This is a genomic window from Enterococcus sp. AZ119 (assembly GCF_050546175.1).
In the GTDB taxonomy this organism is placed as follows: domain Bacteria; phylum Bacillota; class Bacilli; order Lactobacillales; family Enterococcaceae; genus Enterococcus; species Enterococcus faecalis.
Genome location: NZ_CP172951.1, coordinates 2,440,343 through 2,498,013, shown reverse-complemented (window position 1 = coordinate 2,498,013; position 57,671 = coordinate 2,440,343). Strand labels below are relative to the sequence as shown.

At 38.1% G+C, this 57,671-nt stretch carries 57 protein-coding genes (2 of these 57 running past the window's edge); 45 read left to right on the top strand and 12 right to left on the bottom strand.

Translation table 11 applies throughout. From position 1 onward, the window contains the following. Positions 1–95 carry the 3' end of a WxL domain-containing protein gene (locus tag IGL37_RS12125; protein ID WP_202583898.1) on the top strand. The gene continues 3,820 nt to the left of window position 1, outside the view, so 95 of the gene's 3,915 nt are visible here — the last part of the coding sequence; the start codon falls outside the window, past its left edge; the stop codon is at positions 93–95. A 357-nt stretch (positions 96–452) separates the two neighbouring features. After that, positions 453–4,325 (top strand): WxL domain-containing protein, encoded by a 3,873-nt coding sequence (locus tag IGL37_RS12120; protein WP_430598796.1) that lies wholly within the window; start codon positions 453–455, stop codon positions 4,323–4,325. Positions 4,326–4,379: 54 nt separating this feature from the next. Here IGL37_RS12120 and lepB read toward each other — a convergent pair whose 3' ends face one another. The 3 genes from lepB to rpsD all read right to left on the bottom strand — a co-directional run bounded on the left by lepB (position 4,380) and on the right by rpsD (position 6,298). After that, entirely contained in the window at positions 4,380–4,916 is a 537-nt protein-coding gene (gene lepB, locus IGL37_RS12115; protein WP_002385230.1) for a signal peptidase I, read from the bottom strand. Between the two features lie 61 nt (positions 4,917–4,977). Then, on the bottom strand, positions 4,978–5,526 hold the full coding sequence (locus tag IGL37_RS12110) for a biotin transporter BioY (RefSeq protein WP_002354975.1): 549 nt from the start codon (positions 5,524–5,526) through the stop codon (positions 4,978–4,980). 160 nt (positions 5,527–5,686) lie between these two features. Next, entirely contained in the window at positions 5,687–6,298 is a 612-nt protein-coding gene (gene rpsD, locus IGL37_RS12105; protein ID WP_002365342.1) for a 30S ribosomal protein S4, read from the bottom strand. A gap of 323 nt (positions 6,299–6,621) precedes the next feature. Here rpsD and IGL37_RS12100 point away from each other — a divergent pair, with 323 nt between their 5' ends. The 3 genes from IGL37_RS12100 (at position 6,622) to IGL37_RS12090 (ending at position 8,936) form a co-directional block, all read left to right on the top strand. Further along, on the top strand, positions 6,622–7,425 hold the full coding sequence (locus IGL37_RS12100; RefSeq protein ID WP_033918097.1) for a formate/nitrite transporter family protein: 804 nt from the start codon (positions 6,622–6,624) through the stop codon (positions 7,423–7,425). A gap of 71 nt (positions 7,426–7,496) precedes the next feature. Then, positions 7,497–8,150, top strand: coding sequence for a DNA alkylation repair protein (locus IGL37_RS12095; RefSeq protein ID WP_002354978.1), 654 nt, complete (start codon positions 7,497–7,499; stop codon positions 8,148–8,150). 9 nt (positions 8,151–8,159) lie between these two features. Continuing rightward, positions 8,160–8,936 carry a Cof-type HAD-IIB family hydrolase gene (locus tag IGL37_RS12090; RefSeq protein WP_025188337.1) on the top strand — a complete coding sequence of 259 codons (777 nt, stop codon included), beginning with the start codon at positions 8,160–8,162 and terminating at the stop codon, positions 8,934–8,936. A 46-nt stretch (positions 8,937–8,982) separates the two neighbouring features. Here IGL37_RS12090 and def read toward each other — a convergent pair whose 3' ends face one another. After that, positions 8,983–9,546 (bottom strand): peptide deformylase, encoded by a 564-nt coding sequence (gene def, locus IGL37_RS12085; protein ID WP_002354981.1) that lies wholly within the window; start codon positions 9,544–9,546, stop codon positions 8,983–8,985. Between the two features lie 279 nt (positions 9,547–9,825). Here def and rpsO point away from each other — a divergent pair, with 279 nt between their 5' ends. The 8 genes from rpsO (at position 9,826) to IGL37_RS12045 (ending at position 17,274) form a co-directional block, all read left to right on the top strand. Next, a complete protein-coding gene (gene rpsO, locus IGL37_RS12080; protein ID WP_002354983.1) occupies positions 9,826–10,095 on the top strand; it encodes a 30S ribosomal protein S15 in 270 nt (89 codons plus the stop codon). 186 nt (positions 10,096–10,281) lie between these two features. Beyond that, positions 10,282–12,396, top strand: a complete 2,115-nt coding sequence (gene pnp, locus IGL37_RS12075) for a polyribonucleotide nucleotidyltransferase (RefSeq protein WP_002354984.1) — start codon at positions 10,282–10,284, stop codon at positions 12,394–12,396. Between the two features lie 181 nt (positions 12,397–12,577). After that, the gene (mreC, locus tag IGL37_RS12070; RefSeq protein ID WP_002383273.1) at positions 12,578–13,438 is read left to right on the top strand and encodes a rod shape-determining protein MreC; all 861 of its coding nucleotides are present in this window, start codon (positions 12,578–12,580) and stop codon (positions 13,436–13,438) included. After that, a complete protein-coding gene (gene mreD / locus IGL37_RS12065; RefSeq protein WP_002354987.1) occupies positions 13,435–13,944 on the top strand; it encodes a rod shape-determining protein MreD in 510 nt (169 codons plus the stop codon). The genes mreC and mreD overlap by 4 nt, the downstream gene beginning before the upstream one ends. A 331-nt stretch (positions 13,945–14,275) precedes the next feature. Next, positions 14,276–15,697, top strand: coding sequence for a CHAP domain-containing protein (locus IGL37_RS12060; protein WP_002409172.1), 1,422 nt, complete (start codon positions 14,276–14,278; stop codon positions 15,695–15,697). A 177-nt stretch (positions 15,698–15,874) separates the two neighbouring features. Then, positions 15,875–16,444 (top strand): TetR/AcrR family transcriptional regulator, encoded by a 570-nt coding sequence (locus tag IGL37_RS12055; protein WP_002354991.1) that lies wholly within the window; start codon positions 15,875–15,877, stop codon positions 16,442–16,444. 40 nt (positions 16,445–16,484) lie between these two features. Then, on the top strand, positions 16,485–16,955 hold the full coding sequence (locus tag IGL37_RS12050; protein WP_002378799.1) for a low molecular weight protein-tyrosine-phosphatase: 471 nt from the start codon (positions 16,485–16,487) through the stop codon (positions 16,953–16,955). Positions 16,956–17,043: 88 nt separating this feature from the next. Further along, positions 17,044–17,274 (top strand): hypothetical protein, encoded by a 231-nt coding sequence (locus IGL37_RS12045; protein WP_010717733.1) that lies wholly within the window; start codon positions 17,044–17,046, stop codon positions 17,272–17,274. A 47-nt stretch (positions 17,275–17,321) separates the two neighbouring features. Here the strand turns inward: IGL37_RS12045 and IGL37_RS12040 are convergent, their stop codons facing one another. Beyond that, a complete protein-coding gene (locus tag IGL37_RS12040) occupies positions 17,322–18,056 on the bottom strand; it encodes a class A sortase (RefSeq protein ID WP_002354994.1) in 735 nt (244 codons plus the stop codon). 233 nt (positions 18,057–18,289) lie between these two features. Here IGL37_RS12040 and IGL37_RS12035 point away from each other — a divergent pair, with 233 nt between their 5' ends. The 3 genes from IGL37_RS12035 (at position 18,290) to thiT (ending at position 20,544) form a co-directional block, all read left to right on the top strand. Further along, positions 18,290–19,075 carry a hypothetical protein gene (locus IGL37_RS12035; RefSeq protein WP_002354996.1) on the top strand — a complete coding sequence of 262 codons (786 nt, stop codon included), beginning with the start codon at positions 18,290–18,292 and terminating at the stop codon, positions 19,073–19,075. A 77-nt stretch (positions 19,076–19,152) separates the two neighbouring features. Beyond that, complete coding sequence (locus tag IGL37_RS12030; RefSeq protein WP_002411424.1) at positions 19,153–19,806, top strand: PepSY domain-containing protein; 654 nt, start codon at positions 19,153–19,155, stop codon at positions 19,804–19,806. Between the two features lie 162 nt (positions 19,807–19,968). After that, entirely contained in the window at positions 19,969–20,544 is a 576-nt protein-coding gene (gene thiT, locus IGL37_RS12025; protein ID WP_002354998.1) for an energy-coupled thiamine transporter ThiT, read from the top strand. A gap of 119 nt (positions 20,545–20,663) precedes the next feature. Here thiT and IGL37_RS12020 read toward each other — a convergent pair whose 3' ends face one another. Then, positions 20,664–21,026, bottom strand: a complete 363-nt coding sequence (locus IGL37_RS12020) for a hypothetical protein (protein WP_002354999.1) — start codon at positions 21,024–21,026, stop codon at positions 20,664–20,666. 216 nt (positions 21,027–21,242) lie between these two features. Here IGL37_RS12020 and IGL37_RS12015 point away from each other — a divergent pair, with 216 nt between their 5' ends. Further along, positions 21,243–22,019, top strand: coding sequence for a peptidase C39 family protein (locus IGL37_RS12015; protein ID WP_002372856.1), 777 nt, complete (start codon positions 21,243–21,245; stop codon positions 22,017–22,019). Between the two features lie 76 nt (positions 22,020–22,095). Next, positions 22,096–22,647: a DNA-3-methyladenine glycosylase I gene (locus tag IGL37_RS12010; protein ID WP_033918096.1), complete on the top strand. Its 552-nt coding sequence runs from the start codon at positions 22,096–22,098 to the stop codon at positions 22,645–22,647. Positions 22,648–22,715: 68 nt separating this feature from the next. Here the strand turns inward: IGL37_RS12010 and IGL37_RS12005 are convergent, their stop codons facing one another. Beyond that, positions 22,716–23,468 (bottom strand): MurR/RpiR family transcriptional regulator, encoded by a 753-nt coding sequence (locus tag IGL37_RS12005; RefSeq protein WP_002365331.1) that lies wholly within the window; start codon positions 23,466–23,468, stop codon positions 22,716–22,718. A 143-nt stretch (positions 23,469–23,611) separates the two neighbouring features. Here IGL37_RS12005 and IGL37_RS12000 point away from each other — a divergent pair, with 143 nt between their 5' ends. The 7 genes from IGL37_RS12000 (at position 23,612) to IGL37_RS11970 (ending at position 29,498) form a co-directional block, all read left to right on the top strand. Further along, positions 23,612–24,427: a carbohydrate deacetylase gene (locus IGL37_RS12000; protein WP_002385244.1), complete on the top strand. Its 816-nt coding sequence runs from the start codon at positions 23,612–23,614 to the stop codon at positions 24,425–24,427. Positions 24,428–24,513: 86 nt separating this feature from the next. Next, the gene (locus tag IGL37_RS11995; RefSeq protein WP_002385245.1) at positions 24,514–25,608 is read left to right on the top strand and encodes an acyltransferase family protein; all 1,095 of its coding nucleotides are present in this window, start codon (positions 24,514–24,516) and stop codon (positions 25,606–25,608) included. A 146-nt stretch (positions 25,609–25,754) separates the two neighbouring features. Next, complete coding sequence (locus IGL37_RS11990) at positions 25,755–26,192, top strand: PTS sugar transporter subunit IIA (protein WP_002365328.1); 438 nt, start codon at positions 25,755–25,757, stop codon at positions 26,190–26,192. 26 nt (positions 26,193–26,218) lie between these two features. After that, complete coding sequence (gene agaV / locus IGL37_RS11985; protein ID WP_002355007.1) at positions 26,219–26,695, top strand: PTS N-acetylgalactosamine transporter subunit IIB; 477 nt, start codon at positions 26,219–26,221, stop codon at positions 26,693–26,695. A gap of 45 nt (positions 26,696–26,740) precedes the next feature. Further along, positions 26,741–27,892, top strand: coding sequence for an N-acetylglucosamine-6-phosphate deacetylase (gene nagA / locus IGL37_RS11980; RefSeq protein WP_016633827.1), 1,152 nt, complete (start codon positions 26,741–26,743; stop codon positions 27,890–27,892). A 24-nt stretch (positions 27,893–27,916) separates the two neighbouring features. Further along, positions 27,917–28,690 carry a PTS N-acetylgalactosamine transporter subunit IIC gene (gene agaW / locus IGL37_RS11975; RefSeq protein ID WP_002355009.1) on the top strand — a complete coding sequence of 258 codons (774 nt, stop codon included), beginning with the start codon at positions 27,917–27,919 and terminating at the stop codon, positions 28,688–28,690. Beyond that, complete coding sequence (locus IGL37_RS11970; protein WP_002396861.1) at positions 28,662–29,498, top strand: PTS system mannose/fructose/sorbose family transporter subunit IID; 837 nt, start codon at positions 28,662–28,664, stop codon at positions 29,496–29,498. Before agaW ends, IGL37_RS11970 begins: the two co-directional genes overlap by 29 nt. Before the next feature lie 66 nt (positions 29,499–29,564). Here the strand turns inward: IGL37_RS11970 and IGL37_RS11965 are convergent, their stop codons facing one another. Both IGL37_RS11965 and IGL37_RS11960 read right to left on the bottom strand, forming a co-directional pair. Further along, positions 29,565–31,220, bottom strand: a complete 1,656-nt coding sequence (locus IGL37_RS11965) for a peptide ABC transporter substrate-binding protein (protein WP_002355011.1) — start codon at positions 31,218–31,220, stop codon at positions 29,565–29,567. A gap of 318 nt (positions 31,221–31,538) precedes the next feature. Beyond that, entirely contained in the window at positions 31,539–31,880 is a 342-nt protein-coding gene (locus IGL37_RS11960; protein ID WP_002355012.1) for a PepSY domain-containing protein, read from the bottom strand. A gap of 306 nt (positions 31,881–32,186) precedes the next feature. On the opposite strand from IGL37_RS11960, the gene pepA reads away from it, so the two are divergent. The 10 genes from pepA (at position 32,187) to ytpR (ending at position 39,007) form a co-directional block, all read left to right on the top strand. Next, positions 32,187–33,263 (top strand): glutamyl aminopeptidase, encoded by a 1,077-nt coding sequence (gene pepA, locus IGL37_RS11955; protein WP_002355013.1) that lies wholly within the window; start codon positions 32,187–32,189, stop codon positions 33,261–33,263. An 11-nt stretch (positions 33,264–33,274) separates the two neighbouring features. Beyond that, positions 33,275–33,589: a thioredoxin family protein gene (locus IGL37_RS11950; protein WP_002355015.1), complete on the top strand. Its 315-nt coding sequence runs from the start codon at positions 33,275–33,277 to the stop codon at positions 33,587–33,589. A 147-nt stretch (positions 33,590–33,736) separates the two neighbouring features. After that, complete coding sequence (locus IGL37_RS11945; RefSeq protein WP_033918095.1) at positions 33,737–34,192, top strand: universal stress protein; 456 nt, start codon at positions 33,737–33,739, stop codon at positions 34,190–34,192. 103 nt (positions 34,193–34,295) lie between these two features. Further along, positions 34,296–35,027, top strand: coding sequence for a GntR family transcriptional regulator (locus IGL37_RS11940; RefSeq protein ID WP_002365323.1), 732 nt, complete (start codon positions 34,296–34,298; stop codon positions 35,025–35,027). 14 nt (positions 35,028–35,041) lie between these two features. Next, on the top strand, positions 35,042–35,452 hold the full coding sequence (locus tag IGL37_RS11935; RefSeq protein WP_002365322.1) for a PTS sugar transporter subunit IIA: 411 nt from the start codon (positions 35,042–35,044) through the stop codon (positions 35,450–35,452). A gap of 11 nt (positions 35,453–35,463) precedes the next feature. Beyond that, positions 35,464–36,207: a BtpA/SgcQ family protein gene (locus IGL37_RS11930; protein ID WP_002359086.1), complete on the top strand. Its 744-nt coding sequence runs from the start codon at positions 35,464–35,466 to the stop codon at positions 36,205–36,207. 2 nt (positions 36,208–36,209) lie between these two features. Next, positions 36,210–36,683 (top strand): PTS sugar transporter subunit IIB, encoded by a 474-nt coding sequence (locus IGL37_RS11925; RefSeq protein WP_002359087.1) that lies wholly within the window; start codon positions 36,210–36,212, stop codon positions 36,681–36,683. A 21-nt stretch (positions 36,684–36,704) separates the two neighbouring features. Beyond that, on the top strand, positions 36,705–37,475 hold the full coding sequence (locus tag IGL37_RS11920) for a PTS mannose/fructose/sorbose/N-acetylgalactosamine transporter subunit IIC (protein ID WP_002365320.1): 771 nt from the start codon (positions 36,705–36,707) through the stop codon (positions 37,473–37,475). Beyond that, entirely contained in the window at positions 37,459–38,283 is an 825-nt protein-coding gene (locus IGL37_RS11915) for a PTS system mannose/fructose/sorbose family transporter subunit IID (protein WP_002385250.1), read from the top strand. Before IGL37_RS11920 ends, IGL37_RS11915 begins: the two co-directional genes overlap by 17 nt. A gap of 103 nt (positions 38,284–38,386) precedes the next feature. Beyond that, positions 38,387–39,007, top strand: coding sequence for a YtpR family tRNA-binding protein (gene ytpR, locus IGL37_RS11910; RefSeq protein WP_002361057.1), 621 nt, complete (start codon positions 38,387–38,389; stop codon positions 39,005–39,007). Between the two features lie 46 nt (positions 39,008–39,053). Here the strand turns inward: ytpR and IGL37_RS11905 are convergent, their stop codons facing one another. Next, positions 39,054–40,352, bottom strand: coding sequence for a S1C family serine protease (locus IGL37_RS11905; protein ID WP_002368406.1), 1,299 nt, complete (start codon positions 40,350–40,352; stop codon positions 39,054–39,056). 400 nt (positions 40,353–40,752) lie between these two features. On the opposite strand from IGL37_RS11905, the gene rlmH reads away from it, so the two are divergent. Together rlmH and IGL37_RS11895 are read left to right on the top strand one after the other, a co-directional pair. Continuing rightward, entirely contained in the window at positions 40,753–41,232 is a 480-nt protein-coding gene (gene rlmH, locus IGL37_RS11900; RefSeq protein WP_002355021.1) for a 23S rRNA (pseudouridine(1915)-N(3))-methyltransferase RlmH, read from the top strand. 582 nt (positions 41,233–41,814) lie between these two features. Beyond that, entirely contained in the window at positions 41,815–45,720 is a 3,906-nt protein-coding gene (locus IGL37_RS11895; RefSeq protein WP_202583894.1) for a polysaccharide lyase family 8 super-sandwich domain-containing protein, read from the top strand. Positions 45,721–45,790: 70 nt separating this feature from the next. Here the strand turns inward: IGL37_RS11895 and IGL37_RS11890 are convergent, their stop codons facing one another. Next, the gene (locus IGL37_RS11890; protein WP_002387350.1) at positions 45,791–47,194 is read right to left on the bottom strand and encodes a dicarboxylate/amino acid:cation symporter; all 1,404 of its coding nucleotides are present in this window, start codon (positions 47,192–47,194) and stop codon (positions 45,791–45,793) included. Between the two features lie 332 nt (positions 47,195–47,526). On the opposite strand from IGL37_RS11890, the gene gst reads away from it, so the two are divergent. From gst to IGL37_RS11850, 8 genes are all read left to right on the top strand, one after another. Then, on the top strand, positions 47,527–48,036 hold the full coding sequence (gst, locus tag IGL37_RS11885; RefSeq protein ID WP_033918093.1) for a DinB family glutathione transferase: 510 nt from the start codon (positions 47,527–47,529) through the stop codon (positions 48,034–48,036). Positions 48,037–48,574: 538 nt separating this feature from the next. Next, on the top strand, positions 48,575–49,039 hold the full coding sequence (locus IGL37_RS11880) for an RNA polymerase sigma factor (protein ID WP_002383292.1): 465 nt from the start codon (positions 48,575–48,577) through the stop codon (positions 49,037–49,039). Between the two features lie 2 nt (positions 49,040–49,041). Further along, on the top strand, positions 49,042–49,968 hold the full coding sequence (locus tag IGL37_RS11875) for an anti-sigma factor (RefSeq protein WP_010712876.1): 927 nt from the start codon (positions 49,042–49,044) through the stop codon (positions 49,966–49,968). 152 nt (positions 49,969–50,120) lie between these two features. Further along, complete coding sequence (locus IGL37_RS11870; RefSeq protein WP_002378931.1) at positions 50,121–51,902, top strand: hypothetical protein; 1,782 nt, start codon at positions 50,121–50,123, stop codon at positions 51,900–51,902. A gap of 111 nt (positions 51,903–52,013) precedes the next feature. Further along, positions 52,014–52,754: a tRNA pseudouridine(38-40) synthase TruA gene (truA, locus tag IGL37_RS11865; protein WP_002355033.1), complete on the top strand. Its 741-nt coding sequence runs from the start codon at positions 52,014–52,016 to the stop codon at positions 52,752–52,754. Positions 52,755–52,855: 101 nt separating this feature from the next. Further along, complete coding sequence (locus IGL37_RS11860; RefSeq protein WP_002355036.1) at positions 52,856–53,239, top strand: potassium channel family protein; 384 nt, start codon at positions 52,856–52,858, stop codon at positions 53,237–53,239. A 128-nt stretch (positions 53,240–53,367) separates the two neighbouring features. Next, a complete protein-coding gene (gene sstT / locus IGL37_RS11855; RefSeq protein WP_033918092.1) occupies positions 53,368–54,630 on the top strand; it encodes a serine/threonine transporter SstT in 1,263 nt (420 codons plus the stop codon). Between the two features lie 149 nt (positions 54,631–54,779). Then, positions 54,780–57,332, top strand: a complete 2,553-nt coding sequence (locus tag IGL37_RS11850; RefSeq protein ID WP_033918091.1) for a cation-transporting P-type ATPase — start codon at positions 54,780–54,782, stop codon at positions 57,330–57,332. 5 nt (positions 57,333–57,337) lie between these two features. On the opposite strand, the gene IGL37_RS11845 is transcribed toward IGL37_RS11850, so the two are convergent. Beyond that, on the bottom strand, positions 57,338–57,671 hold the final stretch of the coding sequence (locus tag IGL37_RS11845; protein ID WP_195757644.1) for a helix-turn-helix domain-containing protein. It continues 1,106 nt past the right edge of the window; the window shows 334 of its 1,440 coding nt (coding positions 1,107–1,440); its start codon lies off the right edge, out of view; its stop codon occupies positions 57,338–57,340.

The following is a 57,671-nucleotide window of genomic DNA, read 5'->3' as shown; positions in this document are numbered from 1 at the left end:
TCAACAATGTCAAACTTGAAGTGCCAGCCAACCAAGGGGTCAAAGGGCAACAATACCAAGCCGCAGTTACGTGGAACTTAGTTATAGGTCCTTAAAATAGTTAAGTTATCATGAGGAAAGCTCAAAATGTTAGTATCGAATACTAACATTTTGAGCTTTTATTTATGAAGATTAAGGAATTTAGTTGAGAATCAGTAGCGAAATGGCAGATTTTCTTGATTTTCGCGCATTTTTCTAGTGAAAAAGTGCTCTTCCGCCTTGGTATAATAGGAATCGTCGGAAAAGTCACTTGTCTGTAGCAAAATTTGAAATTTCAAGTCCGCCTTTTTTTGATAGAATAATGGAGAAAATTAAAAGATGTACATATACCAATGAACAATAAACCAATACATAAAAAGGAGAAGAGCCTTAATTGGGCTTGGCGGGAATGGTACATAGAAAGAAGGAGCAACATGAAACAGATCAAATTTAAACACTTAGCAACATTTGGATTATGTTGCTCGTTATTAGTGAATTCATTCACGGGAGTCACAGCTGTTGCAGAAACTGTGACGAAAGAAAGTAACCAGACAGAAGAAACAGCTGAACCAGTAACAAGTACAGAAACAACAGAAACAGAGAAAAAAGTAGCAACAGAACAAACCGAACAGGCAATAGAGACCAAGAATCAACAAGTACATAACGAAATGGATACTACATTACAGGATACTTCAGAAGAGGACAATCAAGGAGCAACTGTGCAATCAACCGAGGCTCCGACATCCTCCTCAGAGGCAAATTCACCCAAAATTGAGTCGAGAGGAATCCCCTTAAAAACAGTTGTTTATCCGAAAGTTCAGTATGATTTTGTAGATGAAACTGGTGCGCCGTTTACAACACCCTTAGGTTTTTCGGGAAATTATCTAGCACAAAGTGGGGGCTCAGATGGACCTTTACCTGCACCTTATGATAAACTGTATGGTCAGGCAAATGGTGTGGGTTCCTATATTTTAAGTATCAATAATAATGCAGGGCTTCCCTTGACTCCGCAATTCATAGAAAAATATGGTGCTGGTGGAACAACTCCTGGTACCAAGTATCGCGTATCGTTTATTTTAGACAGGTTAACTATTACGACGTCATTGAAATTTGTGGAGAGCATTGAATATGATGCTACAGCAGGCAGTTACTGGTATGTGTATATGTACAAAGGATTTAATACAACGACAGGTATTTTTGACGATAGTATTGAGGAAGGAAGAGTAACGCCAATAAGTGAAACAAATAAGGATAGGACATTCCAAAAAAATACGTTGGGTTCTTTTGGAATCACGCGACCAACTACCTTGTCGATAAACAGTGGTGGCTATCCGGATTGGGTAGCTACCGGATATAACTCTATTGCGTTACGTGGATTTGATGGGACAAATACAATCAAATCAAAAATGGTTTACAAAGTCACCCGTAAACAAGTCACCGAAAAGTTCGTAGATGCTAACGGCGTAGCCATTACACCGCCAACAGGTTTTACCCAAAACAAGAAAACACCAATGACCAGCAATGACTTCACCTTCAAACAAAGCGGTACTTTGCCAAACACGTATCAAGCAGACGGCAAAACCTATCAGTTCAAAGGCTGGTACAAAGGCAAAACCAAGCCAAGTACCTTGACCACGACTAAAGCGCCAAGCTATGCGGTGACCTATGATGGGAATGACGATTTGACAGTGATGTATGAGGCGATTCAGAATCCAGTGACTTTGCCTGATCGCATGTATCGTGTCCTATTTATCAATGAAACAGGAGGTCTGACATTTGCTGATCGTTATGGCTTTACTGGAGAATTAGTTGAGGTTGCGGATGGCAAAGTAACGCCAATTGGCCCAGTTCCGACTAACGATAATAGCGCAGTAAAAGAAATCACTATACCAGGTCGGGTTTTCGATACAGAAAGACCTACACAGTTGCAATATGGAGTTCGCAATGCAACCTTTACGTTGCCCAAAATGTATAAAACCGTAACGTATCAACCTGGCCCTAATTATACAGGTACAGCCTATCCTATTCCAGAAACGTATCGTCTTAGTTTAAGAAGTGGCGTCAAAAGTGACATCGATACAACTGGATGGCGAATTGGTCTTGACCCGACAACAGATCCACAAAAGTTTACGATGAGCGGTATATACTGGTCATCAATGCCTGCAAATGTTAGGCTTGCGACACTACTAAGTGCTACTAGCACTGGTAAAGGAGTAGAACCGATTATCTATACGCTAGATGAAAATGCACGGATGTATCTTTACCTAGAAAATCGTCGTGTTACGGAAAACTTCGTAGATACCAATGGTACTAAAATCACCGCACCGTCGGGTTTCACTCAAGGGAAAAAAACAGTAATTACTAGTGATTCGTACACCTTTAAGCAAAGCGGAGATTTGCCAGATACCTATAAAGTCGGCACGAAAACCTATCAGTTCAAAGGCTGGTACAAAGGTAAAAACAAACCAGACACCTTGACGACGACCAAAGCTCCCAGTTATCCAGTCACTTATAATGATGATGATGATTTGACGGTAGTCTATGAAGAAGTCGTGATGAAAACGTATAATTTACCAGCCAAAGATGTGTACTTTGGTTATGTTGATGAGGCAGGTAACCTATTGAATACAGCAGGCTTTTCTGTAGAAGCCGAATTAGGTGAAAGTGACGAAACTGAATCAACAGTATTAGGGAAAATCCAAGGAACTGATGAAGTGATGAGTAAATTAAAAAAATTATCGATTCCTGGCAAGTCATATGATTTCCCGATAGAGAAGCTTAAGACATACGGTGCAAGGTCTGTTAATCATACGATTCCTAAACAATATAAGACAATGTCGATTACACCGCTAGCTACTTATACGGGAGACAAAACAAAGTATCCTATGAGCAAAGAGGTCCGGAAAAATATAGAAGCGCCATATACGGTTGTTTCTCAAGCTGACGGAGCAGAAGCCTTCAAATTAACTGACGCTGGAACTTTTTTTAGAACCAGACGAGCTTTTTGGACATGGGACCCGAATAACACGTTGTATGCTATGGGAATTTATTCAGGGACAGTCGGAAAAAACTATAACCTAGCTTCTCCAGAGGGAACAATCTACTATTATTTAGAAAATCGCCGAGTCACTGAAAACTTTGTGGATCCAAGCGGCGCTAAAATTACACCGCCAACAGGCTTCACGCAAGGAAAACAAACAGTGATTGATAGTGATAATTTCACTTACGCTAGTACGAAAGCCTTACCAGACACTTATACAACAGGAGACAAATTCTATAAGTTCAGAGGCTGGTACAAAGGTAAAACCAAACCAGGCACCTTGACAACGACTAAAACACCAAGTTACGCCGTGACTTACGACGATAAAGATGACATGACAGCGGTCTATGAGGAAGTCCAACCAACAGCAGAAATGACGGTTAGTCGGTTACTAGAAGTGATCCCAAATGAAGCTTCTATGGTTTGGACAGTTAGACTAAAAAACACCAGTGAAGTTCCATTGACCAACGTTAAACTAGCCCCAACTGCCAAATGGGCGGCAGGTATTTCGGTACCGACACAATTAGCTGTTCGCATTGGTAATACACCAAATAAAATTATTCCAGTGACGGCAGAACAATGGCAAGCAGGGGTTAATTTGGATATAGAGATTCCTGTGAACGGTGAAGCCTTAGTGACAGTGGGTACAGCGAAAATCACGGGAGAACCAAGACAACTTTTAACCGCAGAAATGACAGCTAGTGGAAACTTTTCTGCAGTGACAGCTAGTAACTTTGTACGTATTCAAGGAGAAGATCAAACGATTACGCCAACACCAGTAGAAGAAGGTTTCATTAGTACACCAACGTTTGATTTTGGGAAAATTACGATTAACAGTAGCACTAAGCATTACGGACTGAAAAAAGCAGCTGATTACTATGGCAACGGCACACGTAATCCATATCTACGAATAAAGACAAGCCAACCTAATTGGCAGTTAACAGCACAATTGTCACAGTTAACAGCATCAGCTGATAGTTTGCCAACTAGTACGCGTTTATTATTAGGAAGTGCGGATGTTATAGCAATCGAAAACTATAATCAAGTCACAGAGTTAACAAATAAAGTTGGGGTTACGAAAACCTTAGCTTTGACGAGTGACGGTACATCTACACCAGTAATTCTTAATAACCAATTTACAGGTAATGATGTCTATCAATTAGATTTTGATTTTGCCAATGTGAAATTAGAAGTCCCTGCCAATCAAGGGAAAATAAATGAGAAATATCAAGGAACGGTGACGTGGAACTTAGTCACTGGACCTTAAAAAAATAGTAAACCGCCCCCAAAAAGTTAGACTTTTTGAGGGCGGTTTACTATTTTATGGAAAGCCAATTTTATCTAATGGATAATAACGAAAAGTCAAAACACCTTCCACGCTCGCTTGTTTAACAAAGCCAAAGTAACGACTGTCATCTGAGCGCGGGCGATTATCCCCCAAGACAAAATACATGCCTTCTGGAACGGTCAGGGATTGGGTGGCTTCTAAGGTCTCTAGCGTAAAATCTTGGGTATAATTTTCATTTTTAGAGACATTTCGTTTAGCACTTGCTAAGTAATCTTCACTGAGTGATACACCATTAATATAAAGGGTATCATCGCGATACTCGACTGTTTCGCCAGGTAAACCAATTAAACGTTTGGCTACTCGTTGGCCGTTGCGAGGACTGGGAAAAGCGATAATATCAAAGCGCTGTGGCTTTTTAATCGAGGTCACCCATAAACGGTCGTTGTTATGAAGTGTTGGTTCCATTGAAGAGCCGTTCACCGCAGCAGGGGAGAACACATAGTGTCGAATCAGCAAGACAGCGACGACTAACAAAACCAACTGAACCAATCGTTTTAATAATGAGGACATGGACTTCACTCCTTTGTCCTTTTAGTGTACTACAGACAAGGAAAAGAAAAAAGTTTTCCCCTTAAGAAAGGTGTGCTAAAAAACGTTTCATAAAGCGTTGGCGAATTAAAATACCAACATAAGCAGCTGCGACAGCCTTGATGATACCAGGAATAATAAACGGAGCAAACCCGCCAGCGAAAGCGTTTGGCCACGGCAGATTTGCGGAATATTTCAACCAAATCATACCGAAAACTAAGGTAACTAAGGCGCCAGCAATATTTGCGATAATGGCCCAAGTATAGTTAAAGGTTGTTTTTTCTAAAATATAACCAGTTAATAAGCCGTTAAAGATAAAGCCGATTAAATAGCCGCCAGTTGGTCCAAAGAGTACACCGAACCCGCTAGACATCCCAGCGTAAACGGGTAAACCAATTAATCCTAATAAGAAGTAAATTAAAATAGCGTAGGTCCCCGTTCGCTTGCCCAAAACGGTAGCGGTTAAGCCGATGGCAAATGTTTGTCCAGTTAAGGGGACAATCCCCAATGGAATTGTAAATTGTGAAAGTACAGCAATAATCACAGCGAATTCTGCTGCTAAAATTAAAGAGCGTAACGATGCTTTATTCATAAGAAGCCTCACTTTCTATTGTTAACCAATTATTTTTATTTGGTTAACAATAGTTTAGCGGAAGTAAACAATTTTGTAAAGAGGGCAAAGAAAAAAACCTTGCCCAAGAAAGGCAAGGTTTTGAAAGAAGGTAAGAACCGTAGTTCGACCTTTTGAAATCTTAAAGTTTTTGGTTGTAGTATTCAACGACAAGTGCTTCGTCGATTTCTGGGTAAAGTTCATCACGTTCTGGTAAACGAGTGAAGCTACCTTCTAATTTTTCAGTGTCAAAGCTTACGAATGCTGGACGTCCAACAGTTGCTTCAACCGCTTCTTTAATTGTTGAGATGTTTTGAGATTTTTCACGAACACCGATCACTTGACCAACTTCAACGTGGTATGATGGAATATCAACACGTTTGCCGTCTACAGTGATGTGGCCATGGTTAACTAATTGACGTGCTTGACGACGAGTAGTTGCAAGACCTAAACGGTAAACAACGTTATCTAAGCGTTGTTCTAGTAAAACCATGAAGTTAACACCGTGTTTACCTTCTTTGATTTTGCTTGCTTTAATGAACAACGTACGGAATTGACGTTCGTTCATGCCATACATATGACGTAATTTTTGTTTTTCAGTTAATTGCATTCCGTATTCAGAAACTTTACCACGGCTGTTAGGTCCGTGTTGTCCTGGTTTGTAAGGGCGACGAGCTAGTTCTTTACCAGTACCTGATAAAGAGATACCTAGACGACGAGATACTTTCCATGATGGTCCAGTATAACGAGACATTAAAAATTCCTCCAATAAATAAATGTTTTTTTGGAGTAAAATAATTAGATGAAAAATTCATATTCGTTCAGTTCATTCTTCAACCTTCGCCTTTGCAGCCGCGGTTACGCAGTTGAACCAAGTTTGGCAATGAACTGTTGACGAGTTATTATTCTTCTGCTGCAATTATTTTACACAAAATCTAGTATACTTAATAGGATAGGAAACGTCAAGGTTTTAAAGTGAAATATGAAAAAAAGGTAGACAAAAACACTTTTCCTCATTAGAATAAGGGGAGATGTTTTGAAAATATAAGTTGAAAACGGAATGAAAGGGAGTTTACAATGAAGTCTGGTTCACCATTGTTTGAACAAATTGATAAATCCATCGACAAGAAAGTGAATTTATTCTCAAACAGCTTTTCCCGCTACGCTGTTCGTGCAATGCTTGCTTGTCTATTTTTAACGTTGGGAACAGCCGTTGCTTTTGCAATCGCAATTAAAGGAGAAGGAATTTCTCATGGTTTAGGGAAAATGCTTTACGCCTTCATGTTCAGTTGGTCACTTGTGATGATTTTATATATGAATGCCGAACTTGGTACCTCGAATATGTTGTACATGACTGTTGGGGTCTATCGTAAAAAAGTCAACTTTTCCTTAGCAGCAAAAATTTTATTTACCTGTATCTTATTCAATTTAATTGGTGGCGTCTTGTTTGGTTTCTTGGTATCACTTACGGTGCCGTTCCAAGGTTTGCCAAAAGATAGTTTCTTCTTTACATCGATTGCTGGAAAATTAGAAAAAACCACCCTACAGATTTTAGTTGAAGCTATGTTCGCCAATATTGTAGTTAATACAGCCGTATTAGTGAGTATGCGAATGAAAGATGACGCCGGCAAAGTCGCGGCCATTATTTTCATTATCTTTATCTTTGCGTTCCTTGGTTTTGAACACGTGATTGCCAACTTCCCAGCCTTCAGTTTAGCTTACTTTGCTTCGAACGGCGCAATTGAAGCTTTCACAGCTGGTAATGTTGTTCATAATCTGTTCTGGGCCTTTATCGGTAACTTTATCGGTGGTGGCTTAATTATGGGTCTCGGCTATGCCTGGTTAGATAAAGACAACAAAAACTTAACGTATTTTGATTAATTGACCAACCAACTATACTAAAACATGGTACACTGTTTTAGTATAGTTTTTTTATTATAAGGAGCGAAGGAATGGACACACTTCAATTTCAGAAGAACCCAGAAACAGCAGCAAAAATGTCTGCTTATATGAAACACCAGTTTGTTTTTGCAGGCATCCCCGCCCCAGAACGTCAAGCGTTAAGTAAACAACTTTTAAAAGAAAGTCATACGTGGCCAAAGGAAAAATTATGCCAAGAGATTGAGGCTTACTATCAAAAAACAGAACGAGAATATCAGTATGTCGCTATTGATTTAGCCCTTCAAAATGTTCGGAGATTTTCATTAGAAGAGGTCGTAGCGTTTAAAGCCTATGTTCCACAAAAAGCGTGGTGGGATAGTGTGGATGCTTGGCGAAAATTTTTTGGGTCGTGGGTGGCGTTGCATCTGACTGAATTGCCAACGATTTTTGCCCTTTTTTATGGCGCTGAAAATTTCTGGAATCGGCGTGTTGCGCTGAATTTACAGTTGATGTTGAAAGAAAAGACCAATCAGGACCTGTTGAAAAAGGCGATTATTTATGATAGAACTACAGAGGAGTTCTTCATTCAAAAAGCGATTGGCTGGTCATTACGCCAATATAGTAAAACGAATCCGCAATGGGTCGAGGAATTGATGAAAGAATTAGTGTTGAGTCCTTTAGCACAACGAGAAGGCAGTAAATATTTAGCGAAAGCGAGCGAATAAGGAGAAATGATGGAAAGAAAACTTTTTGCATTTGATATTGATGGGACGTTGTTAAATTCGGAGAAGAAAGCATTGGATAGCACGAGAGAAGCGCTAGCACAATTGCGGGAGCAAGGACACTTAGTTACGCTGGCAACTGGCAGAAGTCGTTATATGGCGCAAGAGGTGATTTGGGATTTAGATTTTACCAATTACGTATTATGTAATGGCGCCGCGGCTTTTGTGGATCATGAGCAATATTATCAAAATTTATTGCACGCTGAAGCGTTGGAACGTTTGGCACAAGACAGTGATCAACGCGGCTTAGGATTTGCTTGTGTGGGCTTAGATGATATTAAGAAGAGCAACCAGCACCGTGCTGAAAAAATGGAAATTGCGATGAACTCTTTTCATTTTCATTCACCTGCTTATGATGAACACTTTTATCGTCAAAATGATATTTACCAAGCGCTAGCTTTTTATGACGCAGAAGATCAGTGTACGTTTGAAGAAGAATACCCAGAATTTCGCTTTATTCGCTGGCATCAACATAGCGTAGATGTTGTGCCTAAAGATGGCTCAAAATCAGCTACGTTAACGTATTTAGCTAAACGTGTGGGCATTGATGCAAAAAATATCATTGCCTTTGGGGACGGCGAAAATGACCGAGAAATGTTAAGCCATGCAGGGATTGGCGTCGCAATGGGCAACGCGAGTCCTTCCATTCAAAAAGTGGCCACGATGGTCACAGATACAAATGATAATGATGGGATTTGGAAAGCCTTAAAAGAAATGAAGGCCATTTAAAAAAACTGGGCCGTTTGTCTGAAAACAAACGGCCCAGTTTTTTTCTTTATTCGATGACTAAAACGCCCTCTTTTAAAGCAAATGGATTTTCTTTGTTAATATGATCGTAGAACATGATGCCATTAATATGATCAATTTCATGTTGAACCACAATCGCTTCGTAGTTTTTTAAACGAACTTTGTGTTTTTCGCCAGCCATGTCAAAATAACTGACGGTAATTTTGTTATGGCGAACGACATACCCAGGCACATCCCGATCGACAGATAAACAGCCTTCCCCTTCACCTAAACATACATCTTGCACAGAATGGCTCAAAATTTTAGGGTTGTACATCACCGTACTTAATGAAGGCGTTTCGTTTTCTGGGTCGTTACTAGGAACATGGACAGCAATAATTCGTTTAGAAATATCTAATTGTGGTGCAGCTAAACCAACGCCACCACGTAATTGTAATTCTTCGGCTTTGACTGGATCTTGACTATTTTTTAAGAAAGTCAACATGTCTTCGCCTAATTGTCGGTCTTCCTCAGTGATAGGGACAGGCACTTCTTCTGCCACAGCACGAAGTGTGGGATTCCCTTCACGAATAATATCTTTCATTGTAATCATTCAATGGTTCCTCCTTTGAAACATAAAAAAATTCTTCTTTTATTTATTCATGCGCTGAAATAATCAGTTGTTTACCACCATTTAGTGTATCACAAAATCACCAAAAAAGGGGCTAGATTGTTTAAAAAAACTATCGAATAATAGAGATTAAGCTTGCATTTTAGCGGTGTTTCCTGTAAAGTAAGCTTGTGTGGAAACACACCATCTATCACTTGGTTTAGCGAATCACCAACGCTTCACTCAGTGATCAGACGAATAATAGAGAAAGAGGTGGAACAAATGGCAATTTCACAAGAAAGAAAAAACGAAATCATTAAAGAATACGCACGTCATGAAGGAGATACTGGTTCTCCAGAAGTACAAATTGCTGTCTTAACTGAAGACATTAACCAATTGAACGAACATGCGCGTACACACAAAAAAGATCACCATTCTTACCGTGGTTTAATGAAAAAAATCGGTCACCGTCGTAACTTGTTAGCTTACTTACGTAAAACTGACATCCAACGTTACCGCGAATTGATCCAACGTTTAGGATTACGTCGTTAATCATTACGTATAAAGCGAGGTTCAATCAGAATCTCGCTTTTTATCTTATTGTCACTATTGAAGGTCCTCTTTGGAAAGTTTTTAGGAACTACTAACCAAATGAAAGAGCAGCAACGACTTGTTACTTTTTCATTTGTTTAGTAGCCGTCTGACTTTTCCAAAGAGCAAGAGTAAAGGAGAAGAATTATGACAGAAAAACAAGTCTTTAAAACAACTTGGGGCGGCCGCCCACTAGAAGTAGAAATCGGCCAATTAGCCAAACAAGCCAATGGAGCTGTCTTAGTACGTTACGGCGATACGGTCGTTTTAAGTGCTGCTGTTGCCTCTAAAGAAGCAAAAGATGTAGACTTTTTCCCATTAACTGTAAACTATGAAGAAAAAATGTATGCGGTAGGAAAAATTCCTGGCGGCTTCATTAAACGTGAAGGTCGTCCAAGTGAACGTGCGACATTAACCGCTCGTTTAATCGACCGTCCTATTCGTCCAATGTTCTCAGAAGGCTTCCGTAACGAAGTTCAAATTACGAACATCGTTATGAGTGTGGAGCAAGACTGTACACCAGAAATGGCTGCAATGTTTGGGTCTTCCTTAGCGTTAGCAATTTCAGATATTCCGTTTGATGGACCAATTGCTGGTGTTGACGTTGGCCGTATTAATGGCGAATATGTTTTAAATCCAACGGTAGAACAAGCGGAACAAACAGATATTGAATTAACTGTTGCTGGAACAAAAGAAGCCATCAATATGGTTGAAAGTGGTGCCAAAGAAGTATCAGAAGAAGATATGTTAGGTGCCTTACTTTTCGGTTTTGATGCCATTAAAGAACTAGTGGCGTTCCAAGAAGAAATCGTTGCCGCTGTAGGTAAACCAAAGATGGACGTGGACTTATTACAAGTGGACGCTGATCTTAAAAAAGAAATTTTTGATGCGTACTACAATACAATGAAAACAGCCGTAATGACGGAAGAAAAATTAGCACGTGAAGTTGAAATTGACAAAGTAAAAGATACAGTCAAAGAAGTTTACGCTGAAAAATTTGCGGAACACGAAGAAGAAGCACAATTACTAAAAGAAGTGAAACAAATTGCGGAAGATCTTGAAAAAGATGTTGTACGTGAGTTAATCACGATCGATAAGATTCGCCCGGATGGCCGTAAATTAGACGAAATTCGTCATTTATCATCAGAAGTAAGTATTTTACCACGTGTGCATGGTTCTGGCTTATTTACTCGGGGTCAAACACAAGCTTTGTCCGTTTGTACATTAGCGCCTTTAGGGGAACATCAAATTATCGATGGGTTGGGTGTCCAAGATAGCAAACGTTTCATCCATCATTATAACTTCCCACAATTCTCTGTTGGTTCAACAGGACGCGCGGGCTCACCAGGTCGTCGTGAAATCGGTCACGGTGCGTTAGGTGAACGTGCCTTAGCACAAATTATTCCATCAGAAGAAGACTTCCCTTACACAATCCGCTTAGTAGCAGAAGTGTTAGAATCAAATGGTTCTTCTTCACAAGCAAGTATTTGCGCGGGAACATTAGCATTAATGGATGCGGGTGTGCCAATTAAAGCGCCAGTTGCAGGTATTGCAATGGGTCTTGTTAGTGATGGCGAAAACTATACAATCTTAACAGATATTCAAGGTTTAGAAGACCACCTTGGCGATATGGACTTTAAAGTAGCGGGAACGAAAGACGGAATCACTGCTTTACAAATGGACATCAAAATCCAAGGAATTACAGAACAAATTTTAACGGAAGCATTAGACCAAGCGAAGAAAGCACGGATGGAAATTCTAGAAGAATTAACAACAACGATTGCTGCTCCTCGTGAAGAATTAAGTCAATATGCACCGAAAATTGAAATGATTCAAATTAAACCAGCGAAAATTAAAGATGTCATTGGTAAAGGTGGCGAAACAATCAACAGCATTATTGATGAAACCGGCGTTAAGATTGATATCGATCAAGACGGTAACGTAAGTATTGCTTCATCAGATGCTGAAATGATTAAAAAAGCCATCAAGATTATTGAAGAATTAACCAAAGAAGTCGAAGTCGGCCAAGTTTACTTAGCAAAAGTTGTCCGCATTGAAAAATTTGGTGCGTTTGTTAACCTAATTAAAGGCAAAGATGGCTTGATCCATATTTCTCAATTAGCAAACGAACGTGTGAACAACGTTGAAGATGTCGTGAAATTAGGCGACGAAGTCCTTGTCAAAGTAACTGAAATTGACAAACAAGGCCGTGTCAACGTGTCAAGAAAAGCATTATTAAACGAAGAAAACAAAGAAAAATAATTTCTTTTTAAACCAACGAAAACCAAGGAAGCTTCCTTTCTTTTCGTTGGTTTTTTCGTTGAAAACAAGCCCTAAAAAAGAAATGATAAAAAAAGCTAAAGACGATCGCCAACTCTTTTGTTTATAGTCAATTAGTGGTAAAATTAATACTATCAGTCTGAAGAATATCTGGGGTGTCTTTGTGAAAAAATTTAATCCAAATAAAAATATAATCATTACCTTAATTTTAGTCATTATTTTAGTAACCATTATTAGTTTAACTGCTGCGCAACGTTCTGAAAAAGGCAAAACCAATGTCGTTCAAGGTGGCGTCAATAATAGCGTTAGTATGGTGGACCGTGTGATTTCTTTTCCAGCTCGTGTGGTGGAAAATGGCTTGTCTTCAATGGGCAATTTAATTAACACGTTTAAAGAAAACGAACGTCTAAAAGAAAAAATTGATAGCTATAATGAATTAGCTGTCCAAAACAATAACTATAAACGCGAAATTGATAGTTTAAAACAAGAATTGAATCTGAACGAAACGTTGGCCAACTATGAAAAAGTAACTGCGAATGTCATTACGCGTTCGCCTGATACTTGGCAAGACTTATTAATTATCGATAAAGGAACCAATGACGGCATTGAAGCGGGCATGGCGGTCATGGCGCAAAAAGGGTTAGTGGGGCGTGTTATTGAAGTCAATGCAACGACTGCAAAAGTGGAACTACTAACGTCTAAAAATGTTAACTCGAACCATTTCCCTGTGCGAGTAACTTCCGCAAATGGCGAATCGTTTGGTTTACTTAAAAATTACGACAATAAGACAAATGCATTAATTGTGTCACAATTAACTGGCGATGCTACTCTGAAAGAAGGCGATGTCGTTCAGACTTCTGGCTTAGGTGGTAATTCCCCAGCCGATTTAGCGGTAGGGACAGTTATTAAAGTGAAACCAGATAGTTTTGGTTTAGATCGTGAAGTGTATGTGAAACCTTATGCGGATGTCTATGGTATCTCTGTTGTGACGGTCGTGAAAAGATCGGCAGGGGAAAGCGAATGATTCGGAAAGAGTATTTAAAATACGTCACACCTATTCTCTTGTTTTTCTTAATGTTAATTGATGCTCATTTAACAAAGTCTTTTGAAACGTGGACAAGTAATGTTTACTTTGCCAGTTCTCATCTGTTATTACTTGCGTTTATGTTTGCCGTTCCTAATTTTTCTAAACGTTATTTATTAATTACTTCGTTAATTTTAGGCTTCATTTGCGATAGCTACTACATTGGCATTATCGGGATTTATACAGTCGCACTGACGCTTTCGGTTATGTTGATGTATACATTTAAAGAAGTAATTCAAACAAATTTACTAACTGGTTTTTTTGGGATCGTTATTTTTACCACGTTGTATGAACTGATTGCGGTACTGATTCAAGTGGCCTTTCATTTAGCGGATGTCAGCCCGATTTTATTTATTACTCGTGTGTTGGGCCCTACATTGCTATTGAACATGGTGTGGTATGTTATTTTATCTTATCCGCTGAAAAAACTGTTTTCCGTAAAATAAAAATTGAAAATTTTGTTCGTTTGCGAAAAATGCTCATTTGTTAGCATTTTTCGCTTTTTTTATTTTCTTTAAATAACAAAACAATGAGAAGCTAACCCTGGATCCTTGAAGAAAGTTGTGAAAAAAGTGAAGCTTTTTTTTGTCATTTACAAGAAGAAAATTGAAATATTACTGTAACATCCATATTATCTCAGTGACATACAGCTATGCTACAATTGCTCTATCGTTGAAAAAGAGAAATTTATTCAAATTTTAATAAATAATAAAAAAGCTTAACAAAAAAGGATTTTCGGAGGACAACAGATTGAAGAAAAGTGTATTATCGGCTCTAATGGTATGTTCCATTACATTAACAAGCGTAGCGTTGCCATCCGCAGCATTTGCAGATGAATACGATACAAAGATTCAACAACAAGATCAAAAAATTAATGCGTTAACTAGCCAAATGTCAGATGCAGAAGCAAAAGTTGCCGCGATTGAAAATGATATGGTTGAAACGGCCAAACAAATCGATACATTAACAGCTAAAAAGAACAAGCTATCATCAGAAGTATCTAAATTATATAGTGAAATTTCTGATTTGAATGTCCGTATTCAAAAACGTGAAGTACAAATGACAAAACAAGCACGCGATGTCCAAGTGAATGGTCAAAGTGATTCAATTATTGATGCTGTCTTAGATGCAGATTCAGTAGCAGATGCAATTGGTCGCGTTCAAGCGGTCTCAACAATGATGAGCGCCAACAATGAATTACTAGAACAACAAAAAGAAGACAAAGCGACTGTTGAAAAGAAAACAAAGAATGTTGAAAAACAAATTGCTGAATTAGAAGCAGCAACAAAAGAATTAAATGACAAAACAGAATCATTAAAAACATTGAAGATTCAACAAGAAGTGGCTAAAAATGATTTAGAAGCGCAACGTTCTGAAGAACAAGGGAAAAAAGACGGCTTCATTAAACAGAAAAAAGAAGCGGAAAAACGTTTAGCAGAAGAACAAGCACGCCAACGTGCAGCTGCTAAAAAAGCAGAAGAACAAGCGGCAGCGCAAGCACAAGCCGCAGCACAAAAAGCGGCAGCAGAGCAAGCGCAAGCAACAAAAGCAGCCAATGAGGCAGCAGCATCTGCTGCTGAAGAAAAAGCCGCAACACCAGTAGTAGAATCATCAACAACTACTGAAAGTACCACAACGCAAGAAACAACAACTTCAAGTACTGAAACAGAAAGTGTTGTAACAACACCTGTGGCAGCAGCACCTGAAAAAGAAAAGGAAGTTCCTGTAACTAACCCAACGACTCCTGAAAAAGGTAATGAAGCAAAACCAGGGAATGGTGGCGTGACTTCAGGAAAACAAGCCGCAATTAATGCAGCTTTAGCAGATGTTGGTAATTCTTATGCAACAGGTTGGAATCAACCAGGTGAATGTTTAGTATCTGTTCGTCGCTGGCTAGCGGCAGGCGGTATTAACTTCGGTTATGGTGGTCCAAACAGTGGCTATGTTGCTTCTGGCGCAACACAAGTTAGCTGGAGTAACGTGCAACCAGGCGATGTTGTTCAATATGAAAGTGCCTATAGTCCAGATAGCTGGATTGGTGGCGTGCATACTGTCTTAGTTACAGGTGTAAGTGGTGGAAGTGTTCAAATCGTTGAAGCAAACAACCCAGGAGGTTCTGGTTATGTTTCTTCTAACTCTAACTGGTCACCAGCACCACCAGCAGGATTCCGCGCTGTTGTATGGCGTTTTCCAGGCTAAATAGTCATCTATTAATAATTGATAACAAGGAGTGGTAACTAACAAAAATCGTTAGTTGCCGCTTTTTTTATTCATTTAATTTTAAATATATGCATAAAATGTATCTGAAAATATTGTAATCTGGCCGTTTTTTTGCAATTATAGAGGTATATACATATTAGGAGCGGAGGAATCAGCATGAGCGGAACGCACGATACAAAACAAGCAATCGCTTCAGCTTTAATAGAATTATGTGAACAAAAGGATTTTCGTAAAATAAGTGTCCAAGATATTACCAAAAAAGTGGGCTTGAATCGCCAAACATTTTATTATCACTTTACAGATAAGTATGATTTATTACGTTGGATTTATCGTCACGATGCATTGATTTACTTAGAAACAGATATTTGTTTGGAAAACTGGGAGGAACAAGCCCTGAAGTTATTAAAAGCGATTAAAGAGAAGAGCCATTTCTACTATACAACGGTGACCTCAGATTCAGAAGTTCTTCTTAATGTTTTTTCCGCTTCGACCAATCGCTTATTTATTTCATTATTTGAACAAGTCGATGTTGAGAACCATTTAACAGATAAAGACAAACAATTTTATGCGAATTTCTTTTCCTATGGATGTAGCGGCGTCTTAACGAAATGGATTCTTGAGGAATATCCTCAGACTCCTTTGGAAATGGCGACGCAATTATTCCGTTTAGCGAAAGATACAGAATTTATGGCTTATCATTTGTATGAACAAGAAGCCAATGAGTAATGTGTGAAGGATAAAAAGTCTTATGAAGGAGTGAAACGTTGTGGTAACTGTGTTATTTGTTTGTTTAGGCAATATTTGTCGCTCGCCAATGGCAGAAGCGATTTTTCGTCAGAAAGTCCAACAAGCCGGTTTAGAATCGACTATTCAAGTGTTTTCAGCAGCTACTAGCCACTGGGAAGTTGGCAGTCAGCCACATAAGGGAACCAGAAAAATTTTGGAGCAACAAGGAATTTCCTATCAAGGAATGCGGGCGACACAAATCCAGCCAAGTGATTTTAAAAAATATGATTATATCATTGGGATGGATGCGAATAATGTGGCAGATTTAAAAGCATTAGCTCCTCAAGAAGAGCAACGGCGGATTCATTTATTTATGGAAGTTGTGGCTGGTAAAGAAACCATGGACGTACCTGATCCTTATTATACTGGTGATTTTGAGGAAACTTACCGCTTAGTGGAAGCAGGTACCTCAGAATGGTTGAAAAAAATAAAAGCACAGCTGAAAGATTAGGACTATAGTCCGATAGTACTTTCTGTTTCCCCTTGGTACAATAGTGTTAACAAATTATTCAGGGAAAAAGAGACAGGAGGGAAGTAAGATGAACAGTAGTTATTTATCCTATGTTTTTGAATTGAGTTTGTATTATTTATTGTTGATAATGAGTCTGCCGCTAGTGTATGCTGTCACGTATCATTTATCTTTTAGTAGTATGTATACAAGTGAATGGTTAATGATCTCTGTTTTCTTATCTCCGTTAGTTTTATTATTTGCAGGTATTCGTTATGGTTTTGCTCGTTTGAAACAGCAAGAACGTCAAGTGACGAAATAAAGCAAAAAACCCTTGAAAAGTGTCAAAACTTTTCAAGGATTTTTTTATTAAGCCACCCAATCGGCTAAGGTTTTTTGCTCCAATTGGAAAGCCTTCAACATATCGTCGTTGGCGTCTTTAATAGGCGTCGTTGCTGCCAATGTTCCTTGAACAGCAATTCGCGTCGTTGCTTGTAAATCGCCACAGGTAATTAAGGTAATCATATTTTGACCAGGAACGTCATCAATTAACTCAACACGAGTTGGTTCGATTTTTTCTACAGAAGTTATTTTGTATGTATAAACAGTAGATAAATCAGTGATATAAATGAGTTCGTCTTTTTTGGTTCTTTCTAAAGGTGAAAATAAGGAAACGCCATCTTCCGTTCGATGACTAGCCAAGGCATAATTGTTTTTCCCCATGACTTGATCTTCTTTCATGGTCCCGGCACCAGTTAATAAAGCGACATTTGACAATCCTTTAAAAATGGGCAAATTAATTTCGACACTTGGTATCGCAATGGCACCAATCACAGGTAAGTTTTTGTTTTCAAATTGGGCTTTCATCACCGCTTCTGTGCTCAAGGACTCAACTGAATCAAAGTCAAACGTTGTTTCACGAGCCATATTTTTCTTCACATCGGCTGGTTTCAACTTGCTAACGGCGTACGAGCGGCTATTTTGTTGAACCACCCAACTGCGTATCTGATTGTTAAAAATTAAGGCCAAGCCAATGATAAATAGTAAAACTAATAAACTGTTGATTAACCAATTTTTTCCTCTTTTTTTCTCTTTTGGGCGCATATTCTCCCTCCTTTTAATGTATCAAGTTTACCACAATTTATTTGAAAAACCTATTTATTTTCTTTGGGGAATAGGTAAGCTGGCCGGACCTTAATTTAATAAAAAACAACTGAGCCGATTGATTTTTCAAAAAAATCCTCATTTTGTAATGGAATTTTAAAGTAAAAGAAACAAGCTTTTCTTTTGAAAATATTGTAAAATGGTAAGGAGGCTAGTAGAGGGGAGATGGGAATTTGCTTGATTTAATTTATGTACATATAGATGTAACCAGCAACGCGGTTTTATCTAAAGGAATTACCCATTCCGATTTTGTTCGTTCAATTGTGCATCATCCACAGAACTTACTATTATTAGATCCTTCTGCCGAAGCTGGCGAATACGATATGCATTCAGGCTTGAAAATTATTCGCGGAGAAGAAAGCGTCAATCGCTATTTTCAATCGCTACAACGTCGTTGGATGACTGAAGAGATTAAATGGATTGACTTTTCCGATGTGACGATGCTAAAAGAGCTAACGCCATTAGAAATTTCGGAACTTCTTTATTTTGGACACATGAAGAATAGTTTGCATTCGCCTTTCTTTTATAAGCTACAAAATGATTTTGTCTTTTTTGAATTTGCAGATCAGATGACGCGTGTCTATTATCGTTATATTGATGAATTTTATCGAATCTTTGCTGATAAAATTACACGTGTTGTTTTAGAGAAAGTCAACCAGAAAAAGGCCTTCTTTAAACGAAATACGCCTGTCGAAAAATTAAGTCCTGAATTACTTAAAAATATGAAAGGTATCTTGCAAGAAGGTGTTATTTTTTGCTTCCAACAAACGGAAGTGGATAAAGAAGAATATCGGATTCCTATTTACTTGGTGGAAGATTCACTTAGCAAGATGAAAAATACCTCTTACCAAAAAGAAGAAATTTTGGCAACGCTTGTCTATAATAGTGAAAAACGCATTTGGCACATTGAACAAGAGAATGATTTCGGTGAAATTTTTATGTTGGCCCATGAAGGCTGAGAGAGCTCTAACTTTATCAACTAAAGTAGGGCTTTTTTTTGTAGCTATGATTTGGATGAGAAATCAAGTATAATAAAATGATAAAAAGGAAAGAAGGTTGTTTAATGAAAAAAATACTCTATGGCTCTATGACTGGCTTGGCACTCTTTTTGGTAGCTGGCTGTACACCCAAAACGCCTACTGCTGTTTCATCAACAAATGAACAAAAAGAAACAGCAATATCAACTAGTGAAACAAGTTCATCCGTACAACAAGAAGCAACGACGACATCAGAGAAGACAAGTGCGGTGGCTGTCTCTTTAGAAAAAGTAACGACAGCATTTGAGAAAAAATATCCAGAAGCTAAAATAACAAGTCTGCAGTTAGATACAGATTTTGGACGTTATTTTTATGAAATAGAAGGCGTGGATCAGCAAAAAGAATATCAAGTTGAAGTGAACGCAGAAACAGGCGAATTCACAAAAGAAAAAGTCGAAACCTTGGATGCCGATGAACAAAATGGCGTTAAAATGCAAGAAGAGGCACTTGATTTAACAAATATCATTTCCAGAGAACAAGCCACAACCTTGGCTGAAAAAGAAGCGAAAGTCGGCCAGGCAACAGATTGGAAGTTAGAGAAAGAATTAGGAATCACCTATTGGGAAGTGAAAGTGAAAGAGGGCCAACAAAAAATAGAGGTAAAAATCGATGCTCATTCTGGTAAAATTTTGACAACTGAGCGGGACGATTAATGGATAAAAAGTAGCTGGCATGCGTTTGAGTAGGAGTTGATTCCCTTAAATGCTGATCAGCTATTTTTTTGCTTGTTCGACAAACGTGTTTTTCTAAAGTCCCTATGGTAAAATAACGATGTATTAGTGGTTGAGAGCGTCAGAACATAGGAGGAAATTTGTTTGGCTAGAAAAATGGATTTACGTATTTGGGTAGAAGGAACAGTCGTCGCAGCAATGGCAATGGCCCTCTCTTTTTTACCGATTGAATTTGCCAATAGTGGCTTGGACCTATCGTTGGGAATGGTCCCATTAGTTCTTTATTCGTTTCGTCGTGGGTTGCTTCCTGGAGTTGCAGCAGGCTTTGTTTGGGGCATGTTAAATATTATTCTCGGTACAGCCATGAAAAATTTCTTGTCCGTTCCGCAGATTATTTTTGAATATCCCTTTGCTTTTGCGTTTGGAGGAATGGGTGGCGTATTCGCTAGAAAAATTCAACTGTATTTTCAAGCGAATCGTTTAAAATCAGCCATTCGTACGATTATTTTAGGAAGTGTTGTCGCAGTCTTCGCCCGCTGGTTTTGGCATTTTTGGGCGGGTGTATTGGTTTGGGGCATGTATGCACCAGAAGGAATGAGCCCATATCTCTATTCCTTTGTTCTAAACGGTACAAGTACCGTCGTCAATTGTTTATATGTAAGTCTAGTTCTAGGCTTATTGGCAAAAGTAGCACCGCAATTATTTGTTCCTAAGAAATAAGTTGAGTCCTAAGTCAGAAGTTTCATGGGATTTTGACTAAAGTCATAAATAAAAGAAACCACCAACCTGCAATCGCCAGGGTTGGTGGTTTCCATTTATTTTATAAAGACTTCAATATTCTAGTGAATTTGACGTTGGTGACGATTGGCTAACGTGCTGACTTTCATGACAGAAGCAACAGGAATCATGCGCAACTGTTGTTCATCCGTTTGTAAACGAACAACGATATTGTCCGAAATATTTTTTGAGACAATCCAGCCGATCACCGTTTCGAATTTATGCGCTGTAGGGACTTCTTTCAATTGTAAGACCACTAAGGATTTTTGGGCGGCAGCAACTTGGAGCTCTTGTAAAAGCGCACTGCGTTCCTTTTCTTTATTCTTTTGATCTTGAGAATCTTCTAAAAATGCCGAAAAGAAATGTTGGGAAGAGAGCGTAATCAGTTTAGAAATGCTCTTGATGGTAGCTTTATGTTGATCCATTCTTCTGCCTCCTTTACGAATAAAATAGAATAAAACTCAAATGACTAATTACCTGTATTTTACCTAATTTTGTGATAAAATTCAAGAAAATATGTTCGCCTTCAATAATTATGAGAATTTACCAACGTTTCTGTTTTTCGAAAAAGAAAGTAGTATAATGTGTGAGCATATAAGAAATACATAAGATTATCGGATGTAGTCAATAGATAGAAAAGGATGAATAGTATGTCAAAAAAACCATCAGGTTACCAAAAAAAAGTTCTCACGGTGTTGTTGGTATCGTTTGGCTTTGGCGGGTTGTTAGCGCAGTTTTCGCCGATGAAATCAGGTGGGTTTTCAAGTTGGTTTGATGATTCATATGTTAAAGCTAGTGCTGAATCAAGTAAAACAAAAGAACCAGCACCAGTTAAAATTGAGAAAAAAGTCAAACCTTTAAGCTATGGACAACAGGTCAATCAAGAAATTGAAAAGAAGCAATATGATGGACATCTGGATTTGCCGTTAGAATTGCAGACAGATGCTAAATGGAAAGACACCGCGTACGGATTTGGCAATGTAGATAAGCCGAATACAATCGAAATTAATGGCTGTGCGATTGTGTCGCTTGCAATGGTTGGTTCATACATGGATCACCAAGAAGTTACCCCTCTGGATGTGTTAGCTTGGGCAAAAAATGACTTCTTTATGGAAGGGCAAGGAACGGCGTGGTCTATTTTTAGTGCATATGCTGAAATGAAAGGCTATAACTGTCAAGAAATTGGGGATATTGAAACAGTGGCAGCTTTCTTGAAGGAAGGTCATCCAGTCATTATTTCTGTAAAACCGGGCTATTTCACTACAACTGGTCACATTATGGTGATGAGTGGTGTGGATGAAAAAGGCGATTTCTGGATTAATGATCCAAACGATTCAGAAGAAAAGGGCCATTCAAAACGGACATTTACAGCCGAAGAAGTGATGAATGAAGCGTTAAACTTCTGGGCATTTTATTAGGAATAAGAAAAGGTGTGGAACAACAGGCAGTACCCTTTGTTCGCATCTTTTTTAGCAAATAAAAGGAGGCAGGACAATGGAGCGATGTACTTGGGCAACGGATACAACTGAAGAGATGCAAGCCTATCATGATGATGAATGGGGACGTCCAGTTCATGAAGAGCAACAGTTATTTGAGTTATTGACCTTGGAAAGTATGCAAGCCGGCTTAAGTTGGGCGATTATTTTGAATAAACGAGAAACGCTCAGAACAGCTTATGATGCGTTTGATTATCGGAAAATTGCGCGATATGATGAGAAAAAAATTTTAGCTTTACTAGCAAATCCTGGTGTGATTCGTCATCGTTTAAAAATTCAAGCGACCATTACGAATGCGCAAGTTTTTCAAGAAGTTCAGGCAGAATTTGGGTCCTTTGATCGCTACCTCTGGAACTTTGTCGATCAGCAACCAATCGTTAATCACTGGCAGCACCCAGAAGAGGTTCCAGCCTCCACGGAATTATCGCAACAGATTAGTCGAGCGTTAAAAAAACGAGGATTTAAATTTTTAGGTGCCACGACAGTCTATTCCTTTTTACAGGCGGCGGGATTGGTGAATGATCATTTAGAAACGTGTCAGTATAAATAAGTATAGAAGAATTAAAAAGGAAGGAACTAGCAAAACGAATGGCTAGGTCCTTCCTTTTTTTGCAGTGATTATGGACACTCATTTAACATCGTTGAAACAGTTTTCGCCAACTTTTCTATTAAGAATAGTGCAGGTAGTTGGGACGTTACGTCTGCAATGGAACTTTTCTCGGTTGTTATATAGTAGGGGATTGTGACTGTTGAAAGTTGAGCAATCGTGCTTTTTTCACTATTTGTAATGGCAATTACATCAATCCCCATTTCGATAAAATAATCAATATTTTGCCGAACTTTTTGTGTTTCACCCGAAACTGATAAGGCGATAACGCCCACTTTTTTAGCCGTTTCTTCGGATAATTTGCTAACGGGATGGGAAAAAAGGTGGGATACAGAAGCAGATAAATTATAGATACTGGAAAAATAAATTTCACCAAATTCAGCTAGGACTTTGGACGTTCCTTCGCCAATAAAAAGAACAAATTCTTTTTTTGCCAGCAATTCCGCAGCTTGAACAATCCGTCCTTCTAATAATTCTTCTGATGAGCGTTGTAAAAAATGAATCAGCATTGTTTCATCTAAAGATTTTGGTTGGGCTGTTTTTTTTCGTTCGCTTAGATAATTCTTCAATTTAAATTTAAAATCTGTATAGCCTTCACACTCGAATTTTTGACAAAAACGCCAGATTGCCGTTTTACTGAAATGAATTTCATCTGCTAATTCTCGAATTGTCATATAAGGAACTTTTTCAATATTGTGGCTAATATACTTGTAAATCTCTAATTCTGTTGGATTTAATTGTGGATCGTAGGTTAAAAACAGCATGCTGATCCCTCCTGTCGTTTGTGAACGTAATGTCCTTTTTTAGGGACATGGTCTTATTTGTAGATTATAGCACTCAATCAGAAAACTAGCTATAAAAAAAGGCATCACTTAGCTACAATCAATAGAGAAACAACTAAAAATTCATGAAACAGAAGAGAGAGTGGGGAAAAATGAGCAATAAAAAATTAATTATCAACGCTGATGATTTTGGTTACACGCCAGCGGTAACGCAAGGAATCATTGAAGCACACAAACGTGGTGTGGTTACTTCAACAACCGCATTACCAACTTCTCCTTATTTTTTAGAGGCCATGGAGAGTGCTCGAATCAGTGCACCGACTTTAGCTATCGGTGTCCATTTAACATTGACATTGAACCAAGCAAAACCTATTTTACCTCGAGAAATGGTTCCTTCCTTAGTAGATGAAGCTGGTTATTTTTGGCATCAATCGATTTTTGAAGAAAAAGTCAATTTAGAAGAGGTTTATAACGAATGGGATGCTCAAATTATTTCATTTATGAAAAGTGGTAGACGCCCTGATCATATTGATTCTCATCATAACGTTCATGGAAAAAATGAAAAGTTATTAGGTGTGGCTTTGGCACTTGCTCGCAAATATCAATTACCTTTACGTAACGCTTCAAGAAGTATTGAAACAAAAGACTATTTAGAGTTATATCAGGATGTTCGCACGCCAGATGAAATGTTGTACCAATTTTATGACAAGGCGATTTCAACTGAAACCATCTTGCAATTGCTTGATATGGTTGTTTGTAGTGAAGGAGAGGTCTTTGAAATCAATTGTCATCCTGCGTTTATCGATACTATTTTACAAAATCAATCAGGGTATTGTATGCCTCGCATTCGTGAAGTGGAAATATTAACGTCCCAAGAAGTCAAAGAAGCGATTGAAGAACGCGGCATCTTGTTAGCCAATTATGAATCGCTAGCAATGTAAATCAAAGAAGCGTGAATAGCGTGTGAGTAAGTTCTTAATCCGAGCGCTTACTTACACGCTAAATTATTGAAAGAAAGAGGACGTACATGAGTAAAGAACAACCAATAAATCTGAATATCAGCGATTTTTTAAAAGTTTTCGCTGTAGCATCAGTTATTTTACAAACGGTTTTATCATATGTGTTGACACATTCTCCGCAAACGGAAGCAATGAATTCAATCGGTAGTTTTTACCGAATGTCTAAATATTCGGCACCCATGTTTATTTTTGCAATTATTTACAACATGGTGTTAAAGAGTCAAGCTGAATCGTATCTTGAATTTTTAAAGGAAAAATTTTATGAATTGGTGCTTCCTTATGTGGTCTGGTCCAGTCTCTATCTATATGCTTTTCCTAGTTTACAACAACGAATGCCCTATGAAACGCCCCTAGGATTTCTAGGAAAAGTTCTCAGTGGTGATGGCGCGGCACATCTATGGTATGCCGTAATGATGTTGCAATTCCAATTATTTATGCCGTATTTTATTTGGTTGGCAACAAGAATTACAAAAAACAAAAAAGTGATTTTACCAATTGTCTTTTTTACAATCGGTGCGCATATCCTTTGGTGCTTCTGGTACCAGAAAATGATTTTTCCATATGCAGAAACTTCTCTTTGGTACTTAATAGATCGTTCAGGGCTTAGTTATCTCATTTATGGTATTTTCGGGGTCATCGCAGCGAAGTATCAGGGGGCAATTTTTACTTTCTTAAAAAAGACGAGGGTGGCGCTATTTTTGTTATTTCTTTTTATTTTTTGGCAGGCAGTCCAAGGGAATTTATTTGATGGAACACAGATGACACCGAACGATCTACCTTATTTGGATCTTCTTCAAAGTGCCTATAGTTTACTGATTATCGGGTTGGTTTTTTATTTGGGAACACAAGGAATAGCCAAAAAGATTCGTCTTTTACCAATGGTTAAATGGATAGCCACTTATGCGTATCGTAGTTATTTAGCGAATGTTTTTGTTTTTCAATTGGTCTTGAAACTGGTCCATCCGTTTTTAACCAATCAACCAGTCAGCTTGGTTATTCTTGTGTTGTATATGGGTACATTTGTTGGCTCGTTTGGGTTAACGGTTGTAATCGAGCATTTTTTCAAAAGCATATTTAAGTTGGGACGCCTTGTATCTGTATAGGGACATGTTCTTAAATAGAAATCATCGTCCAAAATCATGGGAAAGCATACTCAATTGTTACAAGAATTGTTACACTCTTTGAGGAATAAGTTCTGCTTATCCAATTAAATAGTAAGCTCAGTAAATAGTTAGGGGAGAAAGAATAAATGATAGGTCTTATTTTAACGGGACATGGGGTATTTTCAACTGGAATGCATCAATCAGTTAGTATGATTGCAGGAGAGCAAGCAAATGTTCAGGCGGTCCCTTTTTTCAATGATACAGGGCTTGATGTATTAGAGTCAAACATTCGTAAAGCCGTTGACTCTATGCTGGAGACGTGTCCAGCAGTGGTCATTTTAACTGATCTTTTAGGGGGTACACCGTTTAGAATTTCAATGACTGTCGCAAGTAATTATCAAAATGTTGAAGTGTTAGCAGGAACAAATTTACCGATGGTTCTTGAAGGGCTTGCATTACGCACAATCAGCACGAACGTAGAAGATTTTGTTTCAATGGTCACAGATTCAGCCAGAGACGGGATTGTTCATAAAAAACTAGAACAACCACAAGCAAATACTCAAGAAGAAGCAGACGGAATTTAACCAATTAGAAAAGAGGAGGAAGCACTATGCCGAATATTTTATTAACAAGAATTGATAATCGCTTGATTCATGGTCAAGTCGCAACACAATGGAACGGTTCTTTAGGCGCCAACTTAATTTTAGTCGCAAATGATGCAATTTCTGAGGATACAATGCGCCAACAATTGTTAAACATGGCGGCCCCTGCAGAAGTACAAACCCGCTTTTTCTCCATTAAGAAAACGATTGAGGTCATTCATAAAGCCTCAGAAAGACAAAAGATTTTTCTGTTAGTTGATAATCCTGTTGATGCATTGCGCTTGGTAGAAGGTGGTGTGCCAATTGAAAAATTAAACATTGGTAATATGCATATGGAAGAAGGCAAAAAACAAGTAGCTACCGCTGTTGCCGTTAATAAAACAGATGTAGACGCCTTTAAAAAGCTACAAGAATTAGGTGTTAAACTTTCGATTCAACGTGTACCGTCAACGCCAGAAGAAAGTTTAGATGCATTATTTTCATAAAAAAGTAATGTTGGACAATAATTTTGAAGAGAAGAAGTGGGAAGAATGATTATTCAAAGTAAAAACGTATGGATTAACGAACAATTTCAACCAGCTCAAGTTGAAGTGTCAGAACAACGAATTGTTGCAATTCTACCGTACAATGAAAAAGCTGTCGACAAAGAATACGGAGAAAAGCGCATTCTTCCAGGATTTATTGATATTCATGATCATGGTTGGCATGGTGGGGATGCCAATCATGCCAATCATGAATTTATCAAAGAGTGGCAAGCTTACCTTCCAGAAGAGGGGATTACAGCTTTTTTACCAACAACGTCAACAACATTTCCAAAAGACTTGGAACATTCATTTGAAGTGATTGGTTCATTTATTGAGGAAGACCAAGGAACCAACGGAGCACAAATCTTAGGGATTCATGCGGAAGGACCAATGATTTCTGAAGAATTTCGTGGCTCTCATAATCCAGAGTTATTAGTAAAACCATCCGTTGAGACATTTAAAAAATGGCAAGAGTTAGCAAAAGGGCACATAAAATTAATGACGTTGGCACCAGAAAATGATGTAGAGAATGACTTGACTACATATTGTCATGAACATGATGTAGTCATTTCAATTGGCCATACGGCTGCAACCTATGAACAAGCAATGGCAGCTGTCGAAGCAGGTGCAAAAAGTTTTACCCATACGTTTAATGGAATGGAAGATATCAGTCACCGGAAACCAACCGCAGTAGTTGCTGCTTTGGATAGTGAGGAAACGTTTGCTGAAATTATTGCTGATGGGGTACATGTTGATTATTCATTAGTACGTGTGTTAGCCAAACTAAAAGGCAAGGACTATTTAATTGCTGTGACAGATTCTATCTGGGCCAAAGGGTGTCAACCAGGCGTTTATCCAAAACCAGAAAAAGGGATTGAAATGGTTATTGATGAACAAAATGTGGTCCGTTTAGCGAATGGCAAGTTAGCTGGAAGTACGAACCATTTAAATAATATGGTTCGCAACCTTGTTGAAAAAGCATTACTTCCAGAAGTGATTGCTATTAATTCAGTCACGAAAAATCCAGCTCGTTTGTTGAATGTGAACGAATCTATGGGAGAAATCAAACTAGGGCTTTTAGGTAATTTTACAATTATTGATGAGAAATACGAAGTACTAGAAACCTTAGTAAATGGTGAAACAGTTTATAAAAAGTAGACGAAGTCTAATAGGAGGAAAAAAATGTTAGTACAGGCAATTTTGGTAGGAATTTGGGCTGGGATAGCAGGGGTTGATAAGCTTGTCTTACAGACACATATTCATCGTCCGATTGTTACAGGGCTGATTGTTGGTTTAATATTGGGAGATGTCAACACAGGGTTAATCACTGGAGCAACGCTAGAGTTAGTTTGGATTGGTGCAGTAGCAATCGGCGGTGCGCAACCACCCAACGTAGTAATTGGGGGAGTTATTGGAACAGCGTTAGCAATTATCACAAAATCTGATCCACAAGTGACCGTAGGGTTGGCTGTTCCTTTCGCAGTTGCAGCGCAAGCGTTAATTACCTTGTTATATACAGCGATGTCACCAATTATGCATAAATTTGATGCTTATGCAAAAAAAGCAGATACAAGAGGCATCGAAAGATTGTCTAGTTTTGTCCCAATCGTTTTATTCATTTGTTATTTTTTTGTAGTGTTTTTATGTATTTTCTTTGGTGCTGATAAAGCATCTAGTTTCATTTCTATTCTACCCGAATGGAGTATTCATGGCTTGAGCGTTGCAGGTGGGATGATGCCAGCAGTAGGTTTTGCCATGTTATTAAAAACGATGTGGGAAACATCCTACGTACCGTTCTTTATTTTTGGGTTTGTTATGGCTGCCTATTTAGGGTTAGATACATTAGCGGTTGCAGGTTTAGCTGTCGCAATTGCTTTATATGAATTTTACGCACAAAGAAATAATACAGTCACTGCATCAAATAATAATGGAGGGTTTGAAGAAGATGGCATCTGAAGAAACATATAATGATACGATATCCGAAAAAGTAATAACAAAAAAAGAGTTAAAAAAAATAATGTTCCGTTCGTATCTGCTACAATCTTCATTTAATTATGAAAGAATGCAAGCAGGCGGCTGGACCTACTCATTAATTCCAGGATTGAAAAAGATTCATCGTGATAAAGAAGACTTAGCTCTTTCTTTGGAAAATCATTTACAATTTATGAACACGAATCCACAATTAGTGACGTTCATGCATGGTGTGATTATTGCAATGGAAGAGTCAAAAGAATCACCAAAATCCATTCAAGCGATTAAAACAGCGTTGATGGGCCCGTTAGGCGGAATTGGGGATGCGCTATTTTATTTAACCGTTTTACCGATTGCAGCAGCGATTGGTTCACAATTATCATTAGAAGGCAATATCTTAGGACCAATTGTTTTCTTGTTGTTATTTAATATTCCGTATATGGCTGCCAAAATTGGGTTAATTAATCTAGGTTATAAAATGGGCGTCAAAGCAATTTCAGTTTTAAGCGAAAGTACTAAAAAATTATCTCGTTCAGCAACAATTGTAGGAATTTCCGTGGTGGGCGCGTTGATTCCGAAGAGTGTACAATTAACGACAACTTTTGTTTTTCGCTTGAAAGATACTAAGTTAGACCTTCAAACACAATTGTTTGATACAATCATGCCCAATTTATTACCGTTAGTGTTTACGCTGTTTTGTTTTATTATGTTGAAAAAAGGACGCACGCCGATTGCTTTAATTATTTTTACTGTGATTTTTGGGTTGTTAGGTTCTTTAATCGGGATTATATAAAAAAGATTTGGAACAATAGCCAAAATCGCTATTGTTCCAAATCTTTTTCTAAATTTAATCGAGTGATTATTCTTTATACGCCCACTTGAAGTCGTATTTAGCACCTGTTGGATGATAAATAATTTCTTTCACGTTTGGTGCACGTAAGTGTGATTCTGCTTTTTGGTAAATTGGCACAACACCCATATCAGCAATTACTGTTTTTTCAGCGTTGATTAAATCTTCCCAGCGTTTTTCAGGATCGTTAACATCTGTAGTTTTGGACGCAGCAATGAATTTATCGTATTCAGGATTGCTGTAACGTCCACGGTTATTAGAAGTTGAGCTTTCTAATAAATCTAAGAAGTTAATTGGGTCTGAATAGTCGGCACTCCAACCACGAACAGCGATTTGGAAATCCCCTTTTAAGGTACGATCTAAGCGAACAGCCATAGGGACAGGCGTCACAGTTACTTTTAAGCCTTCCAAAGTATCAGACAGTGATCCTTGAAGATATTCGCCCATTTTTTTAGCGCCTTCAGAGTCGTCTACCATTAAATCAACCGTTAAGTTGGAAACACCAAGTTCTTGTTTCGCTTTGTTCCAGTATTCCACAGCTTTTTTCTTGTCGTATTTGACTAATTTGTCGCTACCAGCTTCTTTAACAAAGTCTTCACCCGTTTTTGGTGATTTCGCGACATCCACAGGGACGAAGCCTTGTGAAGGAAGAGAGCCATTGGCTAAAATGTTTTTAGCTAATGAATCGCGATCGATGGCATAAGACATAGCACGACGTAAATTTGCGTTGGTCAATGGTGATTTTTCATCTGCTTGATTCATTTCTAAATAGAAAGAAGAAGCGGCTTTCAATTGGACCAAGTCAGGCGAGTTTTGCATTTGTTGGGCCAGTTCGCCAGATAAATACGTATCATCCACTTCACCAGTTTCATAAAGATTTAAGGCAGTTGGGGCTTCTTTCACCACGTTGATAGCGACTTTATCTAACTTGACAGTCTCTTTGTCCCAATATTCTTCATTTTTAGTTAGAGACCATTTAGTATCTGTTCCGGGACCATCAAACTCAGTTAGCGTAAACGGACCATTGTAGACTGCTTTATCGCTACTCTTTGTATAATCTTTACCAAAACGTTCAACGATATCTTGACGTTGCGGCAAGAAAGAAGGGAAAGCCAATAAATCGTCAAAATATGGTGTTGCTGTTTCTAGAGTGATTTCTAATTCATGATCATTGATTGCTTTAATGCCCAATTCTTCTTTAGGTAGTTCCCCTTTAGAAATTTTTTCAGCATTTTTTACTGGTTCAAACATATAGGCATATTCTGAAGCAGTGGCAGGATCCACTGTTCGTTGCCAACCGTAAACGTAATCTGCAGCAGTAACTGGTTTGCCATCAGACCATTTTGATTCTTCACGTAATTTAACTTTGTAAACTAAACCGTCTTCTGAAACAGTCGCTTTTTCGGCTGCACCAGCAGGCGCGGGTTTGTTGTCTTTATCTAAACGATAGATTCCTTCGTAGACATTATTTAAAGTGGTAAAACTCACTTCATCTGTCGCAAGGGACGGATCGGCACTAGGCATTTCTTGGGATTCAACCATTGTGTATACTTGGTTGTCGCTGCCGCCGTTGCTAGCTCCTTTATCGTCACTGCCACCGCCGCAGGCCGCTAAAGCTAAGCTTGATAATACAAGTAATGAAGTAAATAAAACAGATTTCTTCATTTGACACGCTCCTTTTCATTTTTAGCAATACTCTCAGTATAATGTAAAAATGAAAAGGAGAAATTAAAAAATCGTTAGAAATGATTATTCTTTTATCAATTTTTAAAAAATGTCTAATCTTTTTTATGAAAAAAGTGGACAAACGTTGATAAGTAAAGATTTAAGCTGATTTCCATGCAGAAAACATTCAATTTTTGAGTATTTATTCATCATTGATTTGATTTTTTTGACATAAAATAAACATCCCTTTTACAAAAAACAAATGAGAAGAAAAAAAGATTGTTACAAAAGCAAATAAGTGCTTTTGTAACAATCTTTTTAATCTTTTAATCGTTGGATGTCAATGACAGTTCCTGTGTAGGCATCTGCAGTGAATTCGTATTGAACAATGCCGTCGTCTTCAATGCGGCAAATTCCTCCAGTATACGTTTTGGAGTGGATGGCGAATTTCCGCAAGGGCTTTTTCTCAAACTCAATCCACGAACCTTCAATCGGTCCTTCTTTTAAAAAAGCAGCTTTTACATTTTCTAAGACGAGATCAGCGGAGATTGTTTTTTTCTTATGGTAGAACAAGGTTGAGGCAATGCCGCCTACTAAACCAAGACCAACACCTAGCGCTAAGCCGCCTTTAAAGTATGTCAACTCATTTTCTTCGTTCATTTGTATGACCTCCCTTGGTCGGTTTCTGCTTACTATTACTTTTGTCAGTATCACTCTTATTTTACCATAGAGAAGGGGCCGCTGAGAAATAAAAAAAGTTTTTCAATCATTCTTTTAGGGCATTCTCATTGTCACGTTTAAAAAGAGAAAGCGATGTGCATTTTCTAGTATTTGCGTTATAATAAGAGTGAAATCATATGAAAGGAGTACCTATTTTTATCGACAGGATAAAGTGACTTTTTAGAGAAAAAGTGACGCTTGGTTGGCGTAATTTCCAACAAATCAAAAGCAATAGGACATACATCTATGGAAGAAAAAACATTTCAACGAATCAAGGAATTAACTGAATTACAAGGAACCAGCGGATTTGAAGACGACATTCGCGCGTACATGAAAGAACATATCACCCCATTAGTGGACGATGTCCAATATGATGGTTTAGGTGGTATTTTTGGGATTAAACGTTCAAAAGTGGAAGCAGCGCCACGCGTAATGGTAGCAGCTCACATGGACGAAGTTGGCTTCATGTTAACTCAAATTAACGATAATGGTTTATTCCAAGTGGTTCCTTTAGGTGGCTGGAATCCCTATGTTGTTTCAGCACAACGTTTTACGTTAAAAACAAGTAAAGGGAACTATCCATGTATTTCTTCATCTATTCCGCCACACTTGTTGCGTGGTACGAGTGGTCAAAAACAATTGGAAGTCTCTGATGTGTTATTTGATGCAGGATTCTCTTCAAAAGAAGAAGCTGAAAGCTTTGGTGTTCGTCCAGGGGATTCCATTGTTCCACAAACAGAAACGATTAAAACAGCCAATGGCAAAAATATTATCAGTAAATCATGGGATAACCGCTATGGTTGTACGTTGGTATTAGATGCATTGGAAACGTTACAAAATGAAGAATTAGGCCACACATTAATTGCTGGAGCAAACGTACAAGAAGAAGTCGGTTTACGTGGTTCTAAACCATCTGTTCATAAATTTAATCCAGATATCTTCTTTGCGGTGGATTGTTCAGCGGCAGATGATATTCACACGAAAAAAGGGACGTATGGTCATTTAGGTGAAGGAACGTTATTACGGATTTTCGATCCAGGTTTGATCACATTGCCTCGCTTACGTGAATATTTATTGGATACAGCAGCGACACACAATATTCCGTATCAATATTTTGTTTCTAAAGGCGGAACGGATGCTGGGGCAGCGCACACAACTAATAATGGTGTACCAAGTACAGTCATCGGCGTTTGTGGTCGTTACATCCATACGCATCAAACAATGTTTAGTATTGCGGATTATGAAGCAGCGCGGGAAATGTTGTTACAAGCATTACGTGGCTTGGATAAATCAACAGTTAATACAATTGTTTACGGAAAGTAGAGGATGTTTAAATGATTTATCCCAATTCATTAGAAGAACTAGCAACTTATGTTGAAAAAGGTAAAAATGTTTTCTTCTTTACTGCTGATTGGTGCGGAGACTGTCGTTTCATTAAACCAGTCATGCCTGAAATTGAAGAAGCATTTCCAGCGTTTCAATTTATCGAAGTCGACCGTGATCAGTTTATTGACGTGGCTGCCGAGTGGAATATTTTTGGTATTCCGAGTTTTGTCGTAATTGAAAACGGTCAAGAGTTAGGACGCTTAGTAAATAAAGATCGAAAAACAAAAGAAGAAATCAGTGCATTTTTAACTAGCTTAGGCTAATTTTCATGAACCAGAGGAACCATTAAATTAAGAGAGAATCAGCTGGACAAAAGGGCGTTCTGCGCAAGGGTCCTAAATTCATTTTTGACTCTAGATTCTTAGTCAAAGAAGCCTTTTAGATCAGCCTCCATCGGGAAGGTGACGAAAATGGAAGAACAAATGTATAAAAATATTCTTGTCGGCGTAGACGGTAGTGATCAAGCTAATTTAGCTTATGAACGTGCAGTTGAGGTTGCTCGTCGAAACGGAAGCCGAGTCATTGTTGCAAATATTTTAGAAAATCAAGTGTATACAATGATGGGGTATTCGACGTTAAATGATCAATTAATTGATCAAGAAACAGCCGCTGCGGAAGAATTAATGGCCGATTGTAAAAAGTATGCTGAAAGCGTTGATTTTCATAATGTTGAAACAGTTACCATGTTTGGTTCACCCAAAGAAGTCATGAGTCATGAATTACCTGAAAAATACAATGTTGATTTAATTATGGTGGGACAATCAGGATTAAACGCAGTCGAACGTGTGGTCATGGGAAGCGTCAGTAGCTACATTATTCGTCAAGCCCCTTGCGATGTCTTAATTGTTCACTCTGAAGAAAAATAAGCAAAAAGAGAATGTCAAGAAAGGAAACTCTTTCTTGACATTCTCTTTTTTATTTGCTATTTTTAAGACGTATTAAGACGTATTAAAATGAGGTGTATGATTAATGGATAAATTAGAATCAAATAAAAAAGCACCGCTTTATCAACAATTATACGATGCTATTTTAAATAAAGTTAGAAGTGGTGAATATCAAGTAGGAGAAAAAATCCCTTCAGAAGAACAATTGATGACCATTTACGGAGTGAGCCGAGTAACCGTTCGTAATGCGATTAAACAATTAGTTGATGAAAATATTTTAATTAAACGGCATGGAAAAGGGACATTTGTTTCAATGCCATCCTATGTTGAGAGCATGACAGCTGGTGGGAGTTTTACTGAGTCAGGTTTAAAAATGAATCGTAAACCAACAACTAAGATCATATCAATTTGTTTGAAAAAAGCAACAGGGCATGTTGCAGAAGCATTGGGTGTTGAAAAAGCGACAGAAGTTATTGTTATTGAGCGCCTCCGTTCGTTAGATAACATGCCTGCAATTTTCGAGATTGATTATTTTAGAAAAGAAGATCAGTTTATGTTGGACTTAGAATTAACAGATACTTCATTATTAGATATTTTACGGCAATATAGAGGAGTAATTGCTAGCTATTTTGATAATATCATTGAAATTGCCTTGGCCGATGAAAAGTTGGCAGAAGCATTAGCGATTAGTGAAGAAGAAGCGTTGGTCAAAATTAATCAAACAGTTGTGGATAATGATAATCAAATTTTATATTTTAATGAGCAATATATCCGTAGCGAATCCTACAAAGTAGCCATTCGTTCATATAATAAATAAAGGAGGTTTATGAAATGAGAAGGTTTTACATTGCTTCACATGGTGATTTTTCTAAGGGGATTAAACACTCGTTAGAAATGATTGCGGGACACTCTGCAGCTGCCATTCATACATATAGTCTGTATCCAGGTGAAAGTGCAGTTGATTTTTTTGGAGAGTTAAAAAAGAAAGCCGAACAAGCGCCAGAAGATGAATTTATCCTCATGGGTGATTTATTTGGTGCAAGTGTGGTTACAGCTATGATGGGGCTAACTGTACTTGAAAATGTAATCGTTTTCTCTGGCGTTAATTTGAATTTGGCACTAGAGCTTATGCTAGCAGGTTCAGAAAAATTAACAGATGAAAAGATTCAGGTAATTATTCGAAATGCACGACAAGGAATTCAACGCGTTCATATCGAAGAGATAGAAAATGATGATTTCTAGGAGGGGTATTAATGAAGAAAAAAGCTGATTTTTTAGAGCTGTTTGCTGTTGAAAAACCAATTATTGGGGTGATTCATTTAAAAGGTAAAACAGATCAAGAGATTCAAGAGCGAGCAAAAAAAGAGATTCAAATTTACAGTGAACATGGGATAGATGCAATTTTGATGGAGAACTATTATGGGGATTATGTTCAGCTAGAAAAAGCGCTCCAATATGTTACTTCATTAGATTTACCGATTCCTATTGGTGTAAATGTGTTAAATGTTGACCCATTAGGTTTTCATTTAGCCAATAAATATCATTTACAATTTTTACAGATTGATTCTGTGGTTGGTCATGTGAAACCGCGGGATGAAGCATCCTTACAAGCTTTTTTTGATTTATATCGTGCAAAAACAACAGCAAAATTAATTGGTGGCGTGCGCTTCAAATATCAACCAATGTTGTCTGAAAAATCAGTCGAAGAAGATTTGAAAATTGCACAGCAACGTTGTGATGCTATTGCAGTGACAGAAAATGCAACGGGTGAAGAGACATCAATAGAAAAGATTAAGTTGTTTAGAAAACAATTACCTGAGTTTCCGTTAATTGTCGCAGCGGGGTTAAATGACAAGAATGTGAAAGAACAATTGGCGATTTGCGATGCAGCAATTGTAGGGAGTAACTTCAAAGATACAAGAAAAGATACGGGAGATATTTATGCTCCTTATGTTGATTCGTTTATGAAAATTGTGAAAGAACTGAGAGGTGAATAAGGATGATTAAAATGACAAGAGTGGACCATCGGTTGATTCATGGTCAGGTCGGGTTTACTTGGACAAAATTTTTAGAAGCAGATTGTATTTTGATTGCTAGTAATACGTTGGTTGAGGATCCATTAAGAATGAGTGCTATGAAAATGGCAAAACCTTCAGGTGTTAAATTAGTTATGAAAACGATTGATGATTCAATTAAGGCGTTAAATTCTGGGGTGACAGATAAATATAAACTATTTATTTTATGTGAATCAGTTGCTGATATGTATCAATTGGTCAAAGAAGTGCCAACAATTAAGGAAGTTAATTTAGGTGGAATGAAAAATGGGGAAACGCGCAAACAAATTTCAAAAGCTGTTCATTTATCAGAAACCGACATTGCACAAATTAAAGAACTAACTAATGAAGGAATCGAATTAACCGTTCAATTAGTCCCTGACGATCAAAAGGTTGCTATAAACAAGTTATTAAATTAAATAAATAGGAGGGTCAAATAGATGGAAGTGACATTTATCAAGGTTCTATTAATGTTTTTAATTGCCTTTTTTGCCTACATGCATAGCTGGTTTGGTTCAACGATGTGGAACCGTCCAATTGTTGTCGCTCCGCTAGTAGGGTTAGCTTTAGGAGACTTAGATACGGGAATTAAGCTTGGCGCAACATTAGAGTTGGTATTTATGGGTGCGTTTCCTGTTGGCGCAAGTAATCCACCAGATTTTGTTTCAGGAACGATTATTGCAACAGCTTATGTAATTATGAGTGGGCAATCAATTTCTAGTGCGGTTGTTTTAGCTGTTCCAATCGCTACATTAGTACTTTTAATCGATAATCTTCAGATGACATTTTTACTTACAGGCGCTAGCCATTTAGCTGATAAGGAAGCAAAACGAGGCAATATTCAAGGGGTAGAGCGAATTCAACTAATTGCAGGAATTGGCAATAAAGTTTTGTTAGCTCTAATTGTGGCATTAGGCTTTTACTTAGGCGTGCCGTTTATTGAAAAGGTGTTGTCTTATGTCCCAGACTTTATTACGCATGGATTAGATATTGCGGCAGGTATTATTCCAGCAATTGGTTTTGCGATGTTAGCAAGAATGATGGTAACAAAAAAGATGATTCCATTTCTATTATTAGGCTTTTTATTCGCTGCTTATTTAAAAATTTCAGTAGTGGGGATTGCTTTGTTTGGCATCGTGATTGTCCTACTATATATGAATATGAGTGATGGTCAAACAAAGGAGGCTGTTGTCGATGACAATGAATTCTAAAAACACAAAATCTGTCATTACTAAAAAAGATTTTTGGTCTGTATTTTTTCGCTCTTTAACGTTAGATGCATCATGGAATTATGAGCGGATGCAAAATTTAGCTTATGCTTATGCAATGGCTCCAATTATACGTAGGTTGTATAAAAATAATGAAGAGAAGAAAGCGGCCTTAGAACGACATTTAGAGTTTATGTCTGTCACCCCGCATATCTCTACCTTATTATTAGGAATTTCTGGAGCAATGGAAGAAGAAAATGCTAAAAATCATGAATTTAACTCAGCTAGTATTAATGCAGTGAAAACTAGTTTAATGGGACCAATGTCTGGGATTGGGGATTCTTTCTTTTGGGGGACCTTAAAAGTTATCGCAACAGGTGTAGCTATTTCATTGTCTAAACAAGGAAATATTTTTGGTCCGATTGCCTTTTTACTGATTATCAATATTCCGCATTTTGCTTTACGGTATATCTGTTTGGATAAAGGGTTTAAATTAGGTGCTAAATTTTTTAGTGATGTTGAAGATAGCGGCGTAATCGAAAAAGTTACCACAGCTGCCTCTATTTTAGGGTTAATGGTTATTGGTGGGATGACGGCTTCTAATGTCGTGTTTGAGTTAACTGCCAAAGTTGGCTCTGGAAAAATCGCCACGCCATTACAAGAATATATCGACCAAATCATGTTAGGTTTTTTCCCGGCTTTATTCTTCTTAGTTATTTACTGGTTATTAGGGAAAAAAGTGAAAACAACGACACTTTTAGTTGGGGTTATTCTATTATCTATTTTTTTGGCAGCATTAGGGATTGCCTAAAATTCAATAATTGTAAGTGCAACTTTCCACTTTTTTTGTTACTATAGGACAGGAGAGAATTTAGCTATCCAGCCTATAGCTTTCAAATTTAGGAGGAACAGAAATGATTTTTGCATATAACAAAGAACACGTTGGCGATGTCTTACTTGTCATCGTTGCGGACGATCAAGGTGCGGAAAACCAAGTAAAACGTGTCGGCGATGTGGCACGTGTAAGTTTAGTTGAGGCGCCAGAAACAGTGGTAGCTTGGAATATTTTCAATGCTTCAGCGCTTCTAGGTGACATTAATGGCACCGGCCAAGTGACTTTAACAGACGAACAAATCGAAAAAGTCAATACAGCGATTAAAGATGCGGGATTTTCAGAAACCCTTGAAAAAGACGACACCCCTAAAATTGTGGTTGGCTTTGTCAAATCATGTAAAAAACACCCAGATTCAGATCATTTATCTATCACACAAACAGAAGTAGACAACGGCGAAATCTTACAAATTGTTTGTGGCGCACCGAACATCAAAGCAGGACAAAAAGTAGTTGTGGCCAAACCAGGCGCAATGATGCCTGATGGTTTAATGATTTGGCCAGGGGTTTTACGTGGTGAAGAAAGTTTTGGAATGATTTGTTCAGCAAAAGAATTACGTTTACCAAATGCACCAGCTAAAAAAGGAATCTTAGAATTGCCTTTTGATGCAGAAGTTGGTTCTGCATTTGCGGTAGGAGAATAAAAGAAAGAAACGACCTGTTGTTTGAACAACAGGTCGTTTCTTTCTTTTATTGATTGCTGCGATTATTTTGTTGTGTTAAAGCTGATTTATCAATGGTTAAATCGATAGTTGCTTTCATTTCTTTAGAACCACGATAATAAGTCACTTCCATTTTGTCGCCAACTTTTTTCTTGTAAAGCGCGCTTTGTAAATCTGTAGTAGAGCTTACGTCTTGGCCGTCAACTTTCGTGATAACATCGTATTTTTCCAATCCAGCCTTTTCAGCAGGGGTCGCTGCTTCAACACCACGAACCACTACGCCAGTTTTTACAGAAGCTGGAATTTTTAAAATTTGTTCTTGTTGTTGTGAAGAGATACCTGTTAAATCAGACATCGTAATCCCGAGAGCTGGCCGCGTCACTTTACCATCTTTTTCTAATTGGTTGATAATGTTGACTACGTCATTACTTGGAATGGCAAAGCCCATCCCTTCAACGCTCACTTGACTAGTTGATTGCACAATTTTTACTGAGTTAATGCCAATGACTTGTCCTTCAATATTGATTAGTGGACCACCGGAGTTTCCTGGATTGATGGCAGCATCGGTTTGAATGGCATTAATATTGATGGTTTCACCAGACTCGTTTTTATTGGTAATATTTCTATTCACAGAAGAGATGATTCCTTGTGTGACAGAGTTAGCATAATCAGAGCCTAGAGGGGAACCAATTGCAATAGCAGGCTCACCGACTGTGATTTTACTAGAATTTCCAAACTCAGCGACTTGATCAACTTTGTCGGAAGAAATTTTAATCACGGCTAAATCCGTGTAAGCATCGGTTCCGACTAATTCGCCTTTCACTTTGGTACCATCAGATAAAACAACTTCCAATCCTTGCGCTTTATCTACGACGTGGTTATTTGTCACGACATAAGCCGTTTTACCATCTTTCTTATAAATAACCCCACTACCTTCACTGGCTGCTTCTAAATCGTTACCATTGTTGCCGGAAGAGTCTTGAGTACCTTCATTCCCACCGAACAATCCCCCAAAAGGATCATCTGCCGAAGAATTGTTGCTAGCACTTTGCATATTAATGACAGAAACCACAGAATTTTGAACTTTTTTCACGGCTTTTGTGACATCGCTAGACACATTGTAACTTACATTGCTGACTTTTGTGTCGCCGTGATTAGTGGATGTCGTCGTCGCCGCATTATTTCCGCCGTTGGGTGTGGGAATAATCCCAGAATAAGCGCCTCCTAGAATAAGGGCGCCACCAAGTAAGCCGCCAGCTAAACCAATCCCAAATTTTTGCAATAAACTTTTTTTATCTGAATTAGGTGTAACATCTTTTCGTTGCATAAAATAACCTCCCAATAAGTGCATCTGAATTTTCTATATTAAGTATATCTGTTTCCTACTCCTTTAGTCTATCGAATAGCTTTGAATTTTTTATGAACAACTTAGGGAAAAATTACAGAAAAAATACGAATGAAAAAGTTATACACAGAAAAATGTGAACAAATCGGGAATAACTCTGTGTATAGTTTTTAAGAAAGTTATCCACAGAATGTGGATAATGTGGACAAATCAGTGGCGAATATGTGTTTGTATTGAAAAAGCTGTTAAATAAAGTAATTTTTTAGTTTGTTCTGTGGATAACTCTGTGTATATGTGTATAAGTATGTGGAAACGTTGTGGAAAGTAGCCAAACTTCGTGCTAAAATAAGAAAGAAGAGAAAACGAGAAAGTAGTGGAATAGGTGAAAATTAAACTAGTAACAGTCGGAAAACTGAAAGAAAAATACCTGATTCAAGGCATTAATGAATATCTGAAACGTTTAAATAGCTATGCCAAGATGGAAATCATTGAAGTACCAGATGAAAAAGCCCCAGAAAAACTCAGTGACGCTGAAATGCTTCAAGTCAAAGAAAAAGAAGGGCAACGTATTTTGGGGAAAATTAATGACAACGAATACGTCTTTGTTTTAGCCATTAATGGCAAACAATTATCTAGTGAAGAATTTTCAAAAGAAATTGAACAATTAGGGATTAGTGGCAAAAGTAATCTAACCTTTGTCATTGGTGGCTCCTTAGGTCTCAGTGATTCAGTCCTTCAGCGAAGTAACCAACAAATTTCTTTTGGCCGCTTAACTTATCCACATCAGTTAATGCGTTTGGTATTAGTGGAACAAATTTATCGCGGTTTTCGGATTATGAAAGGGGAACCGTATCATAAATAGGAAGTAGGCTGGTTGCTCAGTAATTTCTATGAATCAAGTCATTGCTTGAAAAATATATGAAGTAAAATATCTTTAGTCTGTTTGTCTGATAGAAAATAAAAAAATTCAATCAAACTGGTTTGAGAGAAACGTTACCGTTCAAACAATAAATAAAAATGAGAGGAATGGCAAAAAACAATGGTCATTCCTCTCGTTTTTTCAAAAAAATTGTCCGATTGTTGTGCCTCAGAAACAGGTTCAGCACCCATAATTATTATTTTAAAATGAGAAAAAATTAAGGGATTATCATAAAAATCAATATTTTTAACGTGAAAAGTTGAATAAGCTCTTTAATGAAGAAAACGCTATTGACAGTAACCAAAAATTACCTTAAAGTGAAAGCGTAAACATGTATAATATTTCATGTGACTAGGGAAAACTAGGCATGAAAAGTCTGTCTGAAGTAATTACTTTAGGTTGTCTTTTCATGCCTAATTTTTATATAGAATACTTAGTAGAGGAGGAAGTTGATTAAATTATCAGAAAAAAGTGTTTGGAAAAGTCGGATTGGTTGCTTAAAAATAGAAAGATATGGGGAAAAATATGATTAAAAAAATAATAGTCGTTGTTGCTTTCATGCTTACAGGCTTCTCGCTAACTGCGATGAGTGCATCTGCAGAAGAAATAACTGATTTATTTTTACAAAAAGAAGTGACATATTCTGGTGTAGAAGGAGGAAAAATTGGAGAGAATTGGAAATACCCTCAATTTGTTGGCGAAAAAGCTGTTGATGGCGATGAAACAACACGCTGGTCCGCTGATAAGCAAGATGAACAATGGTTAATTGTTGATTTGGGTGAAGTAAAAAACATTGGCGAACTCGTTTTACAGTTGCATGCAGAAAGTCCTGTGTATGAAATCTTAGTTTCAACAGATGGTGAAAGCTATCAATCTATCTTTAAAGAAGAGAATGGGAAAGGTGGCCAACCTACTAAAAAATATATTGATGGCAATAATGTACAAGCACGTTTTGTAAAATATCAGCAGATGAAAATGTGGCAACACACAAATAAGCAATTTTACAGTTCAAGTATTATTTCGTTTGAAGCATATGAAAAAAAACGACTGCCAGAAGCGATTAAACTTTTAACAGAGAACCTGACTATTAGTGAAAAAAGAAAGCAACAGCTAGCCTTTGAAGTGTCACCAGCTGGAGTAGATATCACAGAGGATCAGATTGAGTGGTCGAGTAGTGATCCTACCATTGTGACGGTTGACCAAACGGGTAATTTAACAGCAGTTAAGAGTGGTGAAGCGAAGGTAACAGTCAAAATTAAAGGAACAGAAATTAGTGATACAATTCCTGTGACTGTTGTAGCAGAAAATAAACAATATGCGGAAATGCGAGCAAAATGGAAAATGCGATTGTTAGGTACAACGCAGTATGATAACGATGCAGATGTGCAACAGTATCGTGCCCAGATTGCTACGGAGAGTTTAGCATTATGGCAAACGCTTAATCAAGCAGCAGATCGTGGGTATCTGTGGGAACGAAAACCATCGGATACAGTGTCTGCTGATTACACGACTCAATTTACCAATATTAAAAAATTAGCGTTAGGCTACTATGAACCATCAAGTGAGCTTTTTGAAAAACCGGAAGTTTATGATGCGATTGTTAAAGGCATTGAATTTATGATTGATACAAAAAAATACAATGGAACGTATTACACAGGTAACTGGTGGGATTGGCAAATTGGTTCCGCGCAGCCGCTAACAGATACATTGATTTTATTACATGATGACCTATTGAATACAGATGCAGAAAAATTAAATAAATTTACTGCTCCGCTGATGCTGTATGCAAAAGATCCAAACATACAATGGCCAATTTATCGTGCAACAGGGGCTAACTTAACAGATATTTCAATCACCGTTTTAGGTACTGGACTTTTGTTAGAAGATAATCAACGCCTAGTACAAGTACAAGAAGCTGTTCCGTCCGTTTTAAAAAGTGTTTCCTCTGGTGATGGCTTATATCCTGATGGTTCCTTGATTCAACATGGTTATTTTCCGTACAACGGCAGTTACGGGAATGAGTTGCTAAAAGGGTTTGGACGAATTCAGACTATTTTACAAGGTTCCGACTGGGAGATGAATGACCCTAACATTAGTAATTTATTTAATGTTGTTGATAAAGGTTACTTACAATTGATGGTAAATGGAAAAATGCCATCGATGGTTTCTGGTAGAAGTATTTCCAGAGCGCCAGAAACGAATCCTTTTACTACAGAGTTTGAATCGGGTAAAGAAACAATAGCTAATTTAACCTTAATTGCAAAATTTGCACCAGAAAATTTAAGAAATGACATTTATACATCTATCCAAACGTGGCTTCAACAAAGTGGGTCATACTATCATTTCTTTAAAAAACCAAGAGATTTTGAAGCGTTAATTGACTTGAAAAATGTGGTGAATAGTGCGTCACCTGCCCAAGCGACACCAATGCAATCTTTAAATGTATATGGTTCGATGGATCGAGTCCTACAGAAAAATAACGAATATGCGGTGGGTATCAGTATGTATTCACAACGTGTCGGAAACTATGAATTTGGGAATACGGAAAATAAAAAAGGCTGGCATACAGCAGACGGCATGCTTTATTTATACAATCAAGACTTTGCTCAGTTTGATGAAGGATACTGGGCAACGATCGATCCATATCGATTACCAGGAACGACAGTTGACACAAGAGAATTGGTAAATGGTGCTTATACAGGGAAACGCAGTCCCCAGTCATGGGTAGGTGGCTCAAATAATGGACAGGTTGCCTCTATAGGAATGTTTTTAGATAAAAGTAATGAAGGAATGAACTTAGTTGCTAAAAAATCTTGGTTCTTATTAGATGGTCAAATCATTAATTTGGGAAGTGGCATTACTGGTACGACAGATGCTTCGATTGAAACAATCCTCGATAATCGGATGATTCATCCACAGGAAGTGAAGCTTAACCAAGGTTCAGACAAAGATAATTCTTGGATTAGTTTAAGCGCAGCGAATCCATTGAATAACATTGGCTATGTTTTTCCTAATTCAATGAATACGCTTGATGTTCAAATAGAAGAACGCTCTGGTCGCTACGGAGATATTAACGAATACTTTGTTAATGATAAAACCTATACAAATACATTTGCTAAAATTAGTAAAAATTATGGCAAGACTGTTGAAAATGGTACTTACGAATATTTAACAGTGGTTGGGAAAACGAATGAAGAAATCGCAGCTCTTTCTAAAAACAAAGGCTATACTGTTCTAGAAAATACAGCAAACTTACAAGCCATTGAAGCAGGTAATTATGTCATGATGAATACATGGAATAATGACCAAGAAATTGCAGGACTGTATGCGTATGATCCAATGTCGGTTATTTCAGAAAAAATTGATAACGGTGTTTATCGCTTAACTCTTGCGAATCCTTTACAAAATAATGCATCCGTTTCTATTGAATTTGATAAGGGCATTCTTGAAGTAGTCGCAGCGGACCCAGAAATTTCTGTTGACCAAAATATTATCACTTTAAATAGTGCGGGGTTAAATGGCAGCTCGCGTTCAATCACAGTTAAAACAACTCCTGAAGTAACGAAAGAAGCGTTAGAAAAATTAATTCAGGAACAAAAAGAACACCAAGAAAAAGACTACACCGCAAGCAGCTGGAAAGTCTACAGTGAAGCATTGAAACAAGCGCAAACTGTGGCAGATCAAACAACAGCAACGCAAGCAGAAGTAGACCAAGCAGAAGAAAAACTACGTTCGGCGGTGAAGCAATTGGCAAAAGTACCAACCAAAGAAGTAGATAAAACCAACTTGTTGAAAATCATCAAAGAAAACGAGAAACATCAAGAAAAAGACTACACCGCAAGCAGCTGGAAAGTCTACAGTGAAGCATTGCAGCAAGCACAAACTGTGGCAGATCAAACAACAGCGACACAAGCAGAAGTAGACCAAGCAGAAGCAAAACTACGTTCGGCGGTGAAGCAATTGGCAAAAGTGCCAACTAAAGAAGTAGATAAAACCAACTTGTTGAAAATCATCAAAGAAAACGAGAAACACCAAGAAAAAGACTACACCGCAAGCAGCTGGAAAGTCTACAGTGAAGCATTGCAGCAAGCACAAACTGTGGTAGATCAAACAACAGCAACGCAAGCAGAAGTAGACCAAGCAGAAGCAAAACTACGTTCGGCGGTGGAGCAATTAACATTGAAAAATAGTGGGGAAAATAAAAAGGAACAAAAAAATGGGGGGAATAATGGACACTTAAATACTAGTGCGGGAGTTGATCAAACTGGTACGAAACAAGTTAAGCCATCAAGCCAAGGTGGTTTCAGAAAAGCTAGCCAATTTTTGCCGAGCACAGGAGAAAAGAAATCAATCGCGCTTGTGATTATTGGTCTTCTAGTTATCGCCAGTGGGTGTCTTTTAGTTTTTCGTAAAAGTAAATCGAAGAAGTAAAAAATTACGGATTCACTAAAAACATAATGAAAAAGCAGACTTCCATACAAGAAGTCTGCTTTTTCATTAATCACTCCGCTTCCGCATTTTGCAAGTCAGCGACATCAGTCAGATAAGTGGCTTCATCCAACAAATCTTCCGAATGTGCGACATAAATCGCAGTGGCGCTATCACCAACCACGTTTAGGCTAGTAACGAGCATTTCGATTGGACGATTAATGGCTAAAATCAATGAATACGTCGCAATCGCAATCTCATTGTTATAGTTTAAACCAGTTAAAATAGTGAAAAGGATAATTCCGCCAGCGCCAGGTGCCGCCGGTGTACCAATAGATGACATTAAAGCTAAAATGGCAATCAAGGCAATATTAGCTGGTGTCACTTCATAACCAGCTACGCCCGCCACAAAAATAGCCGCAATTACTTGCATAATCGCTGTGCCGTTCATATTAATAGTCATTCCTAACGGCAAGACAAAGGCGGCAACATCGCTGTCGACACCTAACTCTTCAACCGTTGTTTTTGTATTTAACGGTAAAGTGGCTGCCGAAGAAGAAGTAGAAAATCCAAAGACCACAACTTTCATAATCTTTTTAATAAAAGGAACAGGATTTAATTTTGTCGCAAATAAGATAAATAATGGGTAACCGATCATCAAAAAGGCTAAGAGCGTCGCTGTCGTTGTTACGACGTAGACTAACGCTGGTTTTAAATAATCAATCCCGTAAGAAGCAAACGTCCGAACTAACAACATAAAGACGGCGATAGGAGCAAATTTAGTAATTACAAAGGTTAAAAATAACGTGACCATCGCATTGACTTCTTCAATTAATTTTTTGAAAACACGAATTTTATCTCCTAATGCATTAATACATAAACCAGTAATCACTGCCAACACAACAACGGCTAAAATCGCACCATTGTCACTAAATGCAGAACCAATATTTTTCGTGACAGCATTGACAATCACCATTAATGGGTTGCCGCTCGTACTTACCTCGACAGGAGCTAAAGTTTCAGATAACGACACATTAAAAGCGCCAGTTAAATATACGCTATAGCCCACAATTCCTGCCGTTAATAGAGCAATCAGTGACATCGATAAAAAGCCAAAAATTGTTTTATAAGAAATTCGTCCTAATTTTTGCGTATCGGTAATATGACAAATGGCTAAAGTAATTGAAGTAAAGACCATCGGCACAATTACTAATTGTAGGCCGTTGATAAATAGTTGACCAATAATATAGAAAAGCCCAATCGCAGATTGTCCTTTTTCAGGATCTGAAATATCTTGGAAAAGAATCTGATTGATTGTCTGCCACACAGCGCCTTGATTGCTGCGAATAAGGTGCTCTCTTAAAAATAAAAAGCCGAGCCCAACGATTAACCCTCCCACCAATGAAATCACCATTTTTTTGGTAAATGAGATACCTTTCACTTCACGTTTTTTCTTTTCCACTTTGTTGCCTCCCAAATAAATTGATTAAGCACCGCGCAAAAAAAGCCTTGCACACAAAAAAAGGGCAAGACATCTCGTATCATTCACTATACAAAAATACAGAATTTTACAGAACTTTGCCTTGTTAGCCTCTCGGACTATCTTAAAGGTACTTTTCCACATACTAAGGGAAACTACGAGAATTGTCAATTCTTTTTTACTTAGGGGGGTGTTATTTTTGAAGAAAGAAAGTGATCTTTACCCTTTCCGCAGATACCGCAGCCAAAAAAGAACTACAACGGATTCTTTTGCAGTATAATAGAAAATAGAAACGAAAGAACAGGCACCAACACAAAGGAGGTATTTTTATGAAAGTCACTCAACTTTCTAGTGAAACCCTTGACCGAGCGCATGAACGTTTTGAAGAAACACTTGCGCAAATGACCGTTGCCGAAGCAAACACGATGCCCGCTCCATTAATCAAGTCTGTTACTTGGCTGATGTGGCACACAGCCAGAGAATTAGACCTACAAATTTCCGCACTTAATCATAGTGAACCGTTATGGTTTAGCCAACACTGGACAGAAAAATTTGCCTTGGATTTGCCAGATGAGACAGAAGACTGGCATCACACACCAGAAGAAGCGGCGAAAGTCGTGGTGGCAGAAAAGCAATTGCTTAGTGACTATTTAGCTGCCAGTGTGGCACTTACTAAAAGCTATTTAGACCAAGTCAAAGAAGAACAATTGTCAGACGTGATTGATAAAAATTGGACCCCGCCAGTGACTAGACAAGTACGTTTAGTCTCAGCGATTGATGATGCAGTGATGCATTCTGGGCAAGCCGTTTATACACGAAGATTAGTCATTGGAAAATGATAAATAAGCAAAAACAGAGCCTGGGCCAAAAATCACTTTGGATTTTTGACCCAGGCTTAAAAATTGATAAACGGCGGGGACAGAAGCAACACTACGCGTTGCTCCGATATCAACAACTTCTAAGGTGTTTTCTCGACATGCGTCTCGTCACAGTACAGCCTTCAAAAGAGCTACAGCTCTAAGAGTTGCGATGTTTCACTGTGAAGCATGAACAGATGAAATCATCGTACCTACTTGGTGAAGGTCCTTCGGAAATAAGCCGAAATTGTTGAGAATCACGAAGAACGTAGTGATTCGATGATGAACAATACCTACTTGGTCTCCAAAAATTAAAGAACAATTTTCGGAAATCCCTTCTTATTGCTGAGAAACACTATTGGCAAAGCAAATAGATGTTGAACAGTACCTACTTGGTTCTCGGAGTTAAACACTTCTGTCCCGACCTCTTATTGAGAGAAAAAATACATAAAAATAATGAACGAAGAACTGTCCACTTTTTACCTAGTTGAAACGTTGTATAAGTGAAAGGAGAAATCAGATGAAAAAGGAGGCAAATTTTGACGAAGTACTATTTTCTTTGGGGCAAGAAGTCATCCAAGTCTTGATTCGCCGAGGAGCAAGTCTTGAAGATGCACAAGATGCAGTGTCGCAAACGTATACAACGATTTTTTCAATATTACCTGAAATTACATCAGAAAATCTACGCCCGTGGTTTTTCCGAGTAACATTTAATTACTACATTACGATGTATCGAAAAAAGAAACGAGAACGCACTTTTGTGGCAAACAGCCATCCTGTGCAATCAATAGAAAAAATGGAAGGGCAAGAGTTATTATTATTGATCGATTCCTTAAAAGATGAGGAACAAGAACTATTGCTTTTGAAATATTATTATCAATTATCGTATGCCGAGATTGCGTTGATTTTAGAATTATCTGTTGAAAATGTTCGCAAAAAATTGTATCGCACACGTCAAAAATTAAAAAAAGAACTGGAGGAATAGAAGTGGATTTAAAAAAAAGTATTCGTAAAGCGAAAAGAAAACAATTTATCATGATTGGTGCCATAACCGTTGTTAGTTTTGCCGTATTGTTTGTCGGTTTTTTTGTGGGAATGGATAAACTTTCGACGAAAAACTATCATACCCTACTAGAAGTAATTAATGATCAAGAAATGATTGCTTCACCAAACACTCAATTAGATTCCCAAGTAATTGTTAATAGTTCGCCTTTTGGGGGCGAAGTTGTGACCAATCGTTCAAAAAATATTGATGGTTACACGGTGGAGTGGAGTAATTTACGTAGCAGATATAGCTTTTTCAGAAATTCGATTGACTGGAATGAAGTCTATCCTGGTAGCTATTATTCTTCTAAGAATTTTTATGAATACAACCGACAAACCAAGCAGAAAGTAGCATCTTTTTATAACCCAGCGATTACCAATTACTATGGTGATGTTAAAAACGAATTAAGTGAATTAGATAAAATGGAAAACCAAGTAGCGGAAGTGGCGATTTCTTTTGATAAACCTTATCCATATGAAGAAGTCCGCAAAATGTTACCGAGCAATGTCAACTTAGTTTGGCTCTATGTTTACTCCGAAACGGTTAATGAAAAAGGGGGTCCTTCTGGTACGCTGCCTTATGGTTTTCAATTAAGCATGGACGATCAAAATGAAATATTTGATCCTGAAAACGACAAGCAACACTTTTTTGAAACCTTAGAAAAATCCCCCATGTTTGCTGACAACCAAGAAGGCCAAAAGTTTATCCAACAAAATAAAAATAAAAAAGTCGAAAAATTACCTATTTGGGGAGTCATGCTCACCGGACAAACTAAAAATTTCAAAGCCTTACAAAATGAACCTTTTGTTCGTGGTGCTTCAATTGGCGTGACCGCACCTATCGTTCCTTATATTCAGCCAGAGAAATAAACGTTCTTCAAAACCCTAAGCCTTCCGACTGATTTTGCTTCGACGATATTGTCAGTAAAAATAGAAAACGTTATAATAGAATGGATCACAGGAAGTGCTTCTACAATGCGTGGGAGCACTTTTTTTTACTTATCTATGAGGAGGGCAAGTGAATGTTTTTTAATTTTATTGGGTTAACGTTATTTTTTGGTATCGGGATCTTAGTTGCGAATGGCGCCAAAATTGTAGCGAATAAAGGGAAAAAGAGTAAGGGGACCATTCTATTAATGGTGATGGAATTGCTCTTGCTAGGTATCTTTTTATTTGTGACTTTGCCAAGTAAAAATCTTTCAACCGTGTTGTGGATTAATCTGATTGGCGCAGTGATTGCTAGTGGGGTGTTATTAAGTACGCGCTTAGCTAGTAAAGTCGAAGTTCCTGGTATCCAAAAGGGCCGCAAAGAAGTAGGGAAGAATACCAACAAAACGGCTAACAAAGACTGGTCTGGCAAAATTTTGGGTGTTGCCGTTTTGGCAATGATTTTGTTGACTATTGTCAGTAGTATTACCAGAATCTCTTCTATTGATGAAATTTATCAAACGATTCCTTTAAAAACGGAAGAAAAAGCTGAAGTTTTAACTTCGGCGAAAGAAACACCCATTGCGATTGCACCACAAACGGCGAAACGAAAAATGTTACAGAAATTTTCTGTCATTCCCAATTCCAATATGTTTACTTTGGATGGTATAACGGCACAAGTTGTCAATGGCGAGTATGTTTATGTAGCAACAGTCGAATTTAATGGCTTCTTTAAATGGCTAAAACTGGGGGAGGTACCTGGCTATTTCATCATTAGTGCGACAGATATCAACGCACAGCCAGAATTTGTAGAAAAACCAATTGTTTATACTCCTTCAGCTTACTTTGGCAAAGATGCCGCACGAAAAATTTATTCCGCTTATCCAGGTTATGCAGCAACTGGCACAATCAATTTAGAGTTGGACGACCAAGGGAATCCTTACTATATTCAAACGCTTTACAAAGAGTATGGGGTTTCTGGTCGCATGCACTATAATGAATTTAAAACGGCAGTATTAAATGCTACAACAGGAGAAGTTAACGTTTATGACAGTCAAAAAGCCCCAAGTTTCGTTGATGCGCCGATTACTAGCTCAGCGGCGAATAGCTTAAATGAATTCTTTGGTCGTTACAGTCAAGGCTGGTGGAACCAGACAATGTTTGGTGCCAAAAAAGATGTCAAAATTCCAACTGAAAATGGTATTTATGCATCAGGACAAATTACGCCGATGATGAACAAGGAAGGGAACCAGTTGCTTTATTTTACGGACTTTACAAGTAGTGAAAAAGACCAAGATTCCGCTTTAGGTTACTCCTTAATCAATGCCCGAACAGGTCAAGTTACGTATTATCGTGATACTAAAGTCGGCATTATGGATAGTGATGGCGCCATTTCTATCGCTTCAAAAATTTATCCAGAAAAGAAATGGAAAGCTAGTATGCCAGTCCTTTATAACATTGATGGCGTGCCAACGTGGATTGTTTCGTTAATGGACAGTAAAGGGATTTTCAAAAAATATGTCTATATAAATGCTGTAGATAATGATATTGTAATTGATGCAGACACGGCACAAGGCGCACTAGACGCTTATCGAATTGAGTTAGTAACCAAAGGAAGTAACAATGAAAATACAGACAAAGCCAACTTGAAAACGATGCAAGGTAAAGTAGCTCGTGTCTCAGTAGTAGCTGGGGAAGCGCAAACGGTAGTTTCATTTTTACTAGAAGATGAAAAAACCATTTTTAGCGTAACGACTAATAACAGTCCGCTGGCGCTATTCTTAAAAGAGGGCGACCAAGTGACATTTAAAGCCGTAGTGACTGAAAATGCTAAAGCAGCGAATGTTGAAGAATTGAAAATTGCAGGATTAAACTAAATAAAACACCTCTTTTCTATAGAAAAGAGGTGTTTTATTCTTGGAAAAGAAGAAAAATCCACTTATTTCTGCTATGATAAGAGAGAAAAAGAATACGAAGGAGCTTCGCCCATGCGCAACATAAAATTAACCATTGAATACGATGGTAAAAGATACTCAGGTTGGCAACGACTAGGTAATTCAGAGAAAACGATTCAAGGGAAAATTGAAAGTATTTTAACACAAATGACGGGTGAACCGATTGAAATTATTGGCTCAGGCAGAACGGATGCCGGCACACATGCACGTGGTCAAGTAGCGAATTTTAAAACGACTAGTTCACTAACAACAACCGAAATGTTATCCTTTTTAAATCGATATTTACCTGGCGATATTGTTGTTAAAGAAGTTACAGAAATGCCTGAACGTTTTCATGCACGGTATAACGCCACAGGCAAACAATACAGCTACTATGTTTGGAATAGCCCAATTCCTAATGCCTTTGAACGGTATCATAGTTTTCACTTTCCCAAAGCGTTGGATCAAGAAAAAATGGAACAAGCTTGCCAAAAATTAATAGGGACCCATGATTTTATTGGTTTTTCAGCATTGAAAAAAACCAAAAAATCGACTACTCGAACGATTGAAAAGATTACGATTGAAAGAAACGGCGAAATGTTACAGTTCACTTTTGTGGGCAATGGTTTCTTGCATAAAATGGTCCGCATCCTCGTTGGGACACTTTTAGAAATTGGTGCAGGCACCAAAGAATTAGCGATAATTGATGAATTGTTCGCAACAAAAGTCCGAGAAGGCGCAGGTGAAACGGCTCCTGCACAAGGGTTGTTTTTAGATGAAGTGTATTATAAATAACAAAAAATAAATTTTCTTTAACCACACCAATTAAAAAGTTGAACTTCATCTAAAAAGTGCTAACGTTAAGAAGAGATTAACAATAGAAAGAGGTCATTTTTTTGCTATCTTTACTTATTTCTGTCAAAAAATTATTTTCATCTTTTTTAGGTATCTTAAAAAAAGAAGACACTCGTGCCTTGTTCTTTTTACTGGCAACCACGTTGTTGAGTGGGACTATTTTTTATTCAACAGTGGAAAAATTGTCGCCATTAGATTCGTTATATTTAAGTTTCATGACGTTAACCACGATTGGTTATGGAGATGTGCATCCAGTTACTGACTTGGGAAAAATTTTCACCATGGTTTATGCTACAGTAGGCTTGGGGATTATGGCTATGTTTATTTCGGTCGTAGCAAAATCCTACTTGTATTCTAAACAAAGTCATCACCACCATCACCATAAAAACAAAGAACATTCAGCGGAAAAGTCTTCAGAAAAATAGACGAAATTGATGAGTTGACCAAGTGTTTCTCGAAAAATGAAAGTTTTTTGAGAAACACTCTTTTTTTATCTTAATAATTATGGTAGTATGTCCCAAACTGTATTTTATTTTAAAGGAGCGTGAAGTGAATGGTCAAAGCGATTCGGAAATTATCGTTAATTCAAAAAATCATGATAGGGATTGTGATTGGAACCACCTTGGGTTTCTTGGTGCCAGAATGGACCTTCATCAGCGTTCTTGGTGAATTGTTTGTGGGCGCCTTAAAAGCAATTGCGCCGATTTTAGTTTTTGTCTTAATTATTGCGTCGCTAGCCCAACAAAAGGCTGGGGCGAAAACATATGTTGGATCAATTTTAGTTGTGTATCTGTTAGCGACATTTTTGGCAGCTGTTGTTGCCGTGACGGCAAGCTATCTGTTTCCCGTTAAGATTGTCTTGGAGGCGGCGCAGGAAGCGCAAGCAGCCCCAACGCAACTTAGTGATGTTTTAAGCAATGTGTTAACAAGCGTTGTCCAAAATCCGATTCAAGCGATGATTGAAGGCAATTATTTATCTGTTTTATTTTGGTCCTCATTAATCGGTATTGGGTTACGTCAAAGTTCGGTCGCTACCAAGGATGTGATTGCCAATCTTTCAACAGGGATTACCACGGTCGTTCAAATGATTATCGGCATTGCGCCAATTGGAATTCTAGGTTTGGTGTTTCATTCGGTGGCAACAACAGGCATTGTAGGGTTAGCCAAGTATGGTCAGTTACTATTATTGTTAATTGGTACGATGGCCGTGGTTGCTTTAGTCGTTTATCCAGCGATTGTTTTTTGGAATATTCGGCAAAATCCGTATCCGTTAGTCTTTTTTGTATTAAAGGAAAGTGCGATTCCCGCATTCTTTACACGCAGTTCTGCGGCCAATATTCCCATTAATATGGAATTGGCGAAAGCAATGGATCTAAATGAAGAATCTTATGCGGTCTCTATTCCGCTAGGCGCAACGATTAATATGGGTGGCGCAGCCATTACGATTACCATTATGACATTAGCGGCAGTCCACACATTAGGCATGTCCGTGCCAATCTATTTAGCCTTATTGTTGAGCATTATCGCCGCTGTTTCTGCTTGTGGGGCTTCAGGAATTGCTGGTGGCTCCTTGTTGTTAATTCCGCTTGCATGTAGTTTGTTTGGCATTTCCAATGACATTGCCATGCAAGTCGTCGGCGTTGGCTTTATCGTCGGCGTAGTCCAAGATTCCATTGAAACAGCGTTGAACTCTTCTAGTGACTTGTTGTTTACCACCTCAGTTGAGTTAGCAGACCGACGTAAAAATGGTGAAATTATTGATGTCAAAGCATTAATTGGCAAAAGTCAATTGGTGGTCGAACAAGAAAATATTTAAAAGAAAGGAACAACCCGCTAAAATGCTGGTTGTTCTTTTCTTTAATAATCTCGGCCCCATTTTTTTCAGGGGACACTGAAATTATCGACCATTTTGTGAAGAAAATCCTCTCTATAATAAAGGTATCAAGTAAATAGGAGGTACACGAAATGAAATGGTATCAACTTTCCTCAACAAAAGTAATCGAGCAGACTAAGACGAAGCAAACGGGTCTTTCTAGCGAAGAACGTCAGCAACGTTTACAAACGAATGGTCCAAATAAAATTGAAGAAAAACAACAACTGAAAACGTGGCAAAAGCTAGCCAAACATTTTACAGATTTACTAATGGTGGTCTTACTCGCTGCCGCAATTCTAAAATTTGCCACAGGCGAAGTGGTCGAAGGAAGTATCATTTTTCTAGTGGTGCTTGTCAATGGCTTTGTCGGTTATTGGCAAGAGCGTAAAGCAGAAGAATCATTAGACGGCCTGAAACAGATGATGGGCCAAGAGGCAGTCGTTCTAATTGATGGACAAAAAACAACCGTTTCTTCTGAAACATTGGTTCTGGGAGATGTAGTCACGTTACAAGCTGGCGATGTAGTTCCAGCAGATTTGCGCTTATTTGATGTTCATAATCTGATGATTGAAGAATCAATTTTGACAGGTGAATCAGAAGCCGTGGAGAAAATTACCAGTTCCTTGAATGAAGAATTGCCAACAGGCGATCAAAAGAATTTGGCTTTTTCAGGAACACTTGTCCAAGCAGGTTCGGCCTTAGGTGTTGTAGTAGAAACAGGAGATTCCACTGAAGTTGGAAAAATTAATCACGCGTTGCAGTCAGTAGATCAAAAAACAACGCCGCTCGTGCGGAAAATGCACCAATTAAACAAGCAAATTTTCCAAGGGATTATGGTCTTGATCGTGTTTCTGATTTTCTTTACCACTTTTCGTCATGGCATGGAATGGAGCCTCTTATTTTCTGCGATGATTGCATTAATTGTAGCAATGATTCCAGAAGGCTTACCTGCTGTGTTAACGATGATTTTATCGATGGGTGTTCATGAGATGGCTAGAGAAAATGCGATTATTAAAGGCATGCCTTCCGTTGAAACATTAGGTTCAATGACAGTTATCTGTTCAGACAAAACAGGAACGCTAACTAAAAATGAAATGACGGTAATGGATGTAGTGACTGAAGAAATGACCATTGTCAAAGAGATTATGGCCAACTGTCAAGAATTGAAATTACAAGACCAACAAAAAATCGCCGACTTGCAAGGGAATCCTACCGAGTTAGCTTTACTACAATATGTTGATCAGGATCAACTGTCTTTACGCCCTGTAGAAAAGAAAATTCCGTTTAGTTCAAGTTACAAATACATGGCCACTCGCCATCCGCAAGCAGAAGGTTCAATTATTTATGTCAAAGGTGCGCCAGAAGTATTGTTACAACTTTCTACGTTATCTGATAATCAAAAAGGTGCTTGGCAAGCACAAGCTGCGCGATTAGCGCAAAAAGGACAACGGGTATTAGGCTTCGCTTATAAGACAGTTACGTCACAACAGGAACTGACACATGAAACATTGTCAGGATTGACGTTTGCTGGACTGGCAGGCATCATCGATCCGCCAAAAGAAAGTGCCGTTCAAGCCGTCAAAGAATCTCAAGAAGCAGGTATTTCCGTCAAAATGATTACCGGAGACCATAAAGATACAGCGCAAGCCATTGGCGAGCAAGTTGGTTTAAAGCATACGAAAAAAGTCCTTGAAGGATTAGAAATTGATGCTATGTCAGATGAAGAATTAGCTCAGCACGTTCAAAAAGTCGATGTATTTGCACGAACGACGCCAGAACATAAATTACGAATTGTCACGGCTTTACAAAACAATGGCGAAATTGTCGGAATGACCGGCGATGGTGTGAACGATGCGCCAGCACTAAAGAAAGCCGATGTCGGAATTGCCATGGGAATTAAAGGAAGTGAAGTAACCAAACAAGCCGCAGATATGGTTTTGGCAGATGATAATTTCCATACGATTGCTAAAGCCGTGAAAGAAGGACGCCGCATTTTTGATAACTTGAAAAAGACGATTACCTTCTTCTTGCCAACCTCTTTAGCACAAGGTTTAATTGTTGTCTGGGCGCTTTTAATGAATCATCCTCTACCGTTGACACCTGTCCAGATATTATGGGTAAACATGGTAACTACGATTACTTTGTCTTATGCATTAGGTTTTGAAAAAGCGAGTGCTGATACCATGAAACGACCACCAAGAGATGTCAATGAAGGCATTTTAACAAAGTACAGTATTTTTAGAATCGTCTATGTGTCGGTACTCATTATGGTACCAGGTTACCTCATGGCGTTACAATTTGAGGGCCAAGCCTTACAGCAAACGTTCCTCTTACAAAGTATCGTCTTAGCGCAAGCAGCGTATATGATCAACTGTCGTAAGTTGGTTGATCCGTCGTTAAGCACAGGCTTTTTCCAAAATAAAGTGTTGTTTGCTTCATTAGGAATCCTCTTTTTACTACAAGCGCTAGTAGTTTACTGGCCAGTAGCGCAGCAATTAATTGGCACAACTTCTTTAAATGGCCTTCAATTAGCAATGATTTTCGTCCATGTTGTGAGTCTGTTTTTCCTTGTTGAAGGGGAAAAATATATAACCAAACGATTCATGACGAAAGAAAGCCAAAAAACTAGCGAATGTCCTCGCTAGTTCCTTTAAAAATAAGAATGAAGAGTGAGCTCTGCTAGTCGGCGGAGTTCATTTTTTGTTGGTATTAAAGAGAGATAAAAGACAGGAAGATCAAGATGATCCAAGGGGAAATTGGAAATAATTATGTCGGCTTCATTTAACGTCAACTGGCTTAGTTCCACATATTCAATAGCTTGTAATTTCACACGAGTACCTAAATAAGCAGCTAATTCTTGTTGCAAAAAAGCTTTCCAAGCAGGTTCCCCTTGAAAGAGGAAATAGGCAGTCATCGTTTGCGCCTGAATGGAATAACTGGCTTGTTTTTCTAACAAAGAAGCCAAACTAAGAAAATAAGTTGGT

Coding starts and splice junctions, on each gene's coding strand:
- IGL37_RS12120 (WP_430598796.1), top strand. CDS start 453: ATGAAACAGATCAAATTTAAACACTTAGCAACATTTGGATTATGTTGC.
- lepB (WP_002385230.1), bottom strand. CDS start 4,916: ATGTCCTCATTATTAAAACGATTGGTTCAGTTGGTTTTGTTAGTCGTC.
- IGL37_RS12110 (WP_002354975.1), bottom strand. CDS start 5,526: ATGAATAAAGCATCGTTACGCTCTTTAATTTTAGCAGCAGAATTCGCT.
- rpsD (WP_002365342.1), bottom strand. CDS start 6,298: ATGTCTCGTTATACTGGACCATCATGGAAAGTATCTCGTCGTCTAGGT.
- IGL37_RS12100 (WP_033918097.1), top strand. CDS start 6,622: ATGAAGTCTGGTTCACCATTGTTTGAACAAATTGATAAATCCATCGAC.
- IGL37_RS12095 (WP_002354978.1), top strand. CDS start 7,497: ATGGACACACTTCAATTTCAGAAGAACCCAGAAACAGCAGCAAAAATG.
- IGL37_RS12090 (WP_025188337.1), top strand. CDS start 8,160: ATGGAAAGAAAACTTTTTGCATTTGATATTGATGGGACGTTGTTAAAT.
- def (WP_002354981.1), bottom strand. CDS start 9,546: ATGATTACAATGAAAGATATTATTCGTGAAGGGAATCCCACACTTCGT.
- rpsO (WP_002354983.1), top strand. CDS start 9,826: ATGGCAATTTCACAAGAAAGAAAAAACGAAATCATTAAAGAATACGCA.
- pnp (WP_002354984.1), top strand. CDS start 10,282: ATGACAGAAAAACAAGTCTTTAAAACAACTTGGGGCGGCCGCCCACTA.
- mreD (WP_002354987.1), top strand. CDS start 13,435: ATGATTCGGAAAGAGTATTTAAAATACGTCACACCTATTCTCTTGTTT.
- IGL37_RS12060 (WP_002409172.1), top strand. CDS start 14,276: ATGGTATGTTCCATTACATTAACAAGCGTAGCGTTGCCATCCGCAGCA.
- IGL37_RS12055 (WP_002354991.1), top strand. CDS start 15,875: ATGAGCGGAACGCACGATACAAAACAAGCAATCGCTTCAGCTTTAATA.
- IGL37_RS12045 (WP_010717733.1), top strand. CDS start 17,044: ATGAACAGTAGTTATTTATCCTATGTTTTTGAATTGAGTTTGTATTAT.
- IGL37_RS12040 (WP_002354994.1), bottom strand. CDS start 18,056: ATGCGCCCAAAAGAGAAAAAAAGAGGAAAAAATTGGTTAATCAACAGT.
- IGL37_RS12030 (WP_002411424.1), top strand. CDS start 19,153: ATGATAAAAAGGAAAGAAGGTTGTTTAATGAAAAAAATACTCTATGGC.
- IGL37_RS12020 (WP_002354999.1), bottom strand. CDS start 21,026: ATGGATCAACATAAAGCTACCATCAAGAGCATTTCTAAACTGATTACG.
- IGL37_RS12015 (WP_002372856.1), top strand. CDS start 21,243: ATGAATAGTATGTCAAAAAAACCATCAGGTTACCAAAAAAAAGTTCTC.
- IGL37_RS12010 (WP_033918096.1), top strand. CDS start 22,096: ATGGAGCGATGTACTTGGGCAACGGATACAACTGAAGAGATGCAAGCC.
- IGL37_RS12005 (WP_002365331.1), bottom strand. CDS start 23,468: ATGCTGTTTTTAACCTACGATCCACAATTAAATCCAACAGAATTAGAG.
- IGL37_RS12000 (WP_002385244.1), top strand. CDS start 23,612: ATGAAACAGAAGAGAGAGTGGGGAAAAATGAGCAATAAAAAATTAATT.
- IGL37_RS11995 (WP_002385245.1), top strand. CDS start 24,514: ATGAGTAAAGAACAACCAATAAATCTGAATATCAGCGATTTTTTAAAA.
- IGL37_RS11990 (WP_002365328.1), top strand. CDS start 25,755: ATGATAGGTCTTATTTTAACGGGACATGGGGTATTTTCAACTGGAATG.
- agaV (WP_002355007.1), top strand. CDS start 26,219: ATGCCGAATATTTTATTAACAAGAATTGATAATCGCTTGATTCATGGT.
- nagA (WP_016633827.1), top strand. CDS start 26,741: ATGATTATTCAAAGTAAAAACGTATGGATTAACGAACAATTTCAACCA.
- agaW (WP_002355009.1), top strand. CDS start 27,917: ATGTTAGTACAGGCAATTTTGGTAGGAATTTGGGCTGGGATAGCAGGG.
- IGL37_RS11970 (WP_002396861.1), top strand. CDS start 28,662: ATGGAGGGTTTGAAGAAGATGGCATCTGAAGAAACATATAATGATACG.
- IGL37_RS11965 (WP_002355011.1), bottom strand. CDS start 31,220: ATGAAGAAATCTGTTTTATTTACTTCATTACTTGTATTATCAAGCTTA.
- IGL37_RS11960 (WP_002355012.1), bottom strand. CDS start 31,880: ATGAACGAAGAAAATGAGTTGACATACTTTAAAGGCGGCTTAGCGCTA.
- pepA (WP_002355013.1), top strand. CDS start 32,187: ATGGAAGAAAAAACATTTCAACGAATCAAGGAATTAACTGAATTACAA.
- IGL37_RS11950 (WP_002355015.1), top strand. CDS start 33,275: ATGATTTATCCCAATTCATTAGAAGAACTAGCAACTTATGTTGAAAAA.
- IGL37_RS11945 (WP_033918095.1), top strand. CDS start 33,737: ATGGAAGAACAAATGTATAAAAATATTCTTGTCGGCGTAGACGGTAGT.
- IGL37_RS11940 (WP_002365323.1), top strand. CDS start 34,296: ATGGATAAATTAGAATCAAATAAAAAAGCACCGCTTTATCAACAATTA.
- IGL37_RS11935 (WP_002365322.1), top strand. CDS start 35,042: ATGAGAAGGTTTTACATTGCTTCACATGGTGATTTTTCTAAGGGGATT.
- IGL37_RS11930 (WP_002359086.1), top strand. CDS start 35,464: ATGAAGAAAAAAGCTGATTTTTTAGAGCTGTTTGCTGTTGAAAAACCA.
- IGL37_RS11925 (WP_002359087.1), top strand. CDS start 36,210: ATGATTAAAATGACAAGAGTGGACCATCGGTTGATTCATGGTCAGGTC.
- IGL37_RS11920 (WP_002365320.1), top strand. CDS start 36,705: ATGGAAGTGACATTTATCAAGGTTCTATTAATGTTTTTAATTGCCTTT.
- IGL37_RS11915 (WP_002385250.1), top strand. CDS start 37,459: ATGACAATGAATTCTAAAAACACAAAATCTGTCATTACTAAAAAAGAT.
- ytpR (WP_002361057.1), top strand. CDS start 38,387: ATGATTTTTGCATATAACAAAGAACACGTTGGCGATGTCTTACTTGTC.
- IGL37_RS11905 (WP_002368406.1), bottom strand. CDS start 40,352: ATGCAACGAAAAGATGTTACACCTAATTCAGATAAAAAAAGTTTATTG.
- IGL37_RS11895 (WP_202583894.1), top strand. CDS start 41,815: ATGATTAAAAAAATAATAGTCGTTGTTGCTTTCATGCTTACAGGCTTC.
- gst (WP_033918093.1), top strand. CDS start 47,527: ATGAAAGTCACTCAACTTTCTAGTGAAACCCTTGACCGAGCGCATGAA.
- IGL37_RS11880 (WP_002383292.1), top strand. CDS start 48,575: ATGAAAAAGGAGGCAAATTTTGACGAAGTACTATTTTCTTTGGGGCAA.
- IGL37_RS11870 (WP_002378931.1), top strand. CDS start 50,121: ATGTTTTTTAATTTTATTGGGTTAACGTTATTTTTTGGTATCGGGATC.
- truA (WP_002355033.1), top strand. CDS start 52,014: ATGCGCAACATAAAATTAACCATTGAATACGATGGTAAAAGATACTCA.
- sstT (WP_033918092.1), top strand. CDS start 53,368: ATGGTCAAAGCGATTCGGAAATTATCGTTAATTCAAAAAATCATGATA.
- IGL37_RS11850 (WP_033918091.1), top strand. CDS start 54,780: ATGAAATGGTATCAACTTTCCTCAACAAAAGTAATCGAGCAGACTAAG.